The 57,462-nt window shown below is 40.7% G+C and carries 65 protein-coding genes, 1 other RNA gene, 1 pseudogene and 2 riboswitches (2 of these 69 running past the window's edge); of the genes and pseudogenes, 20 read left to right on the top strand and 47 right to left on the bottom strand.

What is annotated here, in order from left to right; all coding sequences use genetic code 11:
• The 3 genes from JI667_RS13400 to JI667_RS13390 all read right to left on the bottom strand — a co-directional run.
• Positions 1-284, bottom strand: the start of a protein-coding gene (locus JI667_RS13400; RefSeq protein ID WP_206855092.1) for a helicase-related protein. Its footprint begins 2,299 nt before the window's first position; the window shows 284 of its 2,583 coding nt (coding positions 1-284); the start codon lies at positions 282-284; its stop codon lies off the left edge, out of view.
• 185 nt (positions 285-469) lie between these two features.
• Positions 470-916, bottom strand: a complete 447-nt coding sequence (locus JI667_RS13395) for a CoxG family protein (RefSeq protein ID WP_206855089.1) — start codon at positions 914-916, stop codon at positions 470-472.
• A 151-nt stretch (positions 917-1,067) separates the two neighbouring features.
• Entirely contained in the window at positions 1,068-1,856 is a 789-nt protein-coding gene (locus JI667_RS13390; protein WP_206855087.1) for an HAD family hydrolase, read from the bottom strand.
• Between the two features lie 158 nt (positions 1,857-2,014).
• On the opposite strand from JI667_RS13390, the gene JI667_RS13385 reads away from it, so the two are divergent.
• Together JI667_RS13385 and JI667_RS13380 are read left to right on the top strand one after the other, a co-directional pair.
• On the top strand, positions 2,015-2,311 hold the full coding sequence (locus JI667_RS13385; protein ID WP_206855085.1) for a DUF948 domain-containing protein: 297 nt from the start codon (positions 2,015-2,017) through the stop codon (positions 2,309-2,311).
• A gap of 149 nt (positions 2,312-2,460) precedes the next feature.
• Positions 2,461-3,111 (top strand): MtnX-like HAD-IB family phosphatase, encoded by a 651-nt coding sequence (locus tag JI667_RS13380; RefSeq protein WP_206855081.1) that lies wholly within the window; start codon positions 2,461-2,463, stop codon positions 3,109-3,111.
• 224 nt (positions 3,112-3,335) lie between these two features.
• On the opposite strand, the gene ssrS is transcribed toward JI667_RS13380, so the two are convergent.
• Both ssrS and JI667_RS13370 read right to left on the bottom strand, forming a co-directional pair.
• Positions 3,336-3,524: non-coding RNA, 6S RNA (ssrS, locus tag JI667_RS13375), on the bottom strand.
• A gap of 82 nt (positions 3,525-3,606) precedes the next feature.
• Positions 3,607-4,044: a peptidylprolyl isomerase gene (locus JI667_RS13370; RefSeq protein WP_206855066.1), complete on the bottom strand. Its 438-nt coding sequence runs from the start codon at positions 4,042-4,044 to the stop codon at positions 3,607-3,609.
• 191 nt (positions 4,045-4,235) lie between these two features.
• On the opposite strand from JI667_RS13370, the gene JI667_RS13365 reads away from it, so the two are divergent.
• Complete coding sequence (locus JI667_RS13365; protein WP_206855063.1) at positions 4,236-4,532, top strand: phage holin family protein; 297 nt, start codon at positions 4,236-4,238, stop codon at positions 4,530-4,532.
• 61 nt (positions 4,533-4,593) lie between these two features.
• Here the strand turns inward: JI667_RS13365 and JI667_RS13360 are convergent, their stop codons facing one another.
• Positions 4,594-5,118 (bottom strand): type 1 glutamine amidotransferase domain-containing protein, encoded by a 525-nt coding sequence (locus tag JI667_RS13360; protein ID WP_206855060.1) that lies wholly within the window; start codon positions 5,116-5,118, stop codon positions 4,594-4,596.
• Between the two features lie 58 nt (positions 5,119-5,176).
• Positions 5,177-5,314 (bottom strand): hypothetical protein, encoded by a 138-nt coding sequence (locus JI667_RS13355; protein ID WP_206855057.1) that lies wholly within the window; start codon positions 5,312-5,314, stop codon positions 5,177-5,179.
• Positions 5,315-5,466: 152 nt separating this feature from the next.
• Between JI667_RS13355 and JI667_RS13345 the strand changes: the two genes are divergently transcribed.
• Complete coding sequence (locus tag JI667_RS13345) at positions 5,467-6,096, top strand: peroxiredoxin (protein WP_244668318.1); 630 nt, start codon at positions 5,467-5,469, stop codon at positions 6,094-6,096.
• Positions 6,097-6,130: 34 nt separating this feature from the next.
• Here the strand turns inward: JI667_RS13345 and JI667_RS13340 are convergent, their stop codons facing one another.
• The gene (locus tag JI667_RS13340; protein ID WP_206855025.1) at positions 6,131-7,012 is read right to left on the bottom strand and encodes an NAD(P)-dependent oxidoreductase; all 882 of its coding nucleotides are present in this window, start codon (positions 7,010-7,012) and stop codon (positions 6,131-6,133) included.
• 166 nt (positions 7,013-7,178) lie between these two features.
• Between JI667_RS13340 and JI667_RS13335 the strand changes: the two genes are divergently transcribed.
• A complete protein-coding gene (locus JI667_RS13335) occupies positions 7,179-7,439 on the top strand; it encodes a hypothetical protein (protein WP_201715054.1) in 261 nt (86 codons plus the stop codon).
• Positions 7,440-7,482: 43 nt separating this feature from the next.
• On the opposite strand, the gene JI667_RS13330 is transcribed toward JI667_RS13335, so the two are convergent.
• The 5 genes from JI667_RS13330 to JI667_RS13310 form a co-directional block, all read right to left on the bottom strand.
• A complete protein-coding gene (locus JI667_RS13330) occupies positions 7,483-7,839 on the bottom strand; it encodes a YidH family protein (RefSeq protein ID WP_206855022.1) in 357 nt (118 codons plus the stop codon).
• Between the two features lie 114 nt (positions 7,840-7,953).
• On the bottom strand, positions 7,954-9,078 hold the full coding sequence (locus JI667_RS13325; RefSeq protein ID WP_206855020.1) for an MBL fold metallo-hydrolase: 1,125 nt from the start codon (positions 9,076-9,078) through the stop codon (positions 7,954-7,956).
• A gap of 122 nt (positions 9,079-9,200) precedes the next feature.
• Entirely contained in the window at positions 9,201-9,497 is a 297-nt protein-coding gene (locus tag JI667_RS13320; RefSeq protein WP_206855017.1) for a rhodanese-like domain-containing protein, read from the bottom strand.
• A 34-nt stretch (positions 9,498-9,531) separates the two neighbouring features.
• On the bottom strand, positions 9,532-9,894 hold the full coding sequence (locus tag JI667_RS13315; RefSeq protein WP_368077908.1) for a rhodanese-like domain-containing protein: 363 nt from the start codon (positions 9,892-9,894) through the stop codon (positions 9,532-9,534).
• Positions 9,895-10,067: 173 nt separating this feature from the next.
• Positions 10,068-10,478, bottom strand: a complete 411-nt coding sequence (locus JI667_RS13310; protein WP_206855013.1) for a hypothetical protein — start codon at positions 10,476-10,478, stop codon at positions 10,068-10,070.
• 233 nt (positions 10,479-10,711) lie between these two features.
• Here JI667_RS13310 and JI667_RS13305 point away from each other — a divergent pair, with 233 nt between their 5' ends.
• Both JI667_RS13305 and JI667_RS13300 read left to right on the top strand, forming a co-directional pair.
• A complete protein-coding gene (locus JI667_RS13305) occupies positions 10,712-11,398 on the top strand; it encodes a response regulator transcription factor (protein ID WP_206855010.1) in 687 nt (228 codons plus the stop codon).
• Complete coding sequence (locus JI667_RS13300; protein ID WP_206855007.1) at positions 11,395-12,798, top strand: sensor histidine kinase; 1,404 nt, start codon at positions 11,395-11,397, stop codon at positions 12,796-12,798. Before JI667_RS13305 ends, JI667_RS13300 begins: the two co-directional genes overlap by 4 nt.
• 42 nt (positions 12,799-12,840) lie before the next feature.
• Here the strand turns inward: JI667_RS13300 and JI667_RS13295 are convergent, their stop codons facing one another.
• The 13 genes from JI667_RS13295 to JI667_RS13235 form a co-directional block, all read right to left on the bottom strand.
• Positions 12,841-13,761, bottom strand: coding sequence for a DUF1002 domain-containing protein (locus tag JI667_RS13295; RefSeq protein WP_206855003.1), 921 nt, complete (start codon positions 13,759-13,761; stop codon positions 12,841-12,843).
• Positions 13,762-13,979: 218 nt separating this feature from the next.
• On the bottom strand, positions 13,980-14,756 hold the full coding sequence (locus tag JI667_RS13290) for a sulfite exporter TauE/SafE family protein (protein WP_206855000.1): 777 nt from the start codon (positions 14,754-14,756) through the stop codon (positions 13,980-13,982).
• An 81-nt stretch (positions 14,757-14,837) separates the two neighbouring features.
• Positions 14,838-15,965 (bottom strand): MBL fold metallo-hydrolase, encoded by a 1,128-nt coding sequence (locus JI667_RS13285; RefSeq protein ID WP_206854985.1) that lies wholly within the window; start codon positions 15,963-15,965, stop codon positions 14,838-14,840.
• A 27-nt stretch (positions 15,966-15,992) separates the two neighbouring features.
• Positions 15,993-16,562, bottom strand: coding sequence for a sulfurtransferase TusA family protein (locus tag JI667_RS13280; protein WP_206854981.1), 570 nt, complete (start codon positions 16,560-16,562; stop codon positions 15,993-15,995).
• A gap of 48 nt (positions 16,563-16,610) precedes the next feature.
• On the bottom strand, positions 16,611-17,090 hold the full coding sequence (locus tag JI667_RS13275; RefSeq protein WP_206854979.1) for a DsrE/DsrF/DrsH-like family protein: 480 nt from the start codon (positions 17,088-17,090) through the stop codon (positions 16,611-16,613).
• A 49-nt stretch (positions 17,091-17,139) separates the two neighbouring features.
• Complete coding sequence (locus tag JI667_RS13270; protein WP_206854976.1) at positions 17,140-17,367, bottom strand: sulfurtransferase TusA family protein; 228 nt, start codon at positions 17,365-17,367, stop codon at positions 17,140-17,142.
• A gap of 81 nt (positions 17,368-17,448) precedes the next feature.
• Positions 17,449-17,709, bottom strand: coding sequence for a metal-sensitive transcriptional regulator (locus JI667_RS13265; protein ID WP_206854973.1), 261 nt, complete (start codon positions 17,707-17,709; stop codon positions 17,449-17,451).
• Positions 17,710-17,881: 172 nt separating this feature from the next.
• Positions 17,882-19,135, bottom strand: coding sequence for a M24 family metallopeptidase (locus tag JI667_RS13260; protein WP_206854970.1), 1,254 nt, complete (start codon positions 19,133-19,135; stop codon positions 17,882-17,884).
• A 94-nt stretch (positions 19,136-19,229) separates the two neighbouring features.
• Positions 19,230-20,225: an ArsA family ATPase gene (locus tag JI667_RS13255; RefSeq protein WP_206854967.1), complete on the bottom strand. Its 996-nt coding sequence runs from the start codon at positions 20,223-20,225 to the stop codon at positions 19,230-19,232.
• A gap of 25 nt (positions 20,226-20,250) precedes the next feature.
• The gene (locus tag JI667_RS13250; RefSeq protein ID WP_414635241.1) at positions 20,251-20,484 is read right to left on the bottom strand and encodes a cory-CC-star protein; all 234 of its coding nucleotides are present in this window, start codon (positions 20,482-20,484) and stop codon (positions 20,251-20,253) included.
• A gap of 49 nt (positions 20,485-20,533) precedes the next feature.
• Positions 20,534-20,821: a hypothetical protein gene (locus JI667_RS13245; protein WP_206854964.1), complete on the bottom strand. Its 288-nt coding sequence runs from the start codon at positions 20,819-20,821 to the stop codon at positions 20,534-20,536.
• Positions 20,822-20,971: 150 nt separating this feature from the next.
• A complete protein-coding gene (locus JI667_RS13240) occupies positions 20,972-22,711 on the bottom strand; it encodes a carbon starvation CstA family protein (RefSeq protein WP_206854961.1) in 1,740 nt (579 codons plus the stop codon).
• A gap of 180 nt (positions 22,712-22,891) precedes the next feature.
• Complete coding sequence (locus tag JI667_RS13235) at positions 22,892-23,299, bottom strand: sporulation protein (RefSeq protein ID WP_206854958.1); 408 nt, start codon at positions 23,297-23,299, stop codon at positions 22,892-22,894.
• Positions 23,300-23,427: 128 nt separating this feature from the next.
• Between JI667_RS13235 and JI667_RS13230 the strand changes: the two genes are divergently transcribed.
• Entirely contained in the window at positions 23,428-23,763 is a 336-nt protein-coding gene (locus tag JI667_RS13230) for a YckD family protein (RefSeq protein ID WP_206854945.1), read from the top strand.
• Between the two features lie 64 nt (positions 23,764-23,827).
• Here JI667_RS13230 and JI667_RS13225 read toward each other — a convergent pair whose 3' ends face one another.
• On the bottom strand, positions 23,828-24,847 hold the full coding sequence (locus tag JI667_RS13225) for a threonine aldolase family protein (RefSeq protein ID WP_206854942.1): 1,020 nt from the start codon (positions 24,845-24,847) through the stop codon (positions 23,828-23,830).
• Positions 24,848-25,075: 228 nt separating this feature from the next.
• Here JI667_RS13225 and JI667_RS13220 point away from each other — a divergent pair, with 228 nt between their 5' ends.
• Positions 25,076-26,332, top strand: coding sequence for a helix-turn-helix domain-containing protein (locus JI667_RS13220; protein WP_206854926.1), 1,257 nt, complete (start codon positions 25,076-25,078; stop codon positions 26,330-26,332).
• 215 nt (positions 26,333-26,547) lie between these two features.
• On the opposite strand, the gene JI667_RS13215 is transcribed toward JI667_RS13220, so the two are convergent.
• On the bottom strand, positions 26,548-27,183 hold the full coding sequence (locus JI667_RS13215; RefSeq protein ID WP_206854924.1) for a DUF421 domain-containing protein: 636 nt from the start codon (positions 27,181-27,183) through the stop codon (positions 26,548-26,550).
• Positions 27,184-27,304: 121 nt separating this feature from the next.
• Between JI667_RS13215 and JI667_RS13210 the strand changes: the two genes are divergently transcribed.
• From JI667_RS13210 to JI667_RS13185, 6 genes are all read left to right on the top strand, one after another.
• Positions 27,305-28,537, top strand: coding sequence for an aminopeptidase (locus tag JI667_RS13210; RefSeq protein WP_206854921.1), 1,233 nt, complete (start codon positions 27,305-27,307; stop codon positions 28,535-28,537).
• Between the two features lie 225 nt (positions 28,538-28,762).
• Positions 28,763-29,599: an alpha/beta hydrolase gene (locus JI667_RS13205; protein ID WP_206854918.1), complete on the top strand. Its 837-nt coding sequence runs from the start codon at positions 28,763-28,765 to the stop codon at positions 29,597-29,599.
• A gap of 126 nt (positions 29,600-29,725) precedes the next feature.
• On the top strand, positions 29,726-30,919 hold the full coding sequence (locus JI667_RS13200; protein WP_206854915.1) for a class I SAM-dependent rRNA methyltransferase: 1,194 nt from the start codon (positions 29,726-29,728) through the stop codon (positions 30,917-30,919).
• A gap of 166 nt (positions 30,920-31,085) precedes the next feature.
• Positions 31,086-31,610, top strand: a complete 525-nt coding sequence (locus JI667_RS13195; protein ID WP_206854912.1) for a D-glycero-alpha-D-manno-heptose-1,7-bisphosphate 7-phosphatase — start codon at positions 31,086-31,088, stop codon at positions 31,608-31,610.
• 157 nt (positions 31,611-31,767) lie between these two features.
• Complete coding sequence (locus JI667_RS13190; RefSeq protein ID WP_206854909.1) at positions 31,768-33,684, top strand: DUF294 nucleotidyltransferase-like domain-containing protein; 1,917 nt, start codon at positions 31,768-31,770, stop codon at positions 33,682-33,684.
• Positions 33,684-34,427, top strand: coding sequence for a 3'-5' exonuclease (locus tag JI667_RS13185; protein ID WP_244668324.1), 744 nt, complete (start codon positions 33,684-33,686; stop codon positions 34,425-34,427). Before JI667_RS13190 ends, JI667_RS13185 begins: the two co-directional genes overlap by 1 nt.
• Positions 34,428-34,485: 58 nt before the next feature.
• On the opposite strand, the gene JI667_RS13180 is transcribed toward JI667_RS13185, so the two are convergent.
• The 14 genes from JI667_RS13180 to JI667_RS13115 form a co-directional block, all read right to left on the bottom strand.
• Positions 34,486-35,748 carry a glutamate-5-semialdehyde dehydrogenase gene (locus JI667_RS13180; RefSeq protein WP_206854903.1) on the bottom strand — a complete coding sequence of 421 codons (1,263 nt, stop codon included), beginning with the start codon at positions 35,746-35,748 and terminating at the stop codon, positions 34,486-34,488.
• An 87-nt stretch (positions 35,749-35,835) separates the two neighbouring features.
• Positions 35,836-36,945, bottom strand: a complete 1,110-nt coding sequence (gene proB, locus JI667_RS13175) for a glutamate 5-kinase (protein WP_206854900.1) — start codon at positions 36,943-36,945, stop codon at positions 35,836-35,838.
• A gap of 115 nt (positions 36,946-37,060) precedes the next feature.
• The gene (gene proC, locus JI667_RS13170; protein WP_206854897.1) at positions 37,061-37,906 is read right to left on the bottom strand and encodes a pyrroline-5-carboxylate reductase; all 846 of its coding nucleotides are present in this window, start codon (positions 37,904-37,906) and stop codon (positions 37,061-37,063) included.
• 461 nt (positions 37,907-38,367) lie between these two features.
• Positions 38,368-39,321 (bottom strand): LCP family protein, encoded by a 954-nt coding sequence (locus tag JI667_RS13165; protein ID WP_206854894.1) that lies wholly within the window; start codon positions 39,319-39,321, stop codon positions 38,368-38,370.
• Positions 39,322-39,484: 163 nt separating this feature from the next.
• Positions 39,485-40,108: an ATP-binding protein gene (locus JI667_RS13160; protein WP_206854891.1), complete on the bottom strand. Its 624-nt coding sequence runs from the start codon at positions 40,106-40,108 to the stop codon at positions 39,485-39,487.
• Positions 40,109-40,355: 247 nt separating this feature from the next.
• The gene (locus tag JI667_RS13155) at positions 40,356-40,688 is read right to left on the bottom strand and encodes a hypothetical protein (protein ID WP_206854888.1); all 333 of its coding nucleotides are present in this window, start codon (positions 40,686-40,688) and stop codon (positions 40,356-40,358) included.
• A complete protein-coding gene (locus tag JI667_RS13150; RefSeq protein ID WP_206854885.1) occupies positions 40,678-41,268 on the bottom strand; it encodes a cob(I)yrinic acid a,c-diamide adenosyltransferase in 591 nt (196 codons plus the stop codon). Before JI667_RS13150 ends, JI667_RS13155 begins: the two co-directional genes overlap by 11 nt.
• A 15-nt stretch (positions 41,269-41,283) precedes the next feature.
• On the bottom strand, positions 41,284-41,712 hold the full coding sequence (locus JI667_RS13145; protein ID WP_206854868.1) for a bifunctional adenosylcobinamide kinase/adenosylcobinamide-phosphate guanylyltransferase: 429 nt from the start codon (positions 41,710-41,712) through the stop codon (positions 41,284-41,286).
• Positions 41,664-42,293: a histidine phosphatase family protein gene (locus JI667_RS13140; protein WP_206854865.1), complete on the bottom strand. Its 630-nt coding sequence runs from the start codon at positions 42,291-42,293 to the stop codon at positions 41,664-41,666. The genes JI667_RS13145 and JI667_RS13140 overlap by 49 nt, the downstream gene beginning before the upstream one ends.
• Positions 42,251-42,952 carry an adenosylcobinamide-GDP ribazoletransferase gene (locus tag JI667_RS13135; protein ID WP_244668317.1) on the bottom strand — a complete coding sequence of 234 codons (702 nt, stop codon included), beginning with the start codon at positions 42,950-42,952 and terminating at the stop codon, positions 42,251-42,253. Before JI667_RS13135 ends, JI667_RS13140 begins: the two co-directional genes overlap by 43 nt.
• Before the next feature lie 83 nt (positions 42,953-43,035).
• Positions 43,036-43,587, bottom strand: coding sequence for a bifunctional adenosylcobinamide kinase/adenosylcobinamide-phosphate guanylyltransferase (locus tag JI667_RS13130; protein ID WP_206854859.1), 552 nt, complete (start codon positions 43,585-43,587; stop codon positions 43,036-43,038).
• A 138-nt stretch (positions 43,588-43,725) separates the two neighbouring features.
• On the bottom strand, positions 43,726-45,186 hold the full coding sequence (locus JI667_RS13125; RefSeq protein WP_206854856.1) for an adenosylcobinamide amidohydrolase: 1,461 nt from the start codon (positions 45,184-45,186) through the stop codon (positions 43,726-43,728).
• Positions 45,183-46,241, bottom strand: coding sequence for a FecCD family ABC transporter permease (locus JI667_RS13120; RefSeq protein WP_206854851.1), 1,059 nt, complete (start codon positions 46,239-46,241; stop codon positions 45,183-45,185). Before JI667_RS13120 ends, JI667_RS13125 begins: the two co-directional genes overlap by 4 nt.
• Complete coding sequence (locus JI667_RS13115; RefSeq protein WP_206854849.1) at positions 46,204-47,169, bottom strand: ABC transporter substrate-binding protein; 966 nt, start codon at positions 47,167-47,169, stop codon at positions 46,204-46,206. Before JI667_RS13115 ends, JI667_RS13120 begins: the two co-directional genes overlap by 38 nt.
• 129 nt (positions 47,170-47,298) lie before the next feature.
• Positions 47,299-47,497: riboswitch (cobalamin riboswitch) on the bottom strand.
• Positions 47,498-47,714: 217 nt separating this feature from the next.
• On the opposite strand from JI667_RS13115, the gene msrA reads away from it, so the two are divergent.
• Both msrA and JI667_RS13105 read left to right on the top strand, forming a co-directional pair.
• Entirely contained in the window at positions 47,715-48,248 is a 534-nt protein-coding gene (gene msrA / locus JI667_RS13110) for a peptide-methionine (S)-S-oxide reductase MsrA (RefSeq protein WP_206854846.1), read from the top strand.
• A gap of 55 nt (positions 48,249-48,303) precedes the next feature.
• Positions 48,304-48,459: a hypothetical protein gene (locus JI667_RS13105; protein WP_206854831.1), complete on the top strand. Its 156-nt coding sequence runs from the start codon at positions 48,304-48,306 to the stop codon at positions 48,457-48,459.
• 456 nt (positions 48,460-48,915) lie between these two features.
• Here JI667_RS13105 and JI667_RS13100 read toward each other — a convergent pair whose 3' ends face one another.
• A complete protein-coding gene (locus tag JI667_RS13100) occupies positions 48,916-49,971 on the bottom strand; it encodes a C45 family peptidase (protein WP_206854828.1) in 1,056 nt (351 codons plus the stop codon).
• Positions 49,972-50,196: 225 nt separating this feature from the next.
• On the opposite strand from JI667_RS13100, the pseudogene JI667_RS13095 reads away from it, so the two are divergent.
• Positions 50,197-51,420, top strand: a pseudogene (locus JI667_RS13095) (MFS transporter).
• Between the two features lie 48 nt (positions 51,421-51,468).
• On the opposite strand, the gene JI667_RS13090 reads toward JI667_RS13095, so the two are convergent.
• Complete coding sequence (locus JI667_RS13090; RefSeq protein ID WP_206854825.1) at positions 51,469-52,326, bottom strand: CvfB family protein; 858 nt, start codon at positions 52,324-52,326, stop codon at positions 51,469-51,471.
• A 200-nt stretch (positions 52,327-52,526) separates the two neighbouring features.
• Positions 52,527-52,627, top strand: a riboswitch (purine riboswitch).
• An 80-nt stretch (positions 52,628-52,707) separates the two neighbouring features.
• Here JI667_RS13090 and JI667_RS13085 point away from each other — a divergent pair.
• Positions 52,708-54,000 carry an NCS2 family permease gene (locus JI667_RS13085; protein ID WP_206854822.1) on the top strand — a complete coding sequence of 431 codons (1,293 nt, stop codon included), beginning with the start codon at positions 52,708-52,710 and terminating at the stop codon, positions 53,998-54,000.
• A 285-nt stretch (positions 54,001-54,285) separates the two neighbouring features.
• Here the strand turns inward: JI667_RS13085 and JI667_RS13080 are convergent, their stop codons facing one another.
• Positions 54,286-55,500 (bottom strand): MFS transporter, encoded by a 1,215-nt coding sequence (locus JI667_RS13080; RefSeq protein ID WP_206854819.1) that lies wholly within the window; start codon positions 55,498-55,500, stop codon positions 54,286-54,288.
• 127 nt (positions 55,501-55,627) lie between these two features.
• Positions 55,628-56,143 (bottom strand): YhcN/YlaJ family sporulation lipoprotein, encoded by a 516-nt coding sequence (locus tag JI667_RS13075; protein WP_206854816.1) that lies wholly within the window; start codon positions 56,141-56,143, stop codon positions 55,628-55,630.
• 138 nt (positions 56,144-56,281) lie between these two features.
• On the opposite strand from JI667_RS13075, the gene JI667_RS13070 reads away from it, so the two are divergent.
• Positions 56,282-57,010, top strand: coding sequence for a ZIP family metal transporter (locus tag JI667_RS13070; RefSeq protein ID WP_206854801.1), 729 nt, complete (start codon positions 56,282-56,284; stop codon positions 57,008-57,010).
• A 72-nt stretch (positions 57,011-57,082) separates the two neighbouring features.
• Here the strand turns inward: JI667_RS13070 and JI667_RS13065 are convergent, their stop codons facing one another.
• Positions 57,083-57,462: the end of an endonuclease MutS2 gene (locus JI667_RS13065; RefSeq protein ID WP_206854798.1), read on the bottom strand. It continues 1,552 nt past the right edge of the window; 380 of the gene's 1,932 nt are visible here — the last part of the coding sequence; its start codon lies beyond the right edge, outside the window — the gene reads right to left on this strand; it ends in the stop codon at positions 57,083-57,085.

Below are 57,462 nucleotides of genomic sequence, written 5' to 3'. Positions count from 1 at the left end.
ATTTCATTTCGGAACAGTTTATTGAGCAGTTTTTTATCCGTTCCTTCTATTTCATAGCCTTTGTCTCGGAGGAACGCTTTCTTATGGCTTCGAAGGACATCATTCGTTACTTTGTTGAGCCAGATATTTAGCCATATTTGTTGAAAAAAAGCACTTCTTTCCGTCAGATAATCCTGGTATGATGGACAGTTTTCATATTTCTGAAGGAAAAGTGAGATATCTTCCTCAATCTTTCTTTTTGTTTCCTCTATGGCTTCTTCTCTAAGTATGTGAAGCTTTTTCATGGTAAAACCCCTTTATCCTATACGTTTTGCAAATTAATCGTTTATGTATTATTTAGTGTATGTATTTCTATACTATCTAACAATTCTCGTGCTCATAAGGGATTTATTATATCACATAAGCGATTGTCCGGCCGATCTGTTTTTAGAGGGAACAAGCCCTATATATGATGGCAGGGCTCTTGAGTTCAAGACTCTTTTCTTTCAATGGCCTCCCCAACTGCGGTCGTTAGTTCCTTCGTTAGGTCAATGATCTTGTGATCAAATGTCGTTTGAAGCAGCTTTGCAAGGGGACTGGTGGATTCAATCATTAAACAACCCGTCATTCTTATAACAAGCGGGCTCGTTTCGTCCGCTTTGAAATACCCTGTACCAGTGAACCTCTGGTTGATTCCAGTTAACGTAAATTTAACTTCCGAAGGCACAATCCACTCGGTAATCCAAACCTGAACATGCATCTTCTTTGTTACCACCCCGTAGTGCAGAACAAATTTCCAATGTGATTCACGATCAGACAAGATGGTATGCTCCCTGTACCCGGGAACAAGAGTAGCCCAGGCATTCAAATCCCGTATAAACGCCCATACACTTGATTGTGATGCATGGACATCCACTTGATGTATTCCTTTCCCCACTGTCATTCCTCCTTCTGTGATAATGAACCCCTTCGCAATTTGACCGATGGATACTGAAAATGCTCCTACTTCCGTGAATAGTATGTACGGAGCATAACGATTATGACGCATGAAACAAAGAGGCCTCGAAGAATCGAAGCCTCTTTGCTTTTTATTTTATATTATTGACGATGTCGATCACTTCGTGCAATTCTTTCACTTCATAATCAGGGTATACCTGTTCTGGTTTTTGTTGATGACGGTTTATCCAGATTGTTGTGATACCGAGTTTTGAAGCTCCCAGGATGTCTGTATTTAAGTTATCTCCAACCATGATGACTTCATCCTTATGCAGGTGCAGCCTTTTTAAAGCATGCTGAAACATGGCAGGATCCGGTTTTCCTTTCCCAATGTCTCCCGAAATGATGATTTCTTGAAAGTAAGGAAGAAGTTCCGGGGTTTTATCAAGCTTTGTATTTTGTAGGTGAGGAGATCCATTCGTTAATAACAATAGCTGATACTTTTCTTTCACTTCATTTAAGACATGGAACGTATCATCATATACGTATGGTCTCTGACCCCTTTCTTCTCGGAACTTCTCGGATAATTCCTCACCGAGTTTTGAATCAGATACACCTAAAGAGTTCAAACCCTGTGTCCATGCCATTTTTCGGTAAGAAGGAACGATTTCTCTCATTTTAAGAAAGTGTTCATCATGATCATCCAGGAAGTCGCCCCACAGACCTTCAAAGGGATTAATTCCGATATTTTGTGTAAATTCATATGTATCATACGTTGCATACAGTTTTTTGGCAGCTTCTCTTACACTTGATTCTAACCTTCCAGGATCTGTACCCGCTATGGTTTCGGCATACCGGCAAGTTGCTTCGAATGCTTTTTCAATACTTTTTGAGTCCCATAATAATGTGTCGTCTAAATCAAACATAATGGCTTTGATCACTGTCGCCTCTCCCTCTTCCTTTATAGAAATCATCCTTATAGTTTAGATTACTAGCTTTATGAAATTTAGTAAACCAGAAGAATAAAACAGATGGATACGTTATTTTCAGCGTAATTAGGGAATATAACAGTAAAAGCGTTTATTGAGGTGATTGTAACATGTGGATTGTGTACGCGAGTATTGCATTATTTGTTATTGCCTTGGTGATGTTGGGTGCATCATTAATGAATACTATAAAAACAACCCGTCCGATTGTGAATGAAATGAATCATACAGTGGAAGACATCCAAGGGAGGATGGATAAAATCTCTTCAGAAGTTACACAGCTTCAAGAAACCCAGGGAGAGATTCAAAAAGACATCGAATATAAGAAGTCGAGCGTCACGAGCACCATTCAGGAAGTAAAACGGACACCACAAGTCCTTAAAGAATTTGTGAAGAGTATGAAAAAGTAATGAGAAGTCGCCCTGTTTAATTTTGCAGGGTGATTTATTAACAGTTTTAACTAGTTTACATAATGATATTATGGTTTTTATATACGGTTTACTTCCCCCCTCCTAAAACATGATACAATCATCTAAAAGACTCACGAGGAGGAGCAAATATGAAAAAATGGGCATTTGTTTCAGACTTTGATGGAACCATCTCTAAAAAAGATTTCTATCATCTCGTCCTGGAGAAATACTTTAACGAAGGAAAAGCTCTTTTTAAACAGTGGAAGGCCGGTGACATGAAGGACATTGATTTCCTGCGTACAGTCTTTACTTCCATCCATCAGGATGAAACGCAAATCATTGAAGACATCCACTCTATTGAAATCGATGACCACGTCCCTTCCTTCATCCGTAAAGTGCAGGCACATGGAGGAGATTTCTATATATTAAGCGCAGGAACGGATTATTACATTAAACATATACTCAAACAACATGGGATTGAAGATGTTAGAGTCTATTCAAATGAAGGGTATTATAAAGAAAAGAATGTACATATGAATATCGACCCTGAACACCCTCATTATTCAAACAGGTATGGGATCGATAAGTCCAAAGTAATCATTGAATTGAAGGAACAATATAAGACGATTTATTTTGCAGGAGATAGTGAACCAGATCGCCATGCAGCTAAAGTAGCAGATGTGAACTTCGCCATAAAAGCACTGCAGAAAATCCTCGAGGAAAGCAGGACTCCTTTTATTGACGTGAATGACTTCCATGACATCGACCATTACATGACTGGCCAGGGCATATTGACATAAACGTTTTGCACATTGAAGTGAATCATGGTACACTTATCTTGCCTCTCCCGGACATTCGCTTGTTGCGGGACACTTAACCATGTACGGACGGGAGGGGCCTCGATACATATAGGCAAGGACCGATCTCCTTTATAGGAATTCGGTCTTTTTTTTGATCTTGATTTTTCAGATATAATAAATTAAAAAGCCAGCCCCCGATTGGGAACTGGCTTGAGATATTAATATAAGGAGCCACATTTGCCGTAATTTGATATAAGAAAGTTTTAAACCACCACTCCTCAAAGTGGGTGTTTGCAGAAGGTTTCCTGTCGTCCTCAAATCGTGGAGGCTTGACATTCCAACTTCGATGTAAAACTCCCTATTACAGTTTAAAGGTTAAAACTTCGTTATGATTACGTACAACGCAGCCTGTATTAATATAATACAATATCTCTTGAATTATTTCAACCATTGTTTATCCTATGTGAAAGTAAGCCAAGGTCCGTCCCTCTTTATTTATGCATCGAATACTTCCACTTTCTCCATAACGTCGCCGTTTTTCATTGATTTAGCAATTTCGATGCCTGAAGTTACTTTACCAAAGACCGTATGGACGCCGTTAAGGTGAGGCTGAGGCTCATGTACGATGAAGAATTGGCTGCCTCCTGTATCTTTGCCCGCATGCGCCATGGATAATGAACCCTCTTCATGCTTATGTGGATTTCCTTCTGTTTCACACTTAATCGTGTAACCAGGGCCACCCATCCCATTTCCATTAGGGCATCCCCCTTGACTTACGAAACCGGGAATCACTCGGTGAAAGCTTAACCCGTTGTAAAAACCTTCGTTGGCTAATTTTTCAAAATTTGCCACAGTTCCTGGTGCTTCATTTGGAAATAGGTCAAATTCGATTTTTTCACCTGTTTGAAATTGTATGTATCCTTTTTTCGCCATTATTAACAGCTCCCTTTTAATTAATTCAATCAATATAATATCACTGAAAAATTCGTCTGTCACTTTAAAGGCTATATAATTTATTACGTAGTCCGATTCTCAAAAAAGTTATCAGTACAGGTTGTCATCAATTCCCCCATTACATGAATAAGCTTTATAGAAGTCATTTTTCATTATAGGGAGTGAATGACATGATTGAAAACTTATTAAGCGGAATTTCCATTGATCCACAAGTCACGGTACTTGTTCCTGTCCTTTGGGTGCTCGGGTATGCATTGAAGAGAACCCCACATATTCCAGATTGGTTGATTATTTGGATTTTATTACTGGTGGGGGTCGGGGCCAGCGGATGGACCCTGGGTTTCGATTTTAACGGGATCGCTAACGGATTCATTGCAACGGGTGCCGCCATTACAACTCATCAATCTGTAAAACAGACTTTTTTTGACCGAGTGAATGATCGTAATAAAAGAAACAAAGAGAAATAAACAAAGGAATGGACTGATCAACAAAAGCTGACTAACAGCTTTCGTGATCAGTCCATATTTATTAACTGTTTCTCAGCACTTCAATAAACTCTCTCATATAATCAGGCAGGTCAGGTGGTCTGCGACTGGACACTATGTGTCCATCTGTTACGACGGGCTCATTTATCCAGGTTGCACCTTCATTTTCCATATCATCCTTAATTCCAGGTGTGCTGGTGACGTTAACCCCTTTAAGAATCTTGGCTGATATCAATACCCAGCCAGCATGACAGATTTGTCCGATGGGTTTCTTTCGTTCGTCCATTGATTGAACCATTGCAATTACTTCTTCATAGCGACGAAGTTTATCAGGAGACCATCCCCCAGGAACCAATATGGCGTCGTAATCTTCCGGATCGATATCTTTAAAGGCAAACTCAGAAACAATCGGCACCCCATATTTTCCGGTATATTCCTCGTTGGCATTCTCGCCGACAATATGTACGGTTGCCCCTTCTTCGCGTAATCGCAGGACCGGATACCAAAGTTCAAGGTCTTCGAAATCGGCACTGACTAATTGAATAATTTTCTTACCTAGTAGTTTCAATAGAATCCCTCCTCGTTTTCATTGTCTAAGTTACAAGAAGATTTTGCAAATGATAACCTTAATTATAAGGACTATACTTCTTAATCGCTTTAATGATCGTTTTGGTTTGGACATAAGAGACAAGGAAGGCAATTACGGTCATGACTGAACCAAACATATAGATCACTTTAATGAGTTTATTACTATTTCTTTTCACCACATTCATCCTACCTTCAAAAGATATTTACACCTCTCCCTATTATTCCCATATTAGTATGAAGTATGAATCACAGATGGGTCACGCTCTCCATCATATTTAGTCGCATCAATGCATATGTTGTTAGTACTTTCTCTAAAGGGGTTGAGTTGATGTACAATCCTCTCTATTCAGGATATCCTCATACGAGAAGTGAAGCTGGAATATTTCCTTTCTGTGCTCAAACAAATGATCCTGCCCCCCTCTTTATTGCTGAAGCATACGATAATTCCAAAAAGACAATGAATACCGTTAACTTGGAGACATATAGGGGAAAATGGGTCATATTATTTTTTTATTCCAGTGATTTCACTTTCGTTTGACCTACTGAATTGGCAGCGGTCGCTGCTGTTTACCCTAAAATTAAAGCATTACAGACTGAAGTACTTGGAATCAGTACAGATAGTGTTTACGCCCACAAAGTATTCACAGAAGTATCCCCTTCTGCATCGAAGGTTCAATTTCAGTTGGTAAGTGACCGAAATCATCAAATAAGTAAAGCGTATCAGGTGCTGAATGAGCATGCAGGCGCAACGTTTCGTGCCACCATCATTATTGATCCTGAAGGAATCATATCTTCTAAAATGATTTACCCGAACGAGGTCGGGAGAAATACATTTGAAATTGTAAGGGTATTGGAAGGGATACAATATGCAAGAAAGACTGGCAAGGGAGTTCCTGCGATCTGGCTTCCTACCCAATCAGGAATACAAAAAGATCCAGACTTCATTGGAAAGATATAAAAAGAACGTCCCTGCCTCAGGGACGTTCTCAACTTTAGTTTTCCAATAATTTAATTAACGCCTGGGTACCGCTGTTCTCCTCGCCTTTCATGGCCAACTCTTCATATAATGAAAGGGCTAGCTGAAGACCCGGAGTCCTAAGTTCCATATCCTTAGCTGAATCAAGAGCTATCTTAAGATCTTTGATAAAATGCTTTATATAAAATCCTGGAGCATAATCTTGATCAATCATACGTGGAACCAGGTTGCTCAGTGACCAGCTGCCTGCTGCCCCGGATGTGATACTCTTCAGGACATTTTCCGGGTTCAACCCGGATTTTTTTGCGTAAAGCAGGGCTTCAGTAACCCCCATCATATTTGATGCGATGGCAATCTGATTACACATCTTGGTATGTTGACCAGAACCTGCTTTTCCCTGATAGACTATATTGGAACCCAGGAGATTTAATAGCGGCTTGATCAATTCATACGTTTCCTCGTTCCCCCCCACCATAATGGAAAGCCTGGCCTCTTTGGCTCCTATATCTCCACCTGAAACAGGCGCATCCAATACGGAAACCCCAATTTCATTGCCTATTTCACAAATTTCCGTAGCCAGTCTCGGAGAAGAAGTAGTCATGTCAATGGCAACCGCACCCTGTTTCATTTTTTGTAATATTCCATTTTTTCCCATATAAATCCCCTCTACATCTGAAGGGTACCCTACGATGGTTATGACCACATCCGAAGCTTCTGCCACCTCCTGGGGAGTGTCAGCCCATTTCGCACCGCTAAGTATTAAATCTAAAGCCTTCTCTTTCGTACGATTATAGACAACTAATGGATAGCCGGCATTTAGGATATGACCCGCCATGCTTTTTCCCATGACCCCTGTTCCAATAAAACCGATAACGGTTTGTTTCTTCGAATCTTTCATCCTGTCCATCCTTTCTTCTTTTACATTCTATGTTTATTTTCAACCAGAATGAGTATATTGTCCACTCTTGTCAGGTGAAAATCGAATCCCCATGTTTAATTTCATGCATGCCGGGAAAACAAGGAACATACTAAGTAAACAAAATAATTGATTGGAGGAGAAGAGAATGAAAGTAAATAAAACACTGCTTGTCGGCGCCACTGTAACTGCAGGTTCATTAGGATGGATGCTGTCGTCGAAAGAAAAACGTAATCAGCTTCACAATATGAAAGAGGGCCTGGTTACGAAGTTCAAAAAAAGAAAGAAAGAAGATTTACCAGTTGATAAAGGCGGAAATCCAGATCCATCCAATATAGAAGATAATTCAATGGTGAGTGAAGGAGCCATGACATCCGTTCAATACTACAATGAACAGAAACAAGACTAAAAAAGCTGAATGCGGGGATCCTTTTCCCTCGCTTTCAGCTTTTTTAATTTAATGAAAAAAAATATACAGTTACAAATAGGAGTACGATTGTAGCGACAACGGCCATCATTTTAATGAAGACATCAGCTGAAACAAATGTTTGGGTGTTAATATGTTTCCTCGTACGGTAATAATTGATCGTCGAGCCTACAATGATTGCCAATCCAATGAAAATGGAAACAACACTTATTCCGGCTGCAATCCGATCTTGAATGGGATCCCCCTGGAGAGAATTAAAATGTAAACTGGTTGTTAAGAAACCAATACCGATGATGGCAATAGCGGTTCGGATCCACGCCAAAAACGTTCGTTCATTCGCAAGATGTTGCTGAATATATTTTGATTCATTGGTTTTATCCATACTGAAATCACTTCCTTGGTACATCCTCAAGCAGGCAAACATCCCAATTGGGATGTTTGCCCTTTCGCTCTTGGAGGACTTTTGTATGCAGAGACGTTCACAGATTCAGCCTCATCAACGAACGGCGCAACGATTCGGACCTGTTTCCATTTCACGCTTTTCTTCTTCTTCCGGGTTGATCTTCCCCATATTGGTTTCACGTATCTTCTCATAACTATTAGGTTGTGGTGGTAGGTTTTCTGTAACCATTTTTCTGAATTCCTCTCCATCGTCAATATTCAAGCCATGATTTTCTTTATACAGATCACTTAGGAGATGTGATATTGATCCATCTTCATTCATTTCCTCTATAGTCATAAAGTGAGCAGGCAGCACAATGAGATCATTCTGCAGATTTTTATACCTGGAATACAAGGTTTCTCTCAGATCCCCTACCCAATCTTCTGCTTTACCGGCTAAATCCGGACGCCCTATAGAGTCAATAAATAAAATGTCCCCGGTTAATAGATAGTGATGATCTACGATGAAGGAAGTACTTCCGATCGTATGACCAGGCGAATAGACAGCATCAATGGTCGTATTCCCGATATTAATGATTGTCTCATCAGTCAGTTCCTCATAAGAGTACTGTACTTCTTCTGCATCTTTTCGGGGCAAATAGTACGGTGAATCAAATTCTTTACTTAGTGATTGTCCCCCAGAAATATGATCCGCATGAAGATGGGAATCCAATACTGCTTTCACGGATAGGTTATACTCTTGAACGAAGTCTTTGTAAGGTTTGAGCAGACGGCTTGGATCAATGAAAGCAACCTCACCTTTAGATACGACGGCGTAAGATAAGCATCCTTTCCCGATACGTACAAATTGATAAATCTCTCCACCTGCGAGTTCTCCGATTTTAACAGGTTCAATATATTCACTCCAAGCCTGCATGCCACCTTCTACAGAGTAAATATTGTCCATGCCTGCCTCAACAAGCATTTCCGCCGTTTTCGTAGAAGAATTCCCTTTGGCACATATAACATATATCGCTTCACTTTTCGGCAGTATAGCTTGAACTGATTCAAGATTGTCCTTTAATTCTGAAAAGGGTTTGTTAATGATCTTAACGTTCTTCCCTTCTACTTTCCAATCATCAAAGGCTTCTTTAGGACGGACATCAAGAATGAACATTTTTTCCCCATCCATGATTTTTTTGGTGAGTTCCTTAGTTGTTAAACGGTTTACTGTTGTCATACCATACATTCCTCCCTCATGTTAGTGTTATCTCTTCGTTTATACATTATCCTAAAACTCAGAAATTAAACCTCTCGGGGAATTAAAGGGTAAGGGTTCGAACCATAATGGGAATCGAAAAGCTATTCAAGCTTCCCTTCCCATGCCAACATACCGCCATTCATATTTGTAACGTTGTATCCTTGATAATCGAGAAATTTCACAGCTTGACTGCTTCTGCCTCCAGATTGACATACGACAATGTATTCTTTCTTTTTATCTAATTCATTCATACGGAACTCAAGTAATCCTAATGGAATATTCACACTGGTTGGAATCTTCCCATTCTGTACTTCAGCTGCCTCACGGACATCAATGATCTCTAGTTTCTCACCTGCAGATAGACGTTGGTTTAATTCATTTACACTGATTGTTTTCATTTCATTTCCCTCTCTTTTCAATATTTTTGAACGATTATTTTAACCAGGAATTCATCCCGCCCCTTACATTTATGACAGAAGTGAACCCTTTCTGATGGAGTACTTTACATGCATTTGCACTTCTCATCCCGCTTTGACAGATAATGATGACTTCTTTATCTTTTGATAATGTGTCCGCGTTTTTCTGTAGTGATTGCAGTGGCATATTCTTAAATTGCTTTATGTGATGTTGTTTGTACTCTCCTTGTGTCCGTACATCGATAAACTGTTTGCTTTTGTCCGTTAACAATGGTTTTAATTCATTTGTTGAAATTTGCTTGATATGTTTCCCAGGTTTCTTGATCATGACATATAAAAGAAGCAATACAGCCAAAACCATTAATCCGAAAAATTCCACTAAATCCACCTCATCCAATTATTTTGAGTGTGATTTTCACACTTTCAATTTCTATTTTAATTATATACCCCAATGGGTATAATGTCAATCGTTATTCCCTTCTTGACTCTCTCATCTCCAGAGCTCCCTCCACAGAAAAAACCGACTCCGGTGAGCGAGTCGGTCTGTAATATTTAATAATAAAAATAGTAACGTTTATGTGGGCCTGTGAATGGGGTATTCACGATCTGTCCCCCGAGAAACCCTAATCCCAGACCAATTAGTCCTGCACCGAGGGGGTTTATACCATATCCGAAGCCGCCTGGCGGTCCATATGGTGGCGGCGGACCAAATCCTGGAGGTGGATAACCAGAGACAGGTCCTTGTGGCAAATAACCTGGTGACCCACCATAAGGGCCTTGATTAAAGTGCGCCGCTGAACCGAATCCAGCCCCCTGTCCTGGATAAACCGTCTGTGGCCCATAACCTTGATAGCCACTGTTACCGCCTTGAAATTGTCCTCCATCCCCTAGATTAGGAAAGCCTGTTCCTGAGTTAAATAGGTTCAATAAATTCTTTCTGTTCATCGTGCTCCTCTCATGCATGTTCGTCACTCCTCTTTATTAGCCTATTAGAAAAAACAAAAATGGGAAGGGCATGTGTCCCTGTTAGAGAAAAAGTAGAAGACATTAGCCTGATTTCAAAATTATTTTCCTCCATGATAAAATAGGGGAAATAATTAAATGAGAAAAATCATAAATCTCACAAATAATTCACTATTTTTATCTATAATTAAAGTTGATGCGATTACCTATGTCAGAGGTTGGGAGTGAGTATTATGAAAAAATGGAATGTACTGATCGTCGATGATGAGCAAGAAATGAGACAGCTGATCAAGCTGTATTTAAACAGAGATCATTATTTCTGTATAGAAGCTGAAAACGGATTGGTTGCACTGGAGCAGCTGAATAAAACAAATGTCGATATGATGATCGTGGATATTATGATGCCATTCATGGACGGATTCCAACTACTGCAAGAAGTGCGGGAGAAAAGTCAAATCCCGTTTATATTCCTGTCAGCTAAAGGTGACGATCTGGATAAAGTTAAAGGGCTTAAGCTTGGCAGCGATGATTACATGGTAAAACCGTTCAACGCTGAAGAACTTGTCGCGCGAATTGAAACAATCCTAAGAAGATCGTATGGGATACAAACGAATCGCCGTTCCATGATTGAACGATTCGGTCCGGTGTCATTCAATACAGCATCTAGGACCGTGACCGTAGGGGATCATTCACCGCGCCTGACCTTAAAGGAATATGAGCTCTTTTTGTTCCTGGCACGCAATCATGGAAGAGTCTACACAAGAGATCAGCTTCTTGATCAAGTATGGGGCAGTGATTATGAAGGTAGTGATCGTACAGTTGACACTCATATTAAAACGTTAAGGCTCAAACTAAAGAGCGAAGGTCATTTGATTGAAACCGTCTGGGGTCTTGGCTATAAATTTGAGGGAGCATTTTGAAAAGACTAAAGCTTTCACTTAATAAAAAAGTTTCACTCTTATTATTAATCAGCTTATTTTTAACCATTGTGTTTTCTTTCTTATTCATTCATTTCCTCTATAAAGACCTTTATATAGGTACTGTAAAGGATTCCCTCCTTTATCAGGGAGAGAGAACAGCAGCCCACTATCATTATGGTGATGTAAGCGGAAATGTCAAAGACAAGATTCTTTGGTACAACGTCATCTCCCCTTATGAAGTATCCGTGGTGGAAGATCTTGATGATTTACGGGAGAGCTTTCCTTTTCAAATAGACGGAAGACCCCTTATCAGCGATACAGACAGGAGTAGATTGGCTAAAGGAAATCATCTCATGAAAGAAGGGTATGTGGATGAGTTCAATCGAAATGTGATTGGAGCCATTTTCCCTCTTATGAATAAGGATAAATTAAAGGGTTATTTGTTCATATATATCCCTCTTGCTGAAATGACAGAAGTCTTCAGTAAAGGAATCCCCATCTTAATATTGACCGGAGTCATGTTTTATTTCGTGCTTTTCTTAATCATCCAGTCTTCTTTGGGCTCTTTGTTCAAACCTGTGAGGGAGATGCAGTCTTTTTCGAATAAAGTGGCCAATGGAGATTTCTCGGATCGTCTTAACGTTACCACAAATGATGAAATGGCCGAACTGGCACTAACGTTTAACAGCATGGTGGACTCACTGCAGCATCAAGAGGAGCGGAAACGCCAATTTCTTTCGAATGTTGCCCATGAACTGCGTACCCCTCTCACGTACATAGGCGGGTATGCAAAAGCATTGACTGACCGCGTTCAAACCAATCCAGATGAAATCGAAGAAAGCTTACACCTCATCCAGAAAGAATCAAGGAGGATGCAGAAATTAATTACTGAGCTGTTGGATTTAAATAAATTGGAGGATGCTTCTTTTTCACTTGATGTGGAACCGATGGTACTTTCCCAATTCATCATGGATTCCTTAATGCTGATACAACCCAATGCAAAAACCAAGAAAATTGATATAAAACATACATTGAATGAAGATTCCATTATTAATGGTGACCCAGATAGGGTAATGCAGGTTTTCTACAATATCCTTGACAATGCTTTGAAATATTCTCCGCAAAAAAGTGAAATATTCATTCATTCCTATGAAGAAGGGGGGCTGGCTGTTGTAAAGATTCAAGATAAAGGAATTGGAATACCTGAAGAGTCCCTATCTCAAATAGGTGAACGTTTCTTCAGATCTGATCTGTCCAGAGCAAGGGATACAGGCGGATACGGACTCGGTTTATCCATCGCTAAAGAAATCATGCATAAGCATAAGGGATCATTGGTTGTTGAGAGTGAAGAAGGATGTGGAACGACCGTGATACTCTCGTTCCCTTTACTTGAAATATAAAAGACTGAGTCGGCCGACTCAGTCTTTTATATTGGCCTATGCTTATCCAAATAAATTTTTGATAGATTTAAAGAAGTTTGCGATTGCCTCTAATAAACCGGAAAAGAAATCTGACACTTTTTGTCCGAACCCTTCATCATTCACCATATCTTTAATCGTCGTCTGGATATCCTTTGTCAAGTCATCCAATTGTTGTTGAACGTTGTCAAAGTTAATATCAAGGGATCTCATTTTTTCAAAAAGATCAATCAATAACTGTCGATCCTCCGGGCTTAATTCAATATTTAGCGTTTGGAGCTTATCCTGAACAATCTTCTCTACTTCCTCTTTGGTCGCAGGATCTTGCTCAGCGATTTCCTTTTTGATTTCGGTTAATAACTTACTCACTTCTTCTTTATCAATCCCGGCTTCTTTCGCTAGGTCCGTCGCCACAGACAACTCTTCATTGGCCACTTCCATCCGAACCGTATCAAGCTTTTCTCCACTTACATCATACGCTTTATAAATGCCGACCAGTGCGGAATGACCACTGACTTTAACCGGCGAGGCAACATCCACGACAGCATTTTCGACTCCCGCTGTCAACAGGGCGTTTGAGTACATTGAATTGGTTACTTCCGTAATATTCTCCGGTGTCACAATATTAACCTTCAAGCCTTCACCTTTGTCTTTTCGGGTAATCATGGCAGACGAAAACATACGGGCATTTCGGTTCTCACCTTCTATATATTTTACAAGGTCCTCACCTGTAGCCGTAAACTCTTCCACTTCTGTACCTTCGTCCATTCCTAATTGCTTTTGAACTTCTTTTTTCTGACCGCTTGTAAGTGTTTCCCCATATACAACTATTGGCAGACCGAATTTTTCATTAATGCTTGCTTTATCATTATCTGCAGCAAATGCAGGCTGGATTCCGCTTACCATAAGTGAACATAGTAAGACAATAGCAATAAGCTTTTTCATTTTCATTCTCCCTTTTTCATAATGGATAAATCATGGAACGCATTCATTGTACTTGTACAATTCAATATATTCATCCATCTAGAGTCTTATTTCTTTCAATTATATAGACGAATGAGAACCAAAGAAAGTTACAGGGAAGCAAAAAAAAAAGCCCGGCTCATTCATCATGCCCTTCTCTTTTCAGAAAAGATGCTTGATTAGTAGAACCAGGCAACCCTTTATAATATATCAACCCAGATTTTAATCGCAGTCCCCAAGATTAAGACGGCTAAAATCATTTGTAGGATCTTGGTGTTCATTTTCTTACCACCCATGGCCCCGAGTGGAGAGGCGATCAGACTCGCTACAACCATGATCATCGCAGGTAAGTAATCAACCTGACCAGTGGAGATCTTCCCTACTGTTGATCCGATGGACGAGATCAAGGTTATGGCAAGAGAGGAAGCAATCGTCATTCTTGTAGGTATTTTCAGCACGACCAGCATGATAGGTACCAATAGGAATGCTCCTGCAGCTCCTACAATACCCGCACCGACTCCTACGACGAGGGCAAGACTGGCAGCGAGCCACTTATTAAACGAAACATCCTCCAATTTCACATCATCTATGCCTTTTTTAGGAATGAACATCATGATCGCTGCAATAAGGGCAAGAATTCCATAAACGATGTTAATCCCTGCTTCACTTATGAATTTAGAGCCATATCCACCAACGAAGCTACCGATCAGAATACTTACTCCCATATAGGTAATAAGTGTTTTATTCAGATAGCCTCCTTTACGATAAGCCCATACCCCACCAAGTGTTGCAAAGAACACTTGTACAGCACTGATACCCGATACCTCATGAGCTGAAAAAGTGGCTACTCCGAGTAACGGGGGAATATACAGGAGCATGGGATATTTAATGATACTTCCGCCGATTCCCACCATTCCTGAAATATAGGAACCGACAAAACCGATTAAAAAGATTGTAATAATAAAGGACAAATCCATTGTGAGCCCTCCTATCCTAGTAAAATGGGAACCGGCAGACGCAGGTTCCCATTGGGAATTTATTTATAAATCAGCTTTTTATTATCGTACAGCACAACGGTTTGGTCCGGTTTCCATCTCACGCTGCTTTTCTTCATCAGGAGTGACTTTTCCCATATTTGTTTCACGTATTTCCTGATACGCATTCGGCTGAGGTGGCAGATTTTCAGAAACAAGCTTTCTGAATTCTTCTTCACTCTCAATATTTAACCCATGATTCTTGGCAAATAGTGTTCCTAGCTTTTCGCCTACTGAACCGTCTTCATTTAATTCATCAATCCTCATAAAGTGAGCCGGTAATACGGTAAGCTCCATTGAAAGATCTTTATAGCGTTTGTATAGACTCTCTCTTAAGTCACCTACCCAATCTTCTGCTCTGCCCGCAAGATCAGGACGACCGATGCTATCGACAAATAAAATGTCACCTGATAGTAAATATTTATTATCGACGACGAAGGATGTAGAACCGATCGTATGTCCCGGTGAGTACAGGGCGGAAATCTCAATGGTTGTATTTCCTATCACGATTTTAATTCCGTCTTCCAGAGCAGCGAACTCAAACGTCACTTCTTCTGCATCTTTAGGAGGTAACCAGTAAGCTGCACCCGTTGCTTCTGCAATGGTACGTCCCCCGGAAATATGATCGGCATGTAAATGTGTATCAAATACATTCGTAATCGTTGCATTCTTTTCTTTAGCGAAATCTATGAACACATCGGCCATACGAGTGGCATCCACGATAGCGGCTTCACCACCTGATACAACCATGTACGATAAACAGCCTTTTCCTAAACGTACGAATTGATATAGCTCAGCGTCATTTGACAAGTCCCCCACTTTAACAGGCTCTAGATGCTCACTCCATGCCTTCATACCTCCTTCAAGGTAAGAAACATCCTTTCCTTCTTCAGACAGCATATCGGCCACCATAATGGAAGATCCTTCTTTTGCACAGACGACAAGAATATCTTTATCTTCAGGGAGTTGATTCATGATTTCTTCAACACCATCTAAAAGATCAAAATAAGGGATATTTAAATAGTCAAATTTCTCACCTTCAATTTTCCAATCTTCAAAGGCATCCACATTACGGACATCCAAAATGAATAATTCTTCTTTGTTCATTACCTTTTGTGCTACTTCTTTAGAATTCATCGGTTTAACAGCCATTATTAATAAGCCCCCTTAAAATATGAATTACTCTATATCGGATTCAACGTCTCCAGTCCATTCGCTCATACCTGGAACCACATTGATTACATTTGCAAAGCCTTTTTCTAAAAGCATTTGGGCTGCCATGTCACTTCTGTTTCCTGTACGGCACACCACATAAATGTCTTTATCTTTGTTCAATTCTTCCACACGGTTTTCAAGGTCACCTAAAGGCATTGAAATGGCACCGGGAATATGTTTGAATGCATACTCTGCTTTTTCACGGACATCGAGAACAATGACATCCTCCCCTAGTTTGCTTGCTAATGTTTCGTTATCGGTGACAGCTTCATGCTTACGCTCAACAGCCTCTTCACCACTTGATTTACGGACGAAATGCTTCAGAACATCCCCATCTTCAATTGTCCCTAAATAGTCATGTCCAGAACTCTTTGCCCAAGCTTGAAGATCGGCTTTAGATCCCTTGTCTGTTGCCTGAATTTCAATTACATGCCCTGCTTCCATGTCTTTCATGGCTTTTTTGGTTTTTACTATCGGCATTGGGCAAGCAAGTCCCTTTGCATCTAATACGAAATTTGATTCAATACTGTTCATATGATTACCTCCAATTACCTCATAGGGTATATTTACGAGCAAAAAAATTTAGATGAATAAGTTCACGTTTCCGTCTTCGGCATCTGCTAAATACGCAGCTACTCCAGCATATTCGATTTCTTCCAGTAACTCGTCTTTGTGTAAACCCAGTAGATCCATTGTCATGGTACAAGCAACGAGTTTAACGTCTTGTTCCCTTGCCATGTCAATCAAATCGGGTAGAGGCATTGCATTATGCTTCTTCATGACGCCTTTGATCATTTTTGGTCCCATTCCCATGAAGTTCATGTTGGATAATCCCATTTTATCTGCTCCGCGGGGCATCATTCGCCCAAACATTTTTTCCATGAACCCTTTTTTCATTGGAACCATTTCTTCTTTTCTTAAAGCATTCAATCCCCAGAATGTGTGGAAAATGGTCACCTCATGATCATACGCGGCTGCCCCATTGGCAATGATGTAAGCTGCCATCGCTTTATCGTAATCTCCACTAAAGAGTATAATATTGGTTGATTTTGTTTCTGACATTGCATTTCCTCCTTTTTACTATAGGGGGTATTTCCCCCCTCAAAAAAAATTATCCTTTTTTAATCCAGAATGTAAAAACATCATTTTCTTCATTTGAATCCATTAATTCATGTCCTGTTGATTTTGCCCATGCAGTCAAATCACTCTTTGCACCTTTATCTGTTGTTTGCACCTCTAAAATCTGACCGGATTCAATCTCCTTGATGGCCTTTCTGGTTTTCACGATCGGCATTGGACAAGCAAGTCCCTTTGCATCTAATACTTTATCTGCGTTCATTTGAATTCCTCCTGATAAAATTGCTTAAAATACCTATAAGGGTATATTAAATGATATAAAAAAAGTTGTCAACTCTTTTTCTTATCGACTCTTCACTAATAAATTCACTGCTTCTTTCACTAGCTCTTCCGTGTTTTCGCCTGTTTCATGGGAATCTTTGACGCACTCAACAAGATTCATACTGACAATTAAGCCGACGGAACGGTCAAGGGCGGTTTTTGCTGCGGAAAGCTGTGTGATGACGTCTTTACAATCTTCCCCCTGCTCCATCATTCTTACAATTCCACGGAGCTGCCCTTCAACACGTTTGATTCGATTCTTAATTTGAGCATTGTATTCCATCAAGACACCTCCTGTTGGCTTGTTGTTCTTGCTACATTTACAATAATATACCCTATTAGGTATATAGTCAAGGGGGTATTTTTAATTTTTATTCATATGCATCTAAATCTATTAAAGACTGATCACATGATCTCTTTGATCAGTCTTTTAGAGTGGTTACAAAAAAGTGTAATTAAATTAAATAGAATGAGGTCTGCCTTTTAGACATATACTCCAGTCGATTCTCTATGAAGGCGACTGGCTCCTCCAAATAGATAGGGATGATTTGATTCCATTCAGGAATGTATTGTTTAATATTGAATTCCATGGCATAGCAGCTATTGGCTGTTAAAGGGAGGTCACCCCTGATGGGGATGTCTCCCTGTTGATCATATAAGCCTATCAATGCTCCCGCTTCATGACAATGATTCCCTAACGGGTGAGAATAGAGCATTGCCTCAATTTCTTCTTCCCTTGCCTTTTTCATTGCCCTGTAAAACACTTCATTTCCTGTTCTTCCAATTTTCATTTCCTCCGTTATGATGTCTTCAAACCTTAAGGCAGTTTCGAAGGCGGATTGAAGTCCTTCCGGAGCATTTTCCTCTCCTGGATAGAGGACATATGCCAGTTGCTGCGTATCCGTCGTAAGACCAAGGTAACGAATACCAAAGTCTAAGTGAACGATATCTCCAAATCGGATAATTTCACCTTCTAGCCGATCCATATCCGATCCTTTTCTTTGCAAATCGACCGTAGGGTAAAAAGATGTTTCCATTCCTTCATCTAACACGCGTTGGCGTATCCAATCGACCACATCTTCCGTAGTCGTGATTCCCGGATGTATCACCGCTCTTGATAATGCTTCTTCCGCAATGGTCCTCCCAAGCTCTGCTATAGACGGGTAAGCCACTAATTCCTTGGAGGTCCTAATCGATAGCCAATCTACCACTACATGTTGTGCAGATGTGAATGAATGTGTATGCTCGTCTAATAACATGCTTAAATGTTGAAAATGGGAGTGGCTCAATCCATCTGCCACAGCGAATGTAGATGAATAATTCAATGCAATGTTATCTGGGTTATGTTCATCCACAAGGCGTTTTAGACATTCCCATTGATCGCACTCTTCAGGATTCCAGACCCGCTCATAAAATGGTTCAAAATGAGGATTTGGGTGCAGGGCCCATCTGTTTAGATGCTTCCTACTGTCTAAATAGAATACAAGGATTGTCAATCTCCTGGAACTGTCTATAGACGCTGGATACAGGCTCTTCATGACTGGATCTTCATTATACTCCCTTCCTACTACAATCCACATGTTTATATCGTGTTTTTCCAGTAAAGAAGGCAATAGTGTATTAAGGCGATGAAATAACCAGCGACTTTGGGTTTCTTCCCTTTTCTTTAAAGGAAGAACCCACGGTATTATCTTTTTCTCACTCTTCATTAGAATCACTTCCCTCACTTTATTGTTTCATTACATTTTCGACAAAAAACCACATTTCCCCTTCAATAAATAAAAATGACCATTGAAAAAATCTTCAATGGTCATTCATGCTATGTACTACTCTATTGCTGACAACTTTTTCACTTTTAACGATTGATTTTTCAAGAGCGGCTGCGAATTTTTCCAGAAGAGGAAGGGTGCAGATGTCTTCTTCCATTAAAGGAATTTGATAGAGTGATTGCTTTGTAAACTTTTCTTTCATGAGTTGCAGGTAAACTTTTTCCTGATCTCTTCTTTTTCGCAAAAACTCACCATCTGCTCCAGTGGGGAGAATCTTATTAATAACGAGGCCTTCAATATTCAGAGAGTGCTTTGACATCAATTCAACCGCTTTTTCAGTTTCAAGAATCGGCAGTCTTTCAGGGATCAGTACAAAAATAAAGCCTGTCTTTTGCTGATCAAGCAAAGCCTTCCTTACTCTTGAAAACTTTTCCCGTCGCTTTTGAAGGACATCATAGATGGGATCATCGACCGGCTCCCCATCATTCAAAAGCTGAGAGTAATTCTTGTTTGTTTTCTTTCTTCTTTCGAGCATTCCATCCATCCATACCCCCATAAGTTCCGGAAGTGATAACAGTCGAATGGTATGGCCGGTGGGTGCAGTGTCAAATATGATTTTATCAAAATCATTTCCTTCTTCCAAGATGATGGAAACAATACGGTCAAATAAAGCAGCTTCTTCTGCCCCTGGTGCTGAAGCGGCCATGTCGATTTGCCGGTGCACTTCATTTACCATATTGGCCTTGACCATCCCTTTTAAATTCTCCTTTACTCCGTTAATGTATTGACGTGTTTCACTGCCAGGATGAATCTCAATTCCCCATAAATTTTTCAGTAACGGAGTCTTATGTCCCCTGATTTCCTGATGGAAAATGTCCCCCAGATTATGCGCCGGGTCTGTTGAAATAATTAACGTCTTCTTTCCCATATTCGCAAACATGACAGCTAAAGCAGATGCAGTCGTTGATTTCCCTACACCCCCTTTCCCTCCTACAAATAAAATGGACTGCTGTAATAGATCATTCTTCATACCAATCTCTCTCCTTCACTTGCTATTAACAACATCTGATACCGTCGAGAGGAGAGTGTTCCATCCCCATTCTTAAGTGCCAATCATGAAACTTTTCTATCATATATGGATAAAGTTCCAGCGTGTAATAAAATACAGGATTGGGTATTCCAAGCATATCTGAATAAAGTAGCAGAAAGAATAAATCATCCTCGTCCCTCAATTCCCTGGCAATTTCTGTTTTGTGGGGGAGGCGTATCATGTCATCATAAAGCTCTATTACTCTTTTGAACTTTGCCTTTAACGTTAAATCCAACTGTGTTCCCTCCTTATAAAAAGCCTAGGATGGTTGCATGATAGCTTTGTTTGTCTCGCAGATAATGCCCGTTAATGAAAATGGCTTCTCTTTTGATGTGGAATAGCACAGAATAACATGCTGTAAAAAAGGGAATCCCTTTTCTCCTTACCTGTCTTCCCATATAGTAGACGATGGTTAACATATTCCTCGGATCACAGTATATGATCGATACAGCTTCTCCATATTTTTCAGCTGTTTCACAATATAGTCTTCCAAGGAGTCTTCTTTCGTGATCATGATGAGAAAAATCATGTTTCATTGTGATGAACCCGTCACCACTAACCCCACCACATCAACCCATACCCACTTCGAGTTCTGAACGAATCATCATGACTTCTACCATTCCTATTCCTCCTTACATTATATGTATTGAACAGGGGGATTCAAATAGAATCCCCCTTACTAATGTTTATGCTGAGAACTGTGAAGGGCCATCTCCCTTTTTAGAAAGGGAAGATGCCGCGGTGATGAGTATCCACAGAGTGAAAATCAGGATAATGCTTCCAAAGATGAATAGGAGCATATTCCCCTCTGACTCACCGGCTCCCGACCATTCAAACACTACTTGATGAATCATCGCCCAAAGTGTCATAAACATGAGGAACAGCATTGGAATTAATGTAGCTAAGTAATTTCTGCCCTGGCGTTTCAGCCATATGGTAATCAGTAATAAACTGATTCCAGCGAGCAGCTGGTTCGATGTACCGAATAACGGCCAAAGAAGGTATCCACCTGAGCCAAAACCTTTAGGCCCCTGGGGCAATAACGTCAATGCAGCACTTGATACAACTGCAATGGTTGTGGCAACATGGGCATTGGTCAAAGGATTTACCTTGTATTCCTCTCCCAATTCCGCAATGATATACCTCATGAGGCGAACAGATGAATCGAGTGTTGTGGCAGCGAAACTTACGATGATGACAGAAACAATCGTTGCAGCAATATCAGCCGGGATGCCTACTCCTGTTGCAAGCTGTCCTGCCCCTTTAATGAATACTCCTAACCCTGCACCACTTGCTGCGGCAAATCCACTGTATGTCGCTTTGAATTCTTCAACATTGGGGAAAAAGGTGATACAAGCGATGATGGCAATCAACGCAAGCGCCCCTTCTCCGACTGCACCCAGATAACCAACAAAACGTGCATCTGTTTCCTTATTCAATTGCTTTGAAGATGTACCCGAAGAAACCAGCCCGTGAAAACCTGAAATGGCGCCACATGCAATCGTAATGAATAATAATGGGAACCAGGATACATCCGCAGATCCGTTTGTCATTGGAGCCGTAATTTCAGGATTTGTGAACAATAGCCCGAGGTAAAGCAATCCCAGACCTACTATCAGCTGATGTGAATTGATATAATCCCGTGGCTGTAACAGTTTCCATACAGGAAGAATGGAGGCTATGTAAACATAAATCATTAAAATAACAATCCACACAAAGAATGCCATACTTGTTGAACTTAAACCAAACAATGAAGTAGAGTCCTGTCCACCGAAAAAACGGACCAAATCAATTTGTAAAAAGTTCACCCTACTTGCAATGACAGCTGAAGCATACATGACACCAAGCGCTACTATTGAAGGCAGTAGCATGCTTCCATTCCGCTTATAGACAGAATATCCAATCCATACAGCAAGCGGAATCTGGATAAAGACAGATAGGACGCTCGCTGGGAACGTAATGAATAAATTTGCTATGACCCATGCAAACACTGCATTGACCATTAATACAAGAATTAAAATGATAAATAGAAAAAGTACTTTTGCCCGCTTACCTATCAGCTTATTCGCTAAAGAACCTACTGATTGTCCCTTATTTCGCACTGAAAGTACCAAAGTTCCAAAATCATGGACACCCGCAGCGAACACGGTCCCGAAAATCACCCAAAGAAAAGCGGGAAGCCATCCCCAATACACGGCAATCGCCGGCCCAACGATTGGGGCAGCACCGGCAACTGAAGTAAAATGGTGACCCCAAAGGACAAATTTATTCGTTGGAACAAAGTCCACACCGTCTTTATACTGGTGAGCGGGTGTTACATAATTCGGATCAAGCCTGTACACTCTTTCCGCAATAAGTGTAGAATAATATTTATACCCTACTAAAAATACAATACCCCCAATGACCGCTAACCATATTCCACCCATCATATTCCTCCTCTATCTCATAGTAGTATACACTTAAATATCTGAATTTTTAGAATGTATACGCTTACTACATTTTACATTGGGTATTTATGGATTTCAATGAGAACTTAGTACTTTTCTTACATTGGCAATAATATAAAGAAGGACCGATTCATTCAATGAACCCGTCCTTCTTTATATTCAACGGACAAAAATACTGTCTTCATCTGTTGGATCTACTGCTTGAGGGATATCTACCGTTGTCCTCAATATCGTTTGGTCTGTCTCAGTGGTTTTAGGATGATTGGATTGTGTAGGAAACTCAAATGGGATCGTCTTTTCCTCCCCGGCTCTGATTGTCCCGATATTGTCTAAAGAAATGGTCTTTAAGTCTTTTTCATGATAGCAAAAATCACTATCCTTTTTGTCTTCTTCATATTTATACAGCAATAATAATTGAACTTTATTTATCGGCTGGTCGGCCATTCCCCCCTTGAGGACAATATCCCCCTTAATATAATCACCCGGGGAGATCTCAGTGGTATGCACGATTGTATCTACTTTCACATGTCCGATACCGATACTGGATAAAAATTTGTTTAACATCATTCAACCCCCTCATTTTACTTTTATTACTACCTATACTACCAATTCTTTTTCTGAATCGTCCACCCTTACATATTCTTCTAATATTTCGCAAAGAATATGAGTGAATCTTTAGGAAGGAGGGGATATAAATGAAAAAATTGGTTGTATCCATCTTAGCCGTCTTCATACTCAGCCTTAGTTTCGGATCTTTTGTTTCTGCAGAAGATGAGGGACAAACAACAGACGAAAAGGTAACTCTGACGGAAGAACAAAAAGCTGAGCTTGGTAATCTATATGAACAGATGTACTCAACAAAGAAAAAACTCGTGAATAAATATGTTGAGTATGGCGTCTTCTCCAAAGAACAGGGGGACAAAGTACGTAAGATGATGGAAATCAAACATCAAAAGCTGAAAGAAAATGGCTACATGATGAGATGGCATCCACATCCGCATCATGGGAAACAACTGGATCATAAAGAATAATAGTGGTGGAAGGGTTTTTCAAGCCCTTTCCCCCATTAATCAAGTGTGTCTCACCTAATCCGCATTAAACCACTTTTTTTAGTATAAGAGAAACTGCCTCTATCTCGTCCATTGATACATCAAAATGAGTCGTGAATCGGACAAGTGTCGGTCCAAAGGTAACAGCCAATACTCCTTTCCTCTTTAACTCCTCCACATATTGCTCTGATGTCATCCCTGTTCCGGATACATCCACCACTATGATATTTGTATCAACTTCATTGATGACTTGGATTCCCTTACATGATTGAAGGGTTTCCTTCAGGATCCTCGCCTTATCATGGTCTTCCCCTAATCGTTCTCTCATTTTGGTCAGTGCAATCAATCCTGGAGCAGCAATTATTCCTGTTTGTCTTAATCCACCGCCCAGTCGTTTCCTCCACTTTCGAGCATGTTTAATAAAGTCATGTTCACCTGCAATGATTGAACCAATCGGAGCGCCCAGTCCTTTAGATAAGCAAATTTGAACGGTATCACAATGATCCGTGAATTCCCTGACCTCTCTACCACTTGAAGCCACTGCATTAAAGAGACGTGCACCATCAACATGTACTGGAATGGAGTATTTTCGCGCAATGGCATGAATGGCTTTCATATTTTCAGGAGAGACAACGGCCCCGCCTGCACGATTATGTGAGTTCTCGAGGCATATTAAACCGGTTTCTGGAAAATGTTGATCTTCCGTACGGATAGCTGCTTCTATTTCTTCAGGCTCCATCTCTCCATTTTTTCCTGTGATAGTCCTGGTTTGAACGCCTGCTAAAGCAGCAACGGCCCCAGATTCATAATAAAAAATATGTGAATTCGTTTCTAATAGAATTTCATTTCCAGGCCGTGTATGGGTAAGTACGGCAATTTGGTTTCCTTGTGTACCACTTGTGACGAATAAGGCTTCTTCCTTACCGAGTATCCTGGCCGCTTCCTTTTCCAGCTTTAAGACGGTGGGATCCTCACCATACACGTCGTCCCCGACTTCAGCCCCGTATGCTGCCCTTCTCATTTCTTCCGTTGGCTTTGTTACTGTATCACTTCGTAAATCAATCATCGCGAGACTCCTCCTCTAATACGTTTGTTACATTCATTATACCAAAGGGAATGGATTCGGGATGGAATCGATATCACCATGAAGATGAATACAACACCCCATACCAAATACCCACAAAAAATTATAATTATAGGAATATTCAAAACCCTCCTCCTTAAATTATGTTACTATTTTATTAATCAGTTCCAAAGGACAGTGTCAAATGTCTTGTTAGAGGAGAAGACTCACATGACGATCGGTTCAAAAATCCGTTTTCACAGACAAAAAAGGAAGTTAACCCAGGAAGACTTAGCAAAAGGAATCATTTCCATATCCTATCTTTCCAAGCTCGAAAATAATCAAGTGACACCTTCAAGCGACATCATCAACTTGCTTTGTGAGCGTTTAGGCGTAAATAATCTGCTGGATCGTCCGAATCAATTGAACAATCTTCTCGAAAAATGGAACCATGAATTACTATGGAACAATACCGTCCAAGCCGTTTCCACTCACGAACTTATCTTGAAAGATTTTGATGAGACCGATGATCTGACGACTGATTTATTTTATAGAATTCTATGCTTCCGCCTACAACTAATGAAAGGAAATCTTGAAGAAGCTCTGAAGCACTTGATCCATGTTCAATCTAATTATAAAGAACTTACGGATACATTGAGATTTTATTACCACAAGTACAAAGGGAATTATTATTATCTTATGGAAGAGTACCAAAAAGCCCAAGGAGAATTAAAAGAGGCGGAAACTTTTTATGTGCTTGGTAATGTCGTTAATGAAGAAGAACGAGCAGATTTATATTATTTATACAGTCTGGTTCTGACACGTTTGAATATGTACCGTTTATCCATTTATTATGGGGAAAAATCTCTTTCCATTTTTCAGGGAGTGTATTACCAGAAAAGATGCGCCGAGGTGCATCTCCTATTGGGGATCTGCTATCGGAGAATTCGCTACAGTGAGGAAGCTTTGAAACATTATGAATGGGCGAATTTCATTTCACGCTCCATTCATTACACATCCTTACTTTCAAAGATTGAACAGAACCTTGGGTACCTAAAATCCTTTATGAGAAAAAGTGATGAAGCAATCCAGCATTACTTGAAAAGCATTGAATTAAAAGAAACCGACGAAGAAGGGAAACTCTACTCTATTCTATCACTTGTCAAAGAGTATTATAAGATCAACCAATTTTCCAATGTTCATTTCTGGTTGCCTAAAGGTTTGGAGCTTTGCTCCAAAGATAAATACCCTGAAAAATACTATCAGCTTTCTTATTATCAATTTGCATTAAATGATTTCCCTCCAGGATTCGAGATGTTCATGAAAGAATATGCTCTTCCCTACTTCAAGAAGAACGGTTCACATTTATTATACGCTGAATATTCCAAATTTTTAGGTCAGTATTACCAGAGAGTCAGAAGATATAAGCTTGCTGCATTTCATCTAAATGAAGCCAATATCATTTATGAAGAAATGTTGACTTTGTAGGAGGTGAAGAGAATTGAAAGCTTTGAGAAAATTATTGATCATCTCAAGTCTTGCGGCCATGACCCTTGCAGGGGTGGTCATTGTCAAGGTCAACGAAGAAGAATTCCCACCATTTTCAAGTAAATTATAAGCTTTAAAGGGCTGGTCGCTGTCTGGGTCAGTCCTTCTTCTACCCGATATATTTGGTAACGAATCCTAAAAAACCTTCTAGGAGTCTACATCAATTCATCAGGTGGTTCTTTGGAATGGTAACCTGTACTCACTTCGGCAAACAAATCGTTTTCTGTTTCTAGAGGTTGGGACTCCTTATGAGTTCCTTGGTAGACTCTTTGAGCAGATCTCAATAATAGGCTAAGTGACTGAATTTCCTGTTTCAATACATTTATCTCTTCTTTCGTTGCAGGTTGTTTATTCTGATTAAGGATAAACCCCAATTGTCCACTGGGTTCGAGAGTGGCTTCTTCTACGTCTGAAATGGAACGAATCTGATTTTGTCGCAATTTCATTTCCAGCTGATCCACGGATAATCTGAGCTTTTTTAGTGTATCCTTTTGCAGTTCACCATTCTTAATCACCACTTTAGATCTTCCTGTGATCAGTGTTTCCAATCCATCGATTTTGATTTGTGCATATTCCATTACAACGAGAGACAGAACCAGAACCAACCCCACCACTAATGTAGACCAGACTCCTTCGCCTGCGATCGGCTGGACGAGCAAGGACCCGATTCCGATCATGATGACTACTTGAGCCAGACTCATTTGTGAAATCGATTTCCTGCCTGCTATTCTTAATAAGAGTGTCCCTCCCACAACAAGTATGACCGCCTGCCATAAAAGATTGACATCCATTCCTTCACATCCTTTATAATGCTAGCTTTAGCTTTTGATTAAAAATCTATATTATTCAATGAAATTTTCTGACAAAAGAGATATAGTTAATGATGAATACATAAATAAGGGGGATTACCAAATGAAATTATCATTTGAGAAAAACTTAGAAAGATATGCAGATTTAATCGTTCAGGTGGGATTGAACCTGCAAAAGGACCAGGAACTTCTGATCTCTGCACCCATCACCTCATACGAGTTTGTTCGACTGGTTACCGAGAAAGCATATGAAGCCGGTGCCGTGAACGTATTAACCGACTTCTATGATGAAGAGCTGAAAAAAATCCGCTTGGAGAAGTCCTCTGAAAAGGGGTTGAAAGCGTTCCCTCGCTGGAAAGCAAAAGGATATATCGAAATGGCGGAAAACAATGTCGCCTTACTAAACTTAGCAGCCCCGAACCCGTCTCTCCTAAGAGATACAGATCCGGCACGGGTTGCATTGTTGAACAGGACTTCAGCGGAGGCTATGAAAGACTTTTCAGCTTATATCGGCGGGGGTAAAATAAGCTGGTTAATCGCAGCAATCCCAACAACTGAATGGGCTCAGACTGTTTTCCCTGAGCTTCCTCAAGAAGAGGCTTTCACCAAATTATGGGAAAATATCTTCTATACAACCAGAACCGATCAAGAAAACGCCGTGGACCTCTGGGAAGCACATATCCGTCACCTGAATAAAAAAGCAGACAAACTAAATGAAGGTAAATACAAAAAGCTTCATTACAAAGGTCCGGGGACAGACCTGACCATCGAATTCCACCCACAAACCAAATGGATCAGTGCTCAATTCACCAATGATAAAGGCATCCCGTTTGTGCCGAATCTCCCAACGGAAGAAGTGTTTTCAATTCCAGTCAAATATGGAGTCAACGGTGTAGTTTCAAGCACTAAGCCGCTTAATTACAGCGGTACGCTTATCAAGAACTTTTCATTAACCTTCAAGGAAGGAAAAGTAGTTGAATTCTCAGCTGAAGAAGGTTACGAAACTTTAAAAAACCTTCTTGAAACAGATGAAGGCGCGTCTTACTTAGGAGAAGTCGCACTAGTTCCTCATGACTCACCTATTTCAAATACCAACATTATTTTTAATAATACGCTTTTTGATGAAAATGCCTCCTGTCATTTAGCCCTGGGCAGAGCCCTTCCCGTCTGCATCGAAGACGGTAAATCCAAGACAGCTGAACAACTAAAGGAAATTGGCTACAATGAAAGTATGATTCATGTTGATTTTATGATCGGATCCCCTGAATTGAATATTGATGGTGAGAAAGAAGACGGTACAGTGGAACCGGTTTTTAAAGATGGTGATTGGGTTTAAAATGAAAGGTTTTTGGCAGACTAATGTTAAAGGCTTAAATGTTTCACATTTAAGCCTTTTTCTTATGAAATCTTCTTTATTCTACACATTTCCTATATAAAAGAAACAAAGTACCAACATTGGAAAAAGTTACATAGAATATGACAAACAAATTTCTTTTTTAACATATTCAATACTTCACGTATACATTACAATAGAAGTATAACTTTTAAAGGAGCGATTTTCTTGTCAGTAAACTATAAACGATCCTTTCTTTGGAGCGGGCTATTCATCATCGCCTTCCTCATTTTATATACAATGTTTCGCACTACGAATGTGCAATCCCGTGAAAAACCGTTAACCGCAGAAGAAAAATACCCTACAGTTTTTGTGCACGGGTACAAAGGTACATATAATTCTTTCAGAACCATGCTGGACCGTTTTGAGAACCAGCACGGATGGGGACAAAAAACGATGGAAATCACAGTGTCCGATTCCGGGAGCGTCAGATACAAAGGTTCTATACCTGACAATCCCACTAGCCCTCCCCTTGTTCAAGTCATTTTCGAAAATAATCGGGCTTCACTTGATAAACAAAGTATTTGGCTCGAGAATGCCTTGAAGCTTCTGCATCATCAATTTAATGTGTCTAACGTCAATATTGTTGCACATTCAATGGGTGGACTTGCTTCAACGAAATATCTCGAAGATACAAACGATAGCTCGTTTGTTCCAAAAACCCATAAATTCATTACAATCGCAACCCCTTTCTACGGTGTTACAAAGGAATCATATAATCAAATCAATACCGGTGCAGCCGTTATTGATTTAAAGCCTGAATCACGTGCATTAAAAGAAATGTCGATCAATCGCCATATGATCCCTGCAGATATTGAGGTATTCTCCATCGCAGGGTCTGGAGATGACGTAGTAAATGTACAAAGTGCACTAGGCGGTGAACTTATTTTCCAAAACAATTCATTCCAGTCTCAAATTGTTTATGACCCTTCTATTTCCCACAGTGGCTTACATGAGACCGTCAAAGTAGACCGGCTTGTAGGAGATTACTTATGGAGTAATTAAAAATAGCACTGCTTCCCTCTGAAGAATGGATCCATTTTTCAGAGGGAATTTTTTTATTGAAGTTGCGAAATTCACCTATACGTTCTATACTACACAAGACTAAACCAATAGGTTAGGATGAGTTGAATGACAAAAGAAATAGTAGTGAAAGCACACCCAAAATACATATCACAATTCCAAAAAGGGTTTCCCCTATTAAATAAAGATCATGTGACAACGTCGATTCAGAATTTACAAGATGGTGATATCTTCAGACTTGTCGACAACAACAATCATTTCATTGCAAAAGGTTATTTCGGACTCCAAAATAAAGGAATCGGCTGGCTTTTAACCTGGAAAGAACATGAAAATATCGATAAGGGCTTCATATATAAGAAGCTTCAAGCTGCCATCAATCAGCGTCTTCACTTCTACTATAGTGAGGATACAACTGCATTCAGAGTATTCAACGGAGAAGGCGATGGTTTCGGAGGCTTGACTATAGATTACTTTGCCGGATTTTATCTCATTCAATGGTACTCGGAAGGCGCCTATTCTTTTCACGAAGATGTAATGGAAGCATTAAGGAAATTGACCGATTTTAAAGGTATTTACCAAAAAAAAAGGTTCGCGCAAGAAGGGAAATACTTAGAGGCGGATGATTTCGTCGAAGGAACGCGCCCTTCTTTCCCCCTCCTTGTTAAAGAAAATGGTGTTAAATTTGCCATCTATTTAAATGATGGAGCAATGGTTGGGGTATTCCTTGATCAACGGGAAGTTCGAAAGAGAATACGTGACGGATATTCTGAAGGTAAGAGGGTTTTAAATACATTCTCCTATACAGGTGCCTTTTCTGTTTTCGCTGCTCTCGGGGGCGCCACTGAAACAACCAGCGTTGACCTGGCAAATCGCAGCTTAAGTAAAACAATCGAACAGTTCAGCATAAATGATATCGATTATGAAGCTCAGAATATCATCGTTGAAGATGTCTTTAAATACTTCAAATATGCTGTAAAAAAAGAACTCTCTTTCGATTTGGTCATATTAGATCCACCAAGCTTCGCACGTTCAAAGAAACATACATTCAGTGCTGCAAAGGATTATAAAGATTTATTGAAGGAAGCGATTGCCATCACTGAAAAGGGCGGGACCATCGTGGCCTCCACAAACTGCAGTACCTTCAATATGAAGAAGTTCAAGGGCTTTGTCGAGACGGCATTTAAAGAAACAAATGGGAAATATCAAATCCTAGAAGAATTTACGCTTCCGGAGGATTTTAAAACACTGAGGCAATATAAGCAGAGCGACTATCTAAAGGTCGCTTTTATCCGCAAATTATAAAGGATGGGATCCGGAGTCAGCACCGGATCTCTTTATGATTTTATAATGAAGTAATGTTTACACAAATAGATGACAGAATACTCTGTTATTATTTCCTCGGAAACCGCAAGAACCGACAAAGCACTGAAACTTCCTGATGAATTTTATCGAACTAGGGGGATTAATGATGAAGAAAGCGATATTTCTTGACCGTGATGGTGTAATCAATGAGGTAAAAACCGATAGAGTGAAGTTCGTCAATCGACCAGAGCAATTTTATTTCCTTGCAGGAGTTCAGGAAGCAGTGAAATTATTATCAGATTCAGGCTTCCTTCTTTTTGTCGTGACTAATCAAGGTGGCGTTGGTCTTGGTTTTCTTTCCCATGAAGATCTTCATTTGATTCATGCTTATATGTTAAATGAATTGAAGAAAGCGGATGGCTTTATTCAGGAAGTCTCCTGCTGTACGCATAAACCCAATGAGGGGTGTAAATGCCGAAATCCTGAACCTGGGATGATGTTTAAACTGGCTGAAAAATATGACCTCGATCTTAAGAAATCCTATATGGTGGGTGATCGTGAAGTAGACATTCAGGCCGGCAAGAAAGCGGGATGTACGACCATCTTACTTAACAAGTTCCCTACTGTAACAGATGCTGATTATATATTTCCTGATTTATTAAGAGCTTCTGAATTCGTCGTCAAGAGATAATTAAATGTTTTGTCCCCCATCCGTCACACACTTCACCTTAATCAGACATTCTGGACATTTTAAGATTTCTTATTTGAATAGAGCTCGTTTTATCGTTTCAAATTAGGGGATTCTATGGTAAAGTACTATGGAATCAGAATGAACGGGAGGTTTTCGGGTGAATCAGCAGGAATTACTACACATTATACGGGATCATTATCCCTTTGATGTTCTCTCTGCAGAACAGTTAAATTATATTATTTCCGGCTCCAGATACACGACCTTCAAAAAAGGTGAATTTCTATTTCATGAAGATGAAACGGTTGAAGAGCTTGATATTTACTTTCTCGTCTCTGGCCTTGCAAAGAATGTTCTTCATAGGTCCAGTGGAAAACAATACTCATTACGATTTTATTACCCGGGTGACCTAATCGGAATCATGATCATGCTCACGAGTGGACAGATGACTTTTTCGGTACAGGCCATTGAAGACTGCACGGTTTTCCGTATTCAAAAAGACCGGATTTTAGACATTATGACTAAAAACAACGATTTTTCGAAAATCATCTTTGAAAGCATCGGCAATCGAATGAAGACTCTTTACGATGAAATTAAAGTTAAATCTGCCACAGAAACCGACGATGAAAACATCAACCTATTCAGAACCAAGGTACATACTCTGATGGACAGCCCTACTTTCATGGATGGTGATGCCACCGTTATTGAAGCTGCTGAAAAGATGAAAGAACATGATACTTACGGTTTGGTCGTGGTGAATCAGGATAGAAAAATGCAAGGTATCCTTACCCAGCGGGAAATTCTTTCATATATTACCAATCCGGGTGTCTCTGATAAAGTAAAGGACTGGATGAAGGAAAAACCATTCTGGATCAGGGATGAATCCTTTGCTTATGAAGCCCTTTCCTTCTTCAAGCATGAGGAAGTGGATTTCGTCCCCATCATTCGCAATGATGTCGTCGTTGGGGTTCTTACCAGTACGTCTTTCCTCAATATACAAGATTCAAATTATCTGGATCTTTCCTATAAGATTCAAAAGGCTGTAACAAATGATGAATTGGTTGAACTTGCTACAGTAAAGAGTGAAACTTTTCAACAATTCATCCAAGACCTATTGACACAAGACAGTTTTGGATTTGATATATGTGAAGTCATTTCAAACTATAATGATCGTCTTCACCGGAAAATCATTCAATTAAGTGAAAGAGAAATGAGGCAGGAAGGGTTTGGGTCCGCTCCAATCAATTATTGCTTCATCGTGATGGGGAGTCAGGGACGGAGTGAGCAGGGATTCCACACAGATCAGGATAATGGAATTATTCTTGATGATTATAATCATTTATCCGACCTGAAGAAAGTCGATCACTATTTTCAAGCTTTCACTGAAAAACTAAACCAAAAACTTGCTGCCTGCGGATTTACGGAGTGTACAGGTGGAATCATGGCGAAGGAGCAAAAGTGGAAAAGATCTTATACGGATTGGAAGAAGGCGATTGATGAGTGGCTTCACGAAATGGACGCACAGGAAATACAGAATATCACCATGTTTTATGACTTCCGACCGATCTATGGCGACTACTCCATTGCTGAGGAGATACGAAATTACCTGACAGAAAAGTCAAAACGATCTCTTAATATGCAACAACTATTACGAAAAGACGCCCTTAGGTTCAAGCTCCCCGTCGGTCCGTTGGGGCGTGTCAACCTTAAGCCCAAAAATCATTTATTCAATATTAAGAAGTCAGGCCTTTTACAAATCGTCAACATGATTCGAATTCACTCTGTCAAATACGGGATCAAAGAAGTGAATACGATTAAAAGGGTACAGGCATTAAAAAAATTACAGGCCTTTCACCCCAGAGATGCAGAAAATGTGAAAACAGCCATGCACATCCTCCTATCATTAAGGACAAAACAGAACCTTTTGGAACTTAGTGAAGGAAAACCATTGAGTAATGATATAGATGTCCGTACCCTTTCGAAAGAAGACCGTCAAAAGTTAAAGGAATCCATCCAGATCGCCAATCGACTCCAGCAGGTAATGGAAATCAGTTTTAACAGGAATCGGGTGGTTTGATGGATGATATAGGCATAAATGTAGGCTATCGGATAATTAAGTATTATTTATGGCAGCAATTTTTCTTTCGTTATCAAGTAAAGCGCGAGAAAGAAAAGCTATCCTACCATAAGCTTTCTCGCGCCCTTAAACAATTTGAAGAAGAAAAACCAACTCTTCAAAAGAAGCACTTATTCCATTGTAGCTTTACCATCTTCGACCTTGAAACGACCGGATTTTTTCCGGAGGTTGGTGATGAAATCATTTCCATAGGCGCAGTGAAGGTCAAGGAGGGAGAAGTTCAAAGAGACGATACTTTCTATCAGGTAATCGATCCGCTTCAAACGGTCTCCAGGAAAACCAAACGTTTTACGGGCCTCAGGCGCAAAGACTTTTTAAATGGGGTTACACTGCCAATAGGTCTGGAGCGTTTTATAGAATACAGCAAAGGAACGATTCTAGTTGCTCACCCTGCAAGCTTTGATATTAATTTTCTTCAAAAAAGGATAAATAAGTGGGAGCTTCCTTCATTCGACCCGGAGTTTGTCGATTCTTTTGCCCTTGCTAATGGATTACTGGGCAGAGAAGACTGCTATTTGGATATGCTTGTAGAGCATTTCAATATTCAGGATCGAGCTCGGCATCATGCTTTGAATGATGCCATCATGACGGCTGAAATCTTCGAGATCCTTTTGAGAATATGTTATCAAAAGGAAGTTCACACCATTAGGGGCTTACATGATTTCCTGCGGGAATCGGGTTAAATTCCCTCTAGAACGCAAAAAAGCGCATGAAGAAACTCATGCGCTTTTGTCATACATTTTATCGAATTTGTCCTGTTCCATGCATCATATACTTTACTGTTGTCAATGCCGGAAGCCCCATTGGTCCTCTCGCGTGCAGTTTCTGAGTGGAAATACCAATTTCAGCTCCGAACCCTAATGCCCCTCCATCTGTGAAACGCGTAGAAGCATTATGATAAAGTGCGGCAGCATCAACGAGCATCATGAACTTTTTCGCTGTATCATTATTTTCTGTCACGATGGCTTCTGAATGCTTGGTTCCATATTGTTCAATATGGTCAACCGCTTCATCCATTGCAGACACAACTTTAACGGCAATATCGAGACTTAAATATTCGTTCGCCCAGTCCTCTTCTCCTGCAAGCTTTGCATCTGAGATTGCTTCAACCACTTTTTCATCTCCGTGGATGGCTACATTGTGTTCTTTAAGCTTTTTGACGAAAGCATCTTTATTCTCATTAAACCATTCTTCGTGTAAAATGACGGTTTCAGCAGCGTTACAAACCGCTGGACGATCGGTTTTCGCATTTATGATGATGTTGAGTGCCTTTTCCGGGTTTGCTTCACTATCGATGTAAATATGACAATTCCCCACGCCTGTTTCAAGAACAGGAACGGTAGCATTATTGACAACGGCATTAATCAAAGCACCACCACCACGTGGAATTAACACATCTATATGTTCTTTCATTGTGAATAATTCACTTGTTGCCTCACGATCTGTTGTGTTGATGAATTGAACGGCATCACTCGGGATATCTGTTTGTTCCAATGCTTTATGCATGACGTCCACAATCGCTTTATTCGACGTGATGGCATTTGAACCACCCTTCAAAACGATGGCATTACCGGATTTTAAAGCAAGTCCAGTAGCATCAACCGTTACATTAGGGCGAGCTTCATAGATCATTCCAATGACACCAAGCGGTACTGTCACTTTTTGCACTTGCAGCTGGTTTTCGAGCGTCCAGTCTGAAACCACTCTTCCGGTTGGATCATCAAGATCAGCTACTTGGCGAAGACCGTTCGCAAAGTCTTCGATCCGCTCCTTTGAAAGGGATAACCGATCCATAAAGGCTGCTTCAAATCCTTTTTCTCTTCCTCTATCAAGGTCCATTTCGTTTTGCTTTAGGATCGATTCATAGTTCGCCTCTAAATGATCGGCCAAGGTATGCAAGGCGTTATTTTTTTGCTCAGTTGTTAGCATGCTAAGTGTTTTGGAAGCTTTTTTAGCCAGTATCGCTTGTTTTTTTACATCGGTTTTTTCTACAGTTAAAGTCATCAAATACCTCCTGATTTTTTTGAAAGCTATCTTAGTTACTGATTTATGATGAAATGTCCACTAATTTCCCATTAGGAAATCCTTGTCTTACACACCCACCGGAATAGGTACTTCAACATGACATACAAGGTGATCAATTTCCACTACAATTTCATCTGCTTTGATTTCTGCCGGGTTTTTCAACTGACCTGATCGATAATTAACCATTCCAAGTCCAATCTCTTCATTGCGATTATCCAGAATCCGAACGACTGCACCTTTATCAAAGCGGCCTTTTACCGTATATATGTCATCGATGGTCAGACTCTCTTTTTGCTTTAAGATACGTTCTTTTGCCCCTGCATCAATGGTGATTTCACCTTCTGGTCCAGAATTGAACGCAATCCACTGCTTTTTAGAGTCAAGATTGACGGAATCTTCCGTCGATTCGAAATAGGTTCCTTTAGCTGTATGCTGAACAGCATCATAGATGACATTTGAGTTACCTGATTTACCGAGGAATGCAGGGATACCGGATGCCATTGTTATCTTAAAGGCATCAATCTTGGATCTCATGCCACCGGTACCGACCGAACTTCCTGGTTCACCGGCCATCTCTTCAATATCTTCTGTAATTTCAGTCACACTTTCGAGTAGTTCAGCATCTGGATTTTTGCGTGGATCTGAATCATATAATCCATCAATATCCGATAGAATGATCAGTTGATCAGCATCAACAAGCGCTGCGACTTTCGCAGATAATGTATCATTATCTCCAAACTTTAAACGATCGATCGTTACGGTATCATTTTCATTCACGATGGGAATGATCCCTCTTTCAAGTAGAACATTGATCGTGTTTCTGGCATTGTTATATCGATCTTCATCTGAGAAGTCACTACGAGTGATCAGAATTTGAGAAGCTACGTATCCGTTTGAAATTAACAGATCGGAATACGCTTCTATTAATAGTCCTTGACCGATTGCTGCTGCAGCCTGTTTCTCTGGTAACGAGCTTGGGCGAGTCAAGCAACCCAATTTACGGTACCCCGCAGCGACGGCTCCAGATGATACTAACAATACTTCATGACCGTCGTCCTTTAAGCGGACAACTTCATCAACAAGGCGCTCAAGCTTTCTGCGGCTCATTTCTCCATGTAAGCTTGTCAATGAACTACTTCCAATCTTAATGACGATACGTTTGTTTTCTTGGGACATTCAATCACTCCTAGTTACAAGGTCCGTCCCTTGCCCCTCATTTTATATGCTGGGAAAGACCTGTATTTCGTGTATGGTTGGTATATATATGAGGTGTTTTATATGAGTTGGGCTATTAGCTTGTGACTAATTCTTTGGACTGTAAGGATGAGCTGATTTCTTTCGAACGCTTTTCTGCTCCCTTTACAGCTTCTGAGATGGCTTTACCTCCACCGAACTGAGCTAATGCATCAAGTCCTGCAGCCGTAGTACCGTTTGGGGATGTTACATTTTCTCTTAGTTGAGTTGGTGATTCTTCTCGCTCCAGCATCATTTTGGCTGCTCCGAAAATGGTTTGAGCTCCGATTTCACGAGCCAATTTCGGGTCTAATCCTGCTTCAGCACCCGTCTTTTCGATGTGTTCCATTAAATAGTAGAAGTAAGCTGGACCGCTTCCGGCAATTCCGGTGAAGATGTCCATCTGACTCTCATTTATGACGAATACTTCGCCGATACTTGATAATAATTCTTCTGCATATTCCATATCTTCTCTCGAAGTGAATCTTCCAGCACTGATTGCTGTTGCAGACTCCTTCAACATACTTGATGTATTCGGCATGACGCGGATGACAGGCTGACCGGCAGGTAACTGCTCTTCCATGTGAGATGTAGTGATACCTGCAAGTACAGACATGATGACCGTATCATTTCTTACGAGATGATTAATGGAATCCAATGCTTTGTCAATATCTTTCGGCTTCATTGCAAGAATAAGGATATCTATTTCATCAAAAGGCAGATCATCTTTTGTTATAGAGGTGATATCATATTTCGCTTTCATTTCCTGTAGTCTGCCTTGATTGCTTCGATTGGAAACAATGATTTGTTCTGCCGGGATTTTACCACTCTGTACAGTTCCTGAAATCATTGCCTCTGCCATGTTTCCTGCACCTAAAAAAGCAATCGTCTTATTTTTTAACAATCATATCCACTCCCGTTTTATATTATGTTAGTTTTTGAAAACACATTATTTCATTTTTAATAGTTCATTTAATGTAAAGTTTAAACTTCAATTTTTGTTGAATGGGTCGTTTCATAACCGCCGAATCCCTTGATTGGCGTGTGCTTTGTTCACAACGTTTATTATCGTAACATGCTGAAGAATGATATCAAGTGGAATAAAGGAAGTAGTTAGGATTCAGCCGAAATAGCTAGTGGAAGCGTTATCATTCCCATTTATGTGATTCAGATTCCTTCTGAGGGCCTATAATTGGCTGAGAGAGCGCATAATCAGAATTTTTAATTTTGACTTTCGAATTAGAATGACTGTATATCACGTTTATAACCCCTATGAAACAGTACCGAACGCGACTCCCACCAACAAATGCTCTTTAACAAAGAAAATCCCGGTGGGCCGTTTCTGGCCAACCGGGATTCATGTCACTATTCTGTTGCCGCTTCATCCTGATTATTACCACTCAGGAAGTCTTTAAGTGCCTGGATATTTTCTTCAAAGTCAATTTCAAGAACAGATCCGACCCCGCTATAACTTCCGAAACCATAAGAACCTTCCACAGGAATCGTAAGCTTGTCCATATCACTGTTGTTACTCAGCAGGATATCTTTGGCGATAGAAATTTGGTCCAGCTTACTCATATTCGTCTGAATATAAGGTTGTATGGACCCTGCCATTTTCGGAAGCTTTGTTACCCCTCCAATGGATAGAACTTCGTCTTTTAAAGCAGCAATCACCTTTTGCTGTCTTTCAACTCGACCAAAGTCACCTTGTTCATCATGTCGGAATCTTGCATAACCCAGCAATTCCTTACCATTGAGGTTCTGAACTCCAGGCTCGAGGGAAACACCAATATTCTCTGACATGGCCTTCTCGACATCCATTTTGATTCCTTCTGGAGCCAGAATATCCACCGACTGTTCAAACCCTTTAAAATCGACGATCATGAAATATTGGATATCCAGATCAAAATTCTGCTTGATCGTTTTCCGCAGCAATTCAGGACCGCCTAAATAGAATGCGGTATTCAGCTTATAGTTTTGATATCCAGGGATTTCTGCATATATATCTCTCATAAAAGAAACAAGTTTGGTTTCATTCGTTTTCGGATCGATCTGGGCGAGCATCATCGTATCTGTCCTTGATTTCTCTTCGCCCCTGCTATCGACTCCCAATAACAAAATGTTCACCTTACCGTTCTCGTCTTTTACACCATTGAATTTATAATCTTCCTGCATCTGGTCTTCACCAGCCATTTTATAACCGCTGTAAAATTGAAACGCAGCATAACCGAGTAAACTAAAAATAAGGAGTAATAATACCAAAATCACTTTTCTTCCGCGTTTTTTCTTCTTGGTCTTTCGATCTAACCGTGACTCCATTTCTTCACCTACTTTTATGACATTCATGAAATTACCGATGATAGTATGAAATGGTACTCTATACACTCGTAATTGACAATCGCAGAATAATGGATAAACTAACACTTTTCTCCATACTATGACACCTGAAAATATATTTTACCACAAATATCCTTAAAAGTATTTAGTTGTTCTTGTAATAAAGCTGAAGAGATTGGTAGTACCCTTCCGTCATTTCTCTAATGACCGTTTCGTCTTCTGCTTCATATGAAATGATAAATGAAGTAGCAGGGCCGCTGGATTTTTCTAAATCCTGTAATGAATGGACTTCTTCTTTCCTCAACTCCATCCCTGTCAGCACAGAAAGTTCGTGACGTACACCTTTAGAACCGACCGGCAAGATATCTGTGATAGAAGGGTGGAGTGTACACTTTTTGAATAGAGACAATGGGGCAACGCAGGATTGGAATTTCAATACTTCATCCCCGACCAAAGGGGTACCAATCAGTGCAAACGAATTTCCCTGCTTGGATGTCTGATCCATCTTCTTTCTCAATCCGATACAGGTTATGCCGAGAGCAGATTGTTTAAGGCTGATGTTGGATTCAGAAGTTCCTGTCAGGGGGACATCCTCCATCCCAAGTTCTCTCAGGCCCATCCGAACACCTTGGGTATATTTTTCCCACACGGTGTCAGAGGTAAAGTTAAATAATTGAACAGCGACCAGTCTTGCTCCAGCTGACAAGCATTCCATCACTGCTACACGAAAACTGAAATAACCAACAACCTCCGTGTCTGCCTGGACCACGTCATCATTTTTTCTACCGATTCCCCCGCTGCAGTCAGAAGCTAAAATCAGTTCATCTTCTTAATTGATGGAGATTGATAACACATCCCGATTCCCGATCATACTTTAACCCCTTTCGGTAATTTTGTCGCCAGTGGAGGATAAAGAAAGTGAGCGATCGTTAAATTCATGAGGGTCCCTGCTATCAAGGAAGGAACAATTGAAACGTAAAAAGACAGGCTCAGGATAAAAATAAATGGGAGTGCAGCTAATACACCCCTATCAAAAACAGAGCTGCCGTCAATTTACGTTTTCCTTTTGAAAAAACATATCCGAACATCCAGACAAAGAGAGCCATTTCTGAAGCAACCAGAATGTGGAAAGGACCAAGTGGAAGTCCTGCATACAGACTCGAGAGTAAATGTCCTCCCCCTGCAACAAATGCCACTTTCCTTCCATTGAATAAAGAAGCGACTAAAATGGCAGGCATACTGTCCAGGGCAATCGTACCGATGACAGCGGGGATCTTCACCATTCCTCCAATGGCAGATAAAGCAAGAAATAATGACAGTAAGAGAAGTGTTTTAAGCTTACCTTCCATTATTATTCTGTACTTTACCGGAGGAAAATACGTTGGCACTCCGGACATATTCAACGTCTTTGACATTGCTGCGGTGATTGATCACACGAGAGAGTGCAAAGAAGTAGTCCGATAAGCGGTTGATATATTGTAACGTGATGATAGGAAATTCCTCGTCGGTCTTCGAAAGGGGAACCATGCATCTCTCTGCCCTTCTGGCAACAGTCCTTGCAATATGAATACTCGCAGAGGCTTTCACCCCGCCTGGAAGTATGAACTTTTCAAGGGGAGGAGCTTCCTTGGTCAATCGGTCAATCTTTTCTTCCAAGTAAAGGACCGACTCAGCCTGAAGCTTGCTCTTTCTTTTTTTCGAGATATTGGATAAGTCTCCTCCGCAATCAAACAGTTCATGTTGAATTTTCTCAAGATCCATCAATATATCGTTAAAACGCTCTTGATCCAATTCAGATATCGCTTGACCAACGAAGCAATTCACCTCATCCAAGGTACCGTATGCTTCAACACGGATATCGTCCTTATCGACCCTGCCGCCTATTAAACTCGTCCGGCCCTTGTCCCCTGTTCTTGTATAAAGTTGCATAAAACCATCTCTCCTTTACCCTTTTAATGATGTTGCCAAGCCATACCAGACCAGCCAAACTCTATGTGATTCTTCGGCAAGATCCTGGTAAATCCAACCTGTCATATCTCTCCACTCTCTGGAGGATAAATCACTGGGAACAATTCCTTTCCCTATTTCAGAACCAATCCAGATTACCTTTCGTTCTGGGCTTTCTTCTTCCCATTTCCTTAGTGATTGCACCCGAACTCTAAAAGCCGCTCTTATATCACTATCATTTTGTAAAAGGGCTCGGCGGACCGCATATTCAATCCCCTCCAATACAATGATGGACATTTTCGGATGAATCTCTTTCCAATCTCCATCAAATAAGGAAACCCACTCTGTATCAGAATTCCTTAAACGAAAGCGTGTTCTTACCCATCGTGCCTTTCCGTTAAAGGAACCGCCCGTAATGAAGTACAAATCTGATTCCTCCAATCCTCTTCACTTTCCCAAATTAATTCATACCCTTTTCCGTGGTTAATCTCCCATTCCCAAAATGTTTTATACTCATTTTCAGGAGATAGAGACGTCAATAAATGCCGAATGACCCCTCCGTGGGTAAGGACTGCAAATCGATTTCCATTCTGGACATCAATTTGGGCTAGGATTTCATTCCATGCAAGTTCCACCCTCTTACTGAACTGAACCATGTTTTCGCCTCCTGGAGGAGAAACATTTGGATCGGTTAACCATTCCTGATAGACTCGATCATCCTTCAAGAGCTCGTAGGTCAACCCTTCCCACTTTCCAAAATGTAATTCTCTCAGCATTGGCGACGATATCACAGGAACGTCAGGGAACAGAAAATGAGCTGTTTCCAAACATCGGTTAAGATCGCTTGAAAAACACGCTTCGTAGTCATGGAAGTTTCTCTTTTGTCCCTTAAGCATAATGATCCCATTGTGGGATAAACTCGAGTTCGTCCAGCCTATATATTTTCCATTCTCATTTTCTTCTGTTAAACCATGTCGGATAAAGGCAATAACCATAAAGTCATCCACAACATCCACTCCATCCCTTCTACACTGGCACCTACCGTATCTCCAGTCATTCCTCCAAACCATTTGATGGACTTTACATAAACGAACAAGAAAAAGCCTGTTGTGACTACACCGAATGAGAGATAAAGATAAAACCCACTCAGGAAGAAGCTGCATATTCCGCCCATTAAGAAATATCCAGGAAGAAAGAGAAGTTCACATTTGGTCATGTACTTACTGAAGCTAAACCCCATACCTGATTTTTGTGCAGGTGGAATAAGAATCAGACTTGCCCCCATGACCATACGGCTGAAAAAGGGTATCCATATAAGGACTATAGTGATCACTGCGGACTCAGTGTAAAGGACCGTTTCGTAAATGAAGACAAAACGGGAGGAAAGCATGACCAATAATGAGAGGACTCCAAAAGCACCGATACGGGGATCCTTCAAAATGGTCAATCTTTTTTCTTTATCCCTATATGAAAAAAAAGCGTCACTTGCATCCATATACCCGTCCAAATGAAGTCCGCCGGTAAGAATGATGGGCATCACCCAAATATAAAACGATAATGCCAAAGGGCTCATTTGCGTATAGTCATTCAGTAATATATATCCGATTGAAAGAAGTAAGCCCATACTGAAGCCTACTAACGGAAATGTACGAACCATCCACTTCATCTCATATTTTCCAAACGAAAACTCTTTGTGAACTGGAAAAATAGTGAAAAACTGTACATTCATAAGGAAACTTTTCAATAGAATCATGATATCGGAATTCCCTTCTTTACAACCGGAATCCCCACCGACATGTCAATGGCAGTAGAGGATTCCTCAACCATTCTTCTATGTAATGATCCAAGCGTTTTTTGAAATTGAACTATATCTGAGGTCAATGGAATGTCGTAAAACAATTCATTACTAACGACGAGCAACACTTGTGCTTTATCCCTGATCCCAATGATAGATTGATAGATCTCCTTCTCCACTGCACTTGAGTTCACCTTTTCTATTACGAACATCTCATTTGTGAGAAGAGTCGTGAGGCAATCCAACAGAACAATCGCATTTTGTGGCAGGTAGTCAATGGTGCCACCGATCGCCCTGGGGCATTCAATTGTGATCCAGTCTTCTGTAGTGGCTTCCCGATCTAATTGATGTTTCAGAATCCGTCGTTCCATTTCATGATCGGTATTCACTCCACACGCCAGATAAACCAATGCTTCCTTTGAGTCCCGTAGTTCAGCTGCAAGTCTTTCAGCATAAGAACTTTTGCCGCTTCTGACCCCACCGGTAATAAATATTAATTTCCCCATCATGTCCCGCCTTTTTCTGAAGGCTGTTTTCGTATACATCAATACTTTTGGTTGAAGCGAGTAATAGTTGATTACAGCGAAAAGTGCTCGCTTTCCCCTGGGCGTGAGTTGTGCCTCTTATTAGATAGACCGCATATCTTACTCTTTTTTATCCATGTAGCGTGCGATGGCTTTTTTTGTGACTTCATAGACTCCTCTGCCGATTAATTTACCTATTGAAGTAATCGGGCCTGCAAATGGCTCATGGTCCCCTTTTTGGCTGGAGGCAATCAATATACTGTCTGTAGGTGTTCCTGTCGCCAGATTACCTGTTCTTCTGTCCCTTACATTCATATCATGCAAAGCTCTCACCTTTGCCTCGGTGGATGTGACGAGGGCTTCTATATACGCTTCGTCAGATAAATTCCCATTAATGAATACCCATGTATTGATCGTACCGGGCTTTGTATCCATTTCATATTGGTAACTTGTCGATACGTCCATGGCATTTCCAACTCCTGCGGTCACAACGACGAAAACTGATTTTCCTTCGGTCACAAAACGATCGCACACCATATTAGTCAAATCCAGAGCCGTCATCATCCCCACGGTTAAGGTTGGGTCCAAATTCTTTTGAACAAGATACTTCCTCATATCTCCCCGGTAATCCGAACAATCATAATCCCCTGGCACTCTCCTATTGATAAAATGGGTGTACCATCCGATTCCTGCCCCTATGATTCCAGATGACATACATTTTAACGGATATGGTGCAGAGAAATGGATGCATTCTTCACCCAAGATAATGTAGCGGTCATCCAGGATGAGGTTCTCACTTTCATTCCCTTCAGGAACTATCACCATCTGTGGCTTGGCGACCAAGGGATGTGCCTGCTTTTGTACCTTTGTATGATATACCTCTTCAATATGCTCTTCTTTCAAAACCTCTTCCGGATGATGAAGAAGTTTTGTTCTTCCATGATCTAAGAGAAGTAAGCGATCACAATAAAGGCTTGCTAAATTCAAATCATGAAAAATGGATACGACCGTTAATCTTTCTTCGACTGTCTGTGCTTTGATTAAATCCAATAGTGATTTCTGGTAGGACAAATCCAAATGATTGGTAGGTTCATCCAGCAAGAGGATTTGGGGTTCCTGTGCAAGTGCCTGAGCAAGGAACACCCGTTGACGTTCCCCACCGGACAGTTCATGGAGGTAGCGATCTTGAAAAGACAATATTCCCGTTTGATCCATCACTTTGTCAACAATTTCAAAGTCCCTCTCGGTTGCACCTTTCAAAAAGCCTTTTTGATGGGCATATCGACCAAGCATGACCGTCTCCTTCACTTCATAAGAAAAAGTTTCAGTCGATATCTGAGGCAGAACAGCTACATGCTTAGCTAATTCCTTCGAAGAAAATTGTGTAAGAGGCTTTCCTTTCAATTCAATCGTTCCATCCATTAAAGGAAGAAGCCCCGTAAGCGCTTTTAAAAGAGTCGTCTTTCCACTGCCATTTGGTCCGAGAATGCCAAAGAATTCTCCTTGATTCACGTGAAAATTCATGTCTTCAACGATCTTATGATGGTTATACCCTACTGAGACGCTGTTAACGACAATCATGATGAAATACCCCTTTTCTTTAAGAGAATATATGCAAACATCGGTGCACCGATCAGGGCAGTAATCACTCCGATTGGAAGTTCAGTCGGAGCGATGATGGTTCTTGAGAGCAAATCAGCGAGAACGAGAAATCCTCCTCCTGTAATGATTGATAAAGGAAGGAGATGCTTATGATCATGTCCGACGATTCTTCTTAGAAAATGAGGGATGACAAGACCGACAAACCCAATCGTTCCCGAGACAGCGACGGCAGAGCCCGTTAGGATACTCCCTGCTATGAGTATAATAAGCTTTCTCTTATATACGGATATGCCTATATGGCGGGCTTGTTCTTCACCGAAGCTCATTCCATTCAATTCTTTGCTGTTCAGGATGAGCACCCCTGTCCCTATAAGAAAGAAAGGAAAGATGATGGTGATATAATCCCATCCTCTCATTGAAACGCTCCCAAGCAGCCAGCCGATAATTTGCCTCAGCTCCTCTCCTGTAAGTGCGATCATCAGGGAAATGAAAGAGCCTAAAAAAGAGCTGAAGATGATCCCAGTCAATATAATGGTTTCAACCTTCATCGTCCTCTCAACCTTTTGTGCAAACCATAATACTAGAAATACGGTGATGATGGAGCAAATAATGCTGAAAAAGGGAAGCGTAAACTTCCCAATGAACGGAATACTCCAATGAAAAAATAGAGTGATGACTGCACCCACAGATGCCCCTGATGATACCCCCAAAGTATATGGATCAGCCAACGGGTTGCGCAACAACCCTTGAAAAGAAGCCCCTGCAACGGCTAATGAGCTCCCAACCAGTAAAGCTAATAATACTCTGGGTAAACGGATTGTATACACGATGTTCGTAAACATGGGATCGACCGTTTCAGGCAAATGAATTCCGAACCACTTGGAACCGATGATCGTAACGATATCCATAGGCGGGATTGATATTGTTCCAATTGAAATGGCTGCAAGAACCGCCGTAACTAAAAATAGCACTGCCAATCCGTAAGTAATCCCTATTCTACTCTGCAAATACCTCTGGATAGATCGACTTTGCAATTTCCTCGACTCCTTCAACCAATCTTGGACCCGTACGCGTGACTAAATCTGAATGAACATCGTAAACATCCCCATTCTTTACGGCATTTACATCTTTCCATCCATCTCTCTTCATTACTTGTTCTTTCGGGTTTTCACTGTAATAACCATACGTTGTGATGATCACGTCTGGATTCGAAGATATGACGGACTCCTGATTAACCTGCACCCAGCCTTCTTGTTCGCTCATGACATTTTCCGCATGAACCATTGAAAGCATTTGATCGATGAAGGTGTTCTTTCCTGTTGAATAAATGTCAGGTGAAGGTGAAACTTCAACATACACCCGTTTCTTAGCTGATATTTCATTTGCCTTTTCCTCAATTGCTTTTAAATCTGATTTCATTTCAGAAACAATTGAATCTGCCTTCTCTTTTTTCCCTACAAGAACACCGATATCATTAATGGTGCTGTACACTTCTTCAAAACTTTTAGCATCCTCTACGATGAATACATTGATCCCAGCATCTTTCAGCTGATTCAATCCTTCTTCCGCTGATTTGGCAGTGGATTCATGAGCAAGGACCAAATCGGGTTCTAAGCTGACAATTTTCTCGACGTTAAATTCCATTCCACCGATCTTCTCTTTATCCTCGGCTTCTTTCGGATAATTATCAAAATCGGAAACACCGACGATTTCCTTGTTTAATCCCAATTCGAATAAAATTTCGGTATTACTTGGAATGAGTGAAACGATATGCTTAGGTTGTTCTTCAAGTGTAACTTTATGATCCAATGCGTCATTTAAAGTCATTGGAAATCCGGTTGAATCCCCGTTTACCTCTGCATTTTCATTCTTCTTTGATTGATCATCATCATTGGTTCCGCATGCTGAAAGGAATCCAATGGCCAAAAATAAAGAGAGTAGTACCTTAAATGTGTGTTTCATTTCCTTATTCCCCCTGTGAGTATAGATTGTAGACAGAAAAAAACATCTCCAGTGGACCAGAGATGTTGTGTAAGATGCATCTATAGGGTATAAAACCATGCACGTTACACCTCTCTATCCGCGTAGAATTGGTGCGAAAAAAATCAGGCAGGTCTCCTGGCTCATGGTCATTGTTGGCTGATACCTTCCCATGCACGATTGCACAGTGGCATACTTTCAGCTAACTACCATTCACAGTGGCGGGACCGCGTTGGAATTACACCAACTTCCCTATTAAGAAGCTAAGAAGAATCTTGCCTTCCGCTTCACCTGAATTCTTACCATATGTAATTGTTCCGTTCAAAAGAATTATACACAAATTATGACCGATGGGAAATGATATTTCATAAAATTGTAGAGATTTGTAGAAAATTTGCAGATTTAACTTTTTTCTTGTAAGTCCTAAGTTTAATCCATTGTGGCTGTGATTCTTTCGTGGTAGAATCTGTTCAAGCAATTACTTTACTGCTTTAGAGGAGTACATATCGTACAGGAGGTTTGCTAGTATGAATGGTAAGAGAGAAACCGCCACCTTTGCAGGAGGATGTTTTTGGTGCATGGTAAAGCCCTTTGATGAGCTGCCTGGGATTATAGACGTGATTTCAGGATATTCGGGAGGCCATGGGGAAGACCCCTCTTATGAAGATATCAAAGCCGGTAACACCGGTCATTATGAAGTCGTCCAAATCACTTTTGATCCGGACCTCTTCCCTTACGAAAAGCTGTTAGAACTATACTGGCCGCAAATTGACCCTACGGATGACGGAGGTCAGTTCCACGATCGTGGTGACCAGTACCGCACAGCAATTTTCTATCACAATGAAAGTCAAAAACAATCGGCGGAAAAGACAAAGAAAACAATAGAAGACAGCGGGCGATTCAAGAAACCGATCGTCACTAAGATTCTTCCTGCATCTACGTTTTACCCGGCAGAAGATTACCATCAAAAATTCTATAAAAAGAATCCGGATGAATATAAACAGGACCGCGAAAAGTCAGGCCGCGATGATTTCATTGAAGATCATTGGAAAAACAATTAAAGGCATGAAAATAAACTCCTTTCACCAAACTAATGGGTAGAAAGGAGTTTATCATATGGATAAAGAAAAGAGTAAACGTGATCAAGAACAGGTTACCGGATTCGCTGGACCTGGTAAAGTCGTTAATTTCTTTGATCCCTACCCCGACGAAGATGAAGCCAATGTAAACAACTCGGACACGGTGGATAATCATTCATCTGAACGAAAATAGAAAAGGGTAAGGGCTGCCAAGATTCTGCCCTTACCCAACATGTTTCATCCAATACACTGAGCCCCTTTCCCCTGATCATCATTGATCGATTCAGCCGGACTCTACCGCACAGTGGGTTGACCATCCATCCAGCTTCCGTTCGTTACCCTTTGCATAAACGGATCCTTCATTAGACCCATAAAGACATTACAGGTCATTCGGCTTGAACGTATATCCCTTTTTAAAGAGTACACCCCTTCTCCTACTTATCCAACGAGAAGCATCCTTTAGATGAACATTCGTTTGACCTAAGAAAAAGAAACCCCTCAATCATCCAAGACATCACACTTTAAAGAATGATACAAGTTGTACATAAATTTATACAGCGATGTACACTTTAAAGGTAAGAACCGGGGAAATCCTCCACTTAGTTAAGCCGTTAATCCCTTGATTTGCTCGGTTCTCTTCCTTTTACTCCTATCCCTCGCTCATAAATAAGAATTGAACGTTAGTGTCGAAATGTCCCGTTATCCTCCGAATGGGGAGATCCACTCCCTCCATCCAGTTCTGAAAGTCTATCTTCACTCCTTTTGCACTCTCACCGAATCCGATTAAGCATTGCAATGTTTCGCAATGAAATACACATGTGTGAATAGTCCCCGCCCAAGAATCATACGCCTTCTTGAAAATCGGGCTATCACCATCATTAAATAATGCAAGTGCCCTTTCCATGGTCAATCTCTCTTTATGACTGGATTGAAGTACACTCAGCCTTTTCAGAGAATCGTTTAAATAGTGCCGATTATCCATTTTCATATGATTCATTTGAAAATGGTTGGTACAACCAAGAGTTGATGAATGATATACCCCAATGCCTCTCGGAGATGCCTCCACCACAGCTGCCTTTCCATTTCGATCATACAAAGAGTAGTTAAAACTATGGCGGTGAGGGAGCCTGCGCAAAACATCAATGGCCTCGTCAGAATCCTTACAGGTATCAAGGATGATCCGGGCGATTGTCGTACAAATGAAGCCTTCTCCAGGTTTTAAGCGGTTTACAAAATGAAAGCCTACTGCCAATCCTTTTTCATTCATCCCATCAATCCGTCCGATCCCTCTTCCGGAGAAACCAACAGAAGCATATCCTCCTGAAGGATTCACGAGTAGAAGCCTACCCTCATATGTTTTCGGATGATAGTCATAATTCCTAACATAAACACCATCTTTCGCCAAAGATGAACAACCGGATTCTAGCCACTCCTGCTGAAAGCCTGAATATTCATGTACGGTTTCCTTCATGGACCATTGTAATCCTTCAGACAAACCCTTTAATTCATCCCACAAGCCGGGTGCAAACTGAAGAAATAATCTCTTCACTTCCATAATATCCACATTGTAGTTCCGCAGTGACTTCCTTCGGCGCTTCAGATGATGGGTGTAGAGGGCTGATTTCCGAAGTTCTCGTCCGAATTGAAGGCCGACTTCATAATAAGTCCCTCTAGACTGCAGTACATCTAATACAACTTTTTTCATCCATCCATATCCCTTTCTGCATCTTGACTATAATGTCGAATAAATATCTTCTCCCCTTCCCCCTGTTATGCTACACTTATCTCATTAAACTGTAGGAGGAAATATCATGCAAAAAACGCTAACACTTTCACTAATTCAAGAAGGAGTGAACGTTCTGAGTTTGTAATAAAAGACGGCGCTCCTTCTTCCAGAGTATAAAAAATTTCAGGAAGCAGGAGACATTTTATGATGAAACAAACGCTCGCATCCCATAATATTAGGATGCTATTTTGGATTTCTTTTTTTGGTACAATCAGTTTTCTTCAACCCGTATTAACATTATTCTATTTTGAAAGAGGGTTGACCTCCTCCGAAATATTGATCGTTCTGATGTTTTGGAGCGGGGCCGTATTACTCGGAGAGGTTCCCACTGGAATATTTGCAGACCGCTTCGGGGCAAAATATTCTTTTTTACTCGGTTCCCTGCTTAAGTTCATTAGCATCGTTCTTCTTTTGTTTGCATACGAACCTTGGATGTTTTTCCTGTACAGCTTCATCAATGGGTTCAGTGTGACCTTTTTCTCAGGGGCAGATGAGGCATTAATCTATGATTCACTCAAGGAGTCAAATGAATAAAATCGCATGGATCAGGCGATGGGAAAAGTCCAGTCTGCTTCGTTCATTAGTATGCTGATTGCCGTTTTGGTCGGCTCATATTTAGCAAAGGATTTAGCTGATGATCAATTCACCCTGCTCATTATTCTGGGCCTGGTCTTTCATCTGATAGAATTATTCCTGATTCTGGGTGTCAAACAGCCTGTTGCTGATTCGTTCCAGAAAGAAAATCCATTCTCGCAAATTAAGAGTGGTATCAAAGTCATACGGCAAGCGCCACAGTTATTGCTGATGTTTCTGAATGTCACATTGGTGTTCATCCCGGCCGGTGCCGTTTATCAATACTTTGATCAGCCGCTTCTGAAGGATGCAGGGATTCCGGTATACCTGATTGGGGTCTTTTATGCCGTTTCAGCCATCCTTGGCTATATCGCTTCGAATTCAATCGGGTGGATGACAGCACGTTTTTCCAGGGTATTGCTGATGAACCTATCAGGATTTACGGCCGTAGTCGGATTACTTCTTTCAGGTTTGTTCGGTTCCTCGTTATGGATCGTTTTAGGCTCATTCTTTCTGTTAAGACTTGTGAGGGCTATCCGCTATCCCATATACTCTCAATTAAGTAATGATTTGATTCCTTCAGGGATCAGGGCCACGACGATTTCATTGCTCTCCATAGTGGATTCATGCTTGGATCTTGTCGTGTTCGGGTTATTATCCACCATTGCTTTGAAAGGATATTCCTCTTTACTTATAGGATGCTCCTTCATTGCATTGTTGGGAACCCTGTTACCAATTACACCGGTTAGAGCAAAAAAGGAAGTACGAAAAGTCGAAAAAGACCTTCCTCTCTAAATGTAAACAAAGAGTGCTGACAATGCGTCAGCACTCTTTTGTATTGAATTATTTCTTTAAGTACGTCCAGCCTTCCTCCTGATACACCTGATCTTCTTTCATCAGTTTACCCAGGGCGCGTTTAAAGGACGCCTTACTCATATTGAAACGGTCTTTGATTTCGTCCGGCTGACTTTTATCCCAAAAAGGAATGGCACCATTGCGCTCTTCCAAATATTCAAGAATGACTTCCGCATCATCCTGCATTTTATCCTGCTTTAAAGGTAGGAATGAAACATTTACATTCCCGTCATCCTTCACGTCGATGACTCTCCCTTCAACAAGTTCCCCGAGTCTTGGCTCTTGCTTTCGTTCATTCATGTGAACGAAGCATCGATACCCTTGATCAGATAGGAAGAAAGTTCCGACTCTGAGAAGTCGATACACTCGCCCCTGCACTTTCGCATTCATCATGTCAGTGGAAGCTCTTCTGGACACCTGTTCGATGATATTTTCAGTTGCCAATCGTCCGTATAGACGGTCTTGCTTATCCCGATTCAAGGTCAGAAACAACTGGTCACCGGGATTTGGCCAAAGCTCCAAAAACCCCGGAAGGTCATCCGATGAGACCAGAATATCCTTAGGAAGCCCAATATTAACAAAGACACCTAAATCTTCCCGTTTGTCCACAACTTCTGCCCAACCGTATGCACCGACCTGTACTTTAGGGATACGCATAGTTGCTGTCAGACGAACGTCCTTGTCATGATACAGAAATACTTTCACTGTATCTCCTTCTTGAATTTCTTCCGTTATTTCAGAGTGATGCAGCAATACACGATCCTCATCATTCGTTAAAAAGAAACCATATGGTACTTCATGATCAACGAATAAATCCACTACCGTACCTGGTTTTAAAGAAGACATTATATTCTTTCCTCCTATATGAGTAAACTTTTAATTTCTCTACGTTTGTATTCACTAAATATAGCTTTTTTCACTTGCGTTGTATAGTGCGGATAAGGTTTTTTACAATAAATCATCAATTTAGAAAATAATGAATACATGAACTTTTACTGGTTCCATTGACCTGTCAATAGTGAGTTGTTATGATTCTTCTAATTCAATTATAACAAACAAATAGACCTTGTATAAGTTCAAGAATATGGCTTGAACGTTTCTACCAGCTACCTTAAATGGCTTGTCTACAAGATAAAGTAATGCCAATGGAATTATTTTATCCTGTAGAGGACACTCTGGTTGATTTTCACCAGAGTTTTTTTATTTTATCTACCAGGAGGGTTATTCATGAAAAGATTCTTTCAATTCGCTGAAAGAGGGACAACTTATAGAACAGAAACATTGGCAGGAGTGACGACCTTTCTTTCCATGGCCTACATTCTTGTCGTTAATCCCATCATTCTAAGTCAGGCAGGAATGGATAAAGGTGCCTTATTCACGGCTACTGCCCTATCTGCGATAGTAGGTTCCCTTCTAATCGGGATTCTTGCTAATTTCCCAATAGGCATAGCCCCAAGTATGGGTCTGAACTCCTTCTTTACCTTTTCAGTATGCATCGGTATGGGGGTCCCTTGGGAAATAGCACTAACCGGGGTCTTCATTGCCGGAATTATATTCATGATCTTAAGCGTAATGAAAATCCGGGAGAAAATCATCAACGTCATCCCAAAGGATTTAAAATTCGCCATTGCAGGAGGAATAGGATTCTTCGTTGCCTTCATTGGATTTAAGAACGCAGGGCTCGTTGTCTCCAATCCTGAAACATTTGTTTCAATCGGGGATCTTTCTTCTCCCGCCACATTGCTTGCCGTATTCGGATTCATCATTACGTTGATGATGTTAGTCAAAGGGATTAAAGGCGGCATATTCTACGGGATGGTTGCTACCACCGTCATCGGTATGATCGTGGGAAAAATTGACGTGCCCCACTCTGTTATCGGGAAGGTCCCTAGTCTGGAACCTACATTCGGTGTTGTATTTACGCACTTGGGCGATATTTTTACCTTTGAGATTTTGGCCGTTATCTTCACTTTCCTATTTGTCGCTTTCTTTGATACAGCAGGAGCATTGATAGCCGTTGCCAGCCAGGCAGGAATTATGAAGAATAATCAAATCCCGAATGCAGGCAGAGCCCTTCTCGCTGACTCTGCTTCAGGTGTGGCAGGTGCAATTTTCGGTACCTCAACGACTGCCTCTTTTGTGGAATCTTCTGCAGGCGTAGCGGTAGGAGGTCGAACGGGGTTCACTTCGGTCGTAATTGCCATTTGTTTCACGATTGCATTGTTCTTCTCACCTGTTTTATCTGTTATAACACCTGAGGTTACGGCACCGGCACTCATTATTGTCGGGGCTTTAATGGCCACCGAAGTAAGGCATATCAATTGGAATCGACTTGAGGTTGTCATCCCGTCCTTCGTTACCATCATTATGATGCCGTTAACTTTTAGTGTTGCAACTGGGATTGCCTTAGGATTCATTCTCTATCCATTTGCCATGATTTCATTGAAGAAATGGAAAGAAGTTCATCCCATCATGTATATCCTTTGCGGATTATTCATTCTTTACTTTGCATTTTCTTAACAATCAATCTCATGCAAAAAAAGAGGCCGGGACATAACTAAATCTATTCACTCTGAAGACGAACATTTAGATCACGTGTTACACCGCTGATGATTTCCGTGAAAGACTTCGCTTTCCCCGGGCGGAAGTCTTCCTCTTGCACTCCAATTAACAGCTAGAGCTTAATACATGGATTAAGCTCTAGCATTAAAAATTAAAAATCCGAACGAGTGATTGGAATAAAACGCTTACTCGTTCGGATTTTTCTTTAGCTGAAACCCTTTTGTCCCAGCCTCTTCTTTATATTTACTTATGAAAGCTTCGAACGGTTTCGTCTGATGGAAGAAAAAATGTCATCATTCCGAAGAGGGGAAGGAAGCTGCATAGAACCATCACAAACCGAATGGTAAATAGATCAGCAAGACCTCCAAACAGGACGGCTCCAACTGCCCCCATTCCAAAAGCCAGTCCAACGGTCAATCCTGACACCATCCCGATTTTACTGGGCAAAAGTTCCTGAGCATACACGACAATGACACTGAAGCTTGATGACAATATAAGCCCTATACAAAAAATGAATGGATAAACCATGACTAAAGACAAATACGGTAATGCGAGGGTCAAGGGTGCGGCACCTATCATGGAAAAAAAGATGATGTTTCTTTTCCCAAAACGATCAGCTAGAGGCCCGCCTAAGAACGTTCCAAGTACCCCGGCAAACATAAATACAAATATGTACGCTTGTGCTTCTTTAATGGAAAGACCATAGTCTTCAATCAAATAAAATTGATAATAATTTGAAATTCCGGCTCCATACCATGATCTGGCAAATACAAGGAATACCACAAATACCATTGCCCACTTCACTTTTGGATGAATCGATATTTTTGTTGATGCAGTTTTCTGTCTCTGATGCTTTCTCTCATTCGAATCAAGCCTTTCAGAATACCAGGCAGATACACGAAGTAACACTAACACGCCTAAGATTGCCACGATGGTGAACCACAACGCTCCTTTCTGTCCAAAAGGAACGAATATAAAGGCTGTAATCAATGGCGCCAGGGATTGACCTGTATTCCCTCCGACCTGATAGATCGATTGTGCCAGTCCCCTGCGGTTTCCCGCTGCCAAGTAGGCAACCCGTGACCCTTCTGGATGGAAAATGGCTGATCCAAATCCGATAAACAATACGGATACGATAATCCAAATAAAGTGACCGGATAATGCAAAGCCTATCAATCCTGCTAAGCTCGACAACATCCCTAACGGTAGTAAATAAGGTCTCGCTCGAATATCGGCATAGTAACCAAATACGGGTTGTAATAAAGAGGATGTCATATTGAGTGCAAATGCAATCCAGCCAATTTGCGTATAACTCAGATGCAATGATTCTTCAATGATTGGAAACATAGCCGGCACCACAGCCTGAAGGGTATCATTAATAAAATGGCCCGAACTGATTGCTAAAAGAATACCATAAATAGTAGGATTTACTGCTGGCTTTGTCAGAGTTTGTGCCAAGCTGGCCTCCCCTTTCAGAATTTATTTCGCACCTCTAAATAGTATACTGAAAAACCCTTTCATTTCCTATGGCAAATAAAAAAAGCCGAACCAAAGTTCGACTTTTTCCCGATCGACTATTCAACTTTTAGCCTTTATTGGGGAATACACGCTTAACCATATCAGCTATTTCTTCACCAAATCCTTCAATCGGTTTTCCATTTTCCGCTTTATCGGCATAGTCCCTCATCCGGTCAATGAAATCCGGATTAGTTGAAACATACACATTATTTATACTTCCATTTGCATTCTTCACTTGATCTGAGATTTTCTTTTCCAATTCTTTCGATACATTTCCATTTCTCTTATCTTCAAGTACAGCAGCTACATACGCATTTTGATCAGTTGTAAGAACATATGCGTTTTTCACTTCTTTAAGTTCTGCCACTTTACCCGCTTCTTTGTCTGCAAGAGAATAATTTTCCCTCATCGAACCGTCATTCATATAATCACGGTTCGCCTGATCATTCTTATAGTTTACTCTCTCCAGATTCCGGTTGTTCATCTGCTGCCCTTCTTCGTTCATGTTATTGCTCGTACCACAACCTGCCGCCAATGTCATGAACACCAATCCCATTAGGGAAATCAATAGATATTTTTTCATTCGAATGCCTCCTAAATTTGATTCACCCTTACTATCCCCACCCCAGATTAAATTTATTCAAAGATCTATTTACGTGTTTCATTCTTCATCCAATTAGGGAAAAGTCACAATGAACGATTTATCGGGGAGGAGTGCGAGATGTTTCAGGCAGCTTTATGGGGAGGCGCAGCAAGCCTTTCTTTATTAATCGGGGCGTTTATGGGCCTTTATCTACATATTCCGAAGCGGGTTGTAGCGATTATAATGGCCTTGGGGACAGGATTAATCATCGGTTCCGCTACCTTCGACCTTTTGAGTGAGTCGGAAGGAAAAGCTAATGTATTTTATTTAGCATGCATGTTTCTGTCAGGTGCCCTTATCTTTACATTATTCGAAATATTCATCTCTAAAAAAGGTGGAAGCGAAAGGAAGCGTTCCAAGAAAAACCCTCACAATCATTCAGGTCTGGCCATCTATGTAGGAACGATAATGGATGCCATTCCTGAATCCATCATTATCGGGGTAAGTTTTATTGAAAGCCAATCCATGCAATGGGTATTCATCATCGCTATCTTCATCAGTAATTTACCTGAATCATTATCAAGCAGTATTGGGTTGAAGCTCGATCAGTACAGCACGAGGAGAATTCTATTTCTATGGGGAAGTGTCGTCATACTATCCTCGCTCAGTTCTTTACTTGGTTATGTGTTTTTGGAAAATGCACCTGAAAGCACTTCTTATCTGATCGGGGCCTTTGGAGCAGGTGGGTTGCTGGCAATGGTCTCTTCCACCATGATGCCTGAAGCATATGAAGAAGGTGGACCTATTGTCGGCTTCCTTTCCTCCTTAGGGATCATTCTTTCCTTTATTTTGACCAATCTGTCCTGAATTTTTTTGGGAAAGCATGATGAAATCCGAAGAAAAAACGTACTTGAGCATGAGCTCAAGTACGTTTTCTTTTTACTCTTCGTGATTGATGGTCAACCCTTCTACAAATCGTTTCCCCATGAGCTTATTCTTCTTCCGATTTTCTTTGGAGTTAAAGATAATATCGAAGTCATACTCATCCGGATACAGCTCCTTGGCAGATACATACAGACTGAGTCGTTTATGATTCACGGTTCTCTTCTCCCCTTTGATTTGTACCGTGTAATCCCCTGTATCGTCAGGACCTTCATATACAATCCCAAATTCTCCTTCAGGAGAGATTTTGACATTATCTCCTCTTACGAAGGATTTAATGGCCCTGTTTTCTTTCAGACTTTTCTTATGCTCCCTTTTTTTGTGCTTGTTTACGTTGACCTGCTTCTCCATTTCCTTTTTCAAATGGTAGTCGACTT

The sequence above is a fragment of the Bacillus sp. NTK074B genome (genome assembly GCF_017303375.1).
Classification (GTDB): Bacteria; Bacillota; Bacilli; order Bacillales; family Bacillaceae_B; genus Rossellomorea.
This window is presented reverse-complemented; position numbering and strand designations above follow the sequence as displayed.

Excerpts from the sequence above, each read along its gene's own strand:
- JI667_RS13385 (WP_206855085.1), top strand. The coding sequence starts at position 2,015 with ATGTGGATTGTGTACGCGAGTATTGCATTATTTGTTATTGCCTTGGTG.
- JI667_RS13380 (WP_206855081.1), top strand. The coding sequence starts at position 2,461 with ATGAAAAAATGGGCATTTGTTTCAGACTTTGATGGAACCATCTCTAAA.
- JI667_RS13370 (WP_206855066.1), bottom strand. The coding sequence starts at position 4,044 with ATGGCGAAAAAAGGATACATACAATTTCAAACAGGTGAAAAAATCGAA.
- JI667_RS13365 (WP_206855063.1), top strand. The coding sequence starts at position 4,236 with ATGATTGAAAACTTATTAAGCGGAATTTCCATTGATCCACAAGTCACG.
- JI667_RS13340 (WP_206855025.1), bottom strand. The coding sequence starts at position 7,012 with ATGAAAGATTCGAAGAAACAAACCGTTATCGGTTTTATTGGAACAGGG.
- JI667_RS13335 (WP_201715054.1), top strand. The coding sequence starts at position 7,179 with ATGAAAGTAAATAAAACACTGCTTGTCGGCGCCACTGTAACTGCAGGT.
- JI667_RS13330 (WP_206855022.1), bottom strand. The coding sequence starts at position 7,839 with ATGGATAAAACCAATGAATCAAAATATATTCAGCAACATCTTGCGAAT.
- JI667_RS13325 (WP_206855020.1), bottom strand. The coding sequence starts at position 9,078 with ATGACAACAGTAAACCGTTTAACAACTAAGGAACTCACCAAAAAAATC.
- JI667_RS13320 (WP_206855017.1), bottom strand. The coding sequence starts at position 9,497 with ATGAAAACAATCAGTGTAAATGAATTAAACCAACGTCTATCTGCAGGT.
- JI667_RS13310 (WP_206855013.1), bottom strand. The coding sequence starts at position 10,478 with ATGCATGAGAGGAGCACGATGAACAGAAAGAATTTATTGAACCTATTT.
- JI667_RS13305 (WP_206855010.1), top strand. The coding sequence starts at position 10,712 with ATGAAAAAATGGAATGTACTGATCGTCGATGATGAGCAAGAAATGAGA.
- JI667_RS13295 (WP_206855003.1), bottom strand. The coding sequence starts at position 13,761 with ATGAAAAAGCTTATTGCTATTGTCTTACTATGTTCACTTATGGTAAGC.
- JI667_RS13290 (WP_206855000.1), bottom strand. The coding sequence starts at position 14,756 with ATGGATTTGTCCTTTATTATTACAATCTTTTTAATCGGTTTTGTCGGT.
- JI667_RS13285 (WP_206854985.1), bottom strand. The coding sequence starts at position 15,965 with ATGGCTGTTAAACCGATGAATTCTAAAGAAGTAGCACAAAAGGTAATG.
- JI667_RS13280 (WP_206854981.1), bottom strand. The coding sequence starts at position 16,562 with ATGAACAGTATTGAATCAAATTTCGTATTAGATGCAAAGGGACTTGCT.
- JI667_RS13275 (WP_206854979.1), bottom strand. The coding sequence starts at position 17,090 with ATGTCAGAAACAAAATCAACCAATATTATACTCTTTAGTGGAGATTAC.
- JI667_RS13270 (WP_206854976.1), bottom strand. The coding sequence starts at position 17,367 with ATGAACGCAGATAAAGTATTAGATGCAAAGGGACTTGCTTGTCCAATG.
- JI667_RS13265 (WP_206854973.1), bottom strand. The coding sequence starts at position 17,709 with ATGGAATACAATGCTCAAATTAAGAATCGAATCAAACGTGTTGAAGGG.
- JI667_RS13260 (WP_206854970.1), bottom strand. The coding sequence starts at position 19,135 with ATGAAGAGTGAGAAAAAGATAATACCGTGGGTTCTTCCTTTAAAGAAA.
- JI667_RS13255 (WP_206854967.1), bottom strand. The coding sequence starts at position 20,225 with ATGAAGAATGATCTATTACAGCAGTCCATTTTATTTGTAGGAGGGAAA.
- JI667_RS13245 (WP_206854964.1), bottom strand. The coding sequence starts at position 20,821 with ATGAAACATGATTTTTCTCATCATGATCACGAAAGAAGACTCCTTGGA.
- JI667_RS13240 (WP_206854961.1), bottom strand. The coding sequence starts at position 22,711 with ATGGGTGGAATATGGTTAGCGGTCATTGGGGGTATTGTATTTTTAGTA.
- JI667_RS13235 (WP_206854958.1), bottom strand. The coding sequence starts at position 23,299 with ATGATGTTAAACAAATTTTTATCCAGTATCGGTATCGGACATGTGAAA.
- JI667_RS13230 (WP_206854945.1), top strand. The coding sequence starts at position 23,428 with ATGAAAAAATTGGTTGTATCCATCTTAGCCGTCTTCATACTCAGCCTT.
- JI667_RS13225 (WP_206854942.1), bottom strand. The coding sequence starts at position 24,847 with ATGATTGATTTACGAAGTGATACAGTAACAAAGCCAACGGAAGAAATG.
- JI667_RS13220 (WP_206854926.1), top strand. The coding sequence starts at position 25,076 with ATGACGATCGGTTCAAAAATCCGTTTTCACAGACAAAAAAGGAAGTTA.
- JI667_RS13215 (WP_206854924.1), bottom strand. The coding sequence starts at position 27,183 with ATGGATGTCAATCTTTTATGGCAGGCGGTCATACTTGTTGTGGGAGGG.
- JI667_RS13210 (WP_206854921.1), top strand. The coding sequence starts at position 27,305 with ATGAAATTATCATTTGAGAAAAACTTAGAAAGATATGCAGATTTAATC.
- JI667_RS13200 (WP_206854915.1), top strand. The coding sequence starts at position 29,726 with ATGACAAAAGAAATAGTAGTGAAAGCACACCCAAAATACATATCACAA.
- JI667_RS13195 (WP_206854912.1), top strand. The coding sequence starts at position 31,086 with ATGAAGAAAGCGATATTTCTTGACCGTGATGGTGTAATCAATGAGGTA.
- JI667_RS13185 (WP_244668324.1), top strand. The coding sequence starts at position 33,684 with ATGGATGATATAGGCATAAATGTAGGCTATCGGATAATTAAGTATTAT.
- JI667_RS13180 (WP_206854903.1), bottom strand. The coding sequence starts at position 35,748 with ATGACTTTAACTGTAGAAAAAACCGATGTAAAAAAACAAGCGATACTG.
- proB (WP_206854900.1), bottom strand. The coding sequence starts at position 36,945 with ATGTCCCAAGAAAACAAACGTATCGTCATTAAGATTGGAAGTAGTTCA.
- JI667_RS13165 (WP_206854894.1), bottom strand. The coding sequence starts at position 39,321 with ATGGAGTCACGGTTAGATCGAAAGACCAAGAAGAAAAAACGCGGAAGA.
- JI667_RS13155 (WP_206854888.1), bottom strand. The coding sequence starts at position 40,688 with ATGGAAGGTAAGCTTAAAACACTTCTCTTACTGTCATTATTTCTTGCT.
- JI667_RS13150 (WP_206854885.1), bottom strand. The coding sequence starts at position 41,268 with ATGCAACTTTATACAAGAACAGGGGACAAGGGCCGGACGAGTTTAATA.
- JI667_RS13135 (WP_244668317.1), bottom strand. The coding sequence starts at position 42,952 with ATGAAGTGGATGGTTCGTACATTTCCGTTAGTAGGCTTCAGTATGGGC.
- JI667_RS13130 (WP_206854859.1), bottom strand. The coding sequence starts at position 43,587 with ATGGGGAAATTAATATTTATTACCGGTGGGGTCAGAAGCGGCAAAAGT.
- JI667_RS13125 (WP_206854856.1), bottom strand. The coding sequence starts at position 45,186 with ATGATTGTCGTTAACAGCGTCTCAGTAGGGTATAACCATCATAAGATC.
- JI667_RS13115 (WP_206854849.1), bottom strand. The coding sequence starts at position 47,169 with ATGAAACACACATTTAAGGTACTACTCTCTTTATTTTTGGCCATTGGA.
- msrA (WP_206854846.1), top strand. The coding sequence starts at position 47,715 with ATGAATGGTAAGAGAGAAACCGCCACCTTTGCAGGAGGATGTTTTTGG.
- JI667_RS13105 (WP_206854831.1), top strand. The coding sequence starts at position 48,304 with ATGGATAAAGAAAAGAGTAAACGTGATCAAGAACAGGTTACCGGATTC.
- JI667_RS13100 (WP_206854828.1), bottom strand. The coding sequence starts at position 49,971 with ATGAAAAAAGTTGTATTAGATGTACTGCAGTCTAGAGGGACTTATTAT.
- JI667_RS13090 (WP_206854825.1), bottom strand. The coding sequence starts at position 52,326 with ATGTCTTCTTTAAAACCAGGTACGGTAGTGGATTTATTCGTTGATCAT.
- JI667_RS13085 (WP_206854822.1), top strand. The coding sequence starts at position 52,708 with ATGAAAAGATTCTTTCAATTCGCTGAAAGAGGGACAACTTATAGAACA.
- JI667_RS13075 (WP_206854816.1), bottom strand. The coding sequence starts at position 56,143 with ATGAAAAAATATCTATTGATTTCCCTAATGGGATTGGTGTTCATGACA.
- JI667_RS13070 (WP_206854801.1), top strand. The coding sequence starts at position 56,282 with ATGTTTCAGGCAGCTTTATGGGGAGGCGCAGCAAGCCTTTCTTTATTA.